Below are 57,159 nucleotides of genomic sequence, written 5' to 3'. Positions count from 1 at the left end.
ACTTTATGAGCAGTATGGCAATTTCAATCTCAAGTTCAATATTGCTGCAGATTATGAGCTTATGCTGCGGTTTTTATATAAATATGCGCTAAAGAGCTTTTATATCGATAAATGCTTTGTAAAAATGCGCGTTGGCGGGGCTTCAAATGTGAGTTTAAAAAATATATTTAAAGCAAACTTGCAATGCGCCCAAGCGTGGAGGGAAAACCACCTAAGCACCCTGCCACTTTTTATCTTGCTTAAGCCACTCACTAAGCTTAAAGATAGACTAATTATGCTCTTTAGAAGCAACGGGGGGGGGGAGGGATAGAGTAGGATTTATTGCCCTTTGGTATTTTACTTTCTATCGTTCATTTTTATCGATTTTTTCTCCCTCTCTTTTTTCTCAACTCGCACATCCTTACTTTGCCCTATTATCGCTTTTCTCTTATCCACTAGGTGTTTTCACACCCGTTGCCAAAAGCCCTTTAAGGCTGCAATATGCCTAGATTTTATCTTTTGGGGGCTTGCGATTGCCCTAATCCTAGTGCGATAAGCAAGGCTCAAATCACACTTTGGGACAAGCAAGGCATTATCACCTATCTAGGGGAAGCCCACGATGTCAGGGAATTTATAGAATCTAGCTCTTGTATTGTGCTGCCAAGCTATAAAGAAGGTGTTCCGCGTGTATTGTTAGAGGCTATGAGTATGGGGAAACCCATCATTAGCACTAATGTCCCGGGCTGTAAAGAATGTATCGCTCCACCGCTTAAAGTCTATAAAAACCTCCTTATAGGGCAAAATGGCATACTTATCCCGCCTAAAAATACTCAAGCCCTCATAACAGCTATGAATCTCCTCACCCCCACACGTATAAAAGAAATGGGTAAAAGGGGGAGAGACTTTGTCAAAAAACGTTTTGATATACATAGAATTATCTCACATTATCTTTGCACCACAGCCCATATTATGAATGATAAGCCGCCCAAAGCCAACTCACAAGATTCTAAACCTATCCTTGCCTTTGTGAGTAATACCTCCTATGCGATGTATAACTTCCGCTTACAAGTCCTAAAATCCCTGAAAGATAGAGGCTTTGACATACACATCATCGCCCCTTTTGATACAAGCACCCCCAAGCTACAAAATGAGGGCTTTACTACACATCATTTCTCTATAGATTCTCGCTCACTTAATCCTCTCAAAGATATACGCACCCTCTATCACCTCACCCATACTTTACGTGCACTTAAGCCTCAAATAGTCTTTAACTACACGATTAAACCCGCTATTTATAGCTCTATGCTTTGCAATACTCTAAAGATTCCCAATATTGCTATTATCACAGGGCTAGGCTATGCCTTTATCGAGGGTGGCATAGGCAAGAAAATACTGCATTCCATCGTGTGTAAAATGTATCGCTCTGCCCTCAAAAAGACATATCAAGTATGGTTTTTAAATACTGATGATATGCAGGAGTTTTTAAACCATTCTCTTATCAAGCAATCTCAAGCCTTTTTGCTTGATAGCGAGGGGGTGGATTGCCAATACTTTACTTCCTCACAATGCACCAAAAATAAGCAAGATTCTAAAGAAATGGTGTTTTTACTCATAGCGCGAATGCTGTGGTATAAAGGTGTAGGTGAATTTGCAGAAGCAGCAAAGATAATGCAGGATAAATAATAGACTAGAGATTCTAACCTTAGAATCTCACTTGATAACCAAACGAAGTGCGGTTATCAAGTGTATCCTTTTGTCCTCAAGGGCTATTGCCCTTTGCGAGATTAAATCCCTTCGGGATTGAATGGTGCGAAGCAGATTTTATATCTGCAAAGCAAGACCCTTTGCAAGTGTGGATTAGCACTTCGTGCGAATACAGCGATTACATCGCAACAGCAAGGGCATAGGATAGACTAGAGAATCTCTACCTTTTAAAACTCACTTTGCAAGTGTGGAGTGAGAAGATAATCCAGCGAACACTTCGTGCGTATGATAACCAAATCAAATAAGGCAAGTTGAATAGGTTTAGATTCTATAATCCCACCAATATTACAATTAAGAGAAATATTTCCAAACATCATTTTCAAGGAGCAGCAATGCAAGATATAATCATACAAAACAATCAAACTTTCATCTCAAATAAAGACAATCTTAGAATATTTTATGATGTGTATATGCCCTCTCACAGCTTAGAATCGCCTATCGTGGTGCAAATTGCGCACGGTATGGTGGAGCATAAAGGGCGATATGAATGGGTAGGCACACATTTAGCAAAGGCAGGTTATGTAGTGGTGATCAATGACCACAGGGCGCACGGGAAAAGCATAGATTCTACTTGTGCGTGGGGCGATATAGGCAAAAGCACTCAAAGCAAAAGCACTCAAGAGACACAAGGAAAGCAAAGCGGTATGCACTATGCAATAGATGATATGCATCAGCTTACATTGATTACAAAAGAGCGATTTAAACCTAGCAAATATGTGCTGCTGGGGCATTCTATGGGTTCTTTGCTTTCACGTGGATATATCAAGGCTTATTTATACGAGCTAGATGCCTTGATACTTTCAGGTTCTCCTGCATATAATCCGCTTGTGGGCTTAGGCAAGGCTTTAGCACAGATTCTATACAAATGCAAACTCCACACTTGGGGCAAACATTTCATCAATTCCCTCTCTTTTGGCAGATTCAATAAGCCATTTTTGCATAATAAAGATGAGGATTGCGCTAAGGGCGGATTTGCGTGGCTGTGCCGTGATAAAGATGTTATAGCAGCGTATAGAGCGGATAACGCGTGTAGCTTTGTTTTCAGCCTGCAAAGCTTTATCGCGCTTTTTGAGCTTATGCAGGAAGTGCATATCACGCACAATCTTAAAGGGGAGCATTTCCCTATATTGATTATAAGCGGGAATTGCGATAGTTGCGGGGATTTTGGCAGAGGAGTGGAAAAAATTGCCAAACAGTATCAAAAAAGCGGTTTTGATGTGGAGCTAAAGCTTTATGGCGGTGCAAGGCACGAGATTTTAAATGAAATTAATAAAAAACAAGTGCTTACTGACATTATAGGCTTTATACAAAAGACTTTGAGCTAAGTCAAGGCAATATATGAGCTTAAGCAATGTCTATCTTTCCACTTACATCATTTTAAGGATAAGCTTTTTTTACCAAAAAAAAGGGGGCGGTATTTTTGCTTGTTATCCTCGATTGGTATTTTGTTCCTGCAAACATACATCCCTGCAAGATTACTTCACCCATCTTAGAGATAAGCAAAATCTTGCTTACACTCGCAAAGCTAAGAGGTAATGAAACAAGGGGATATAGCAATATAGAATCTTAAGCAAGAAGATTCTATGATTAGGGCTTTATTTTACTTCAAGGTATAGATATGCTTATTGTGCAAAAATATGGCGGCACAAGTATGGGGGATTGTGATAGAATCCGCAATGTCGCCCAACGTGTCATTCAAAGCAAAGTACAGGGAAATACTCTTGTGATTGTTGTATCTGCGATGAGCGGAGAGACTGATAGACTTATTGGCTTTGCACAGCACTTTACGCCCCTCCCAAACACAAAAGAAATGGATATGCTTTTAAGCTCTGGAGAGCGCATTACAGCTGCACTTCTTGCTATTGCCCTAGAATCTATGGGGGTGAAAGCTATTTCCTTAAGCGGCAAAGGGGCGGGGATTATAACCGATAATTTTCACACAAAAGCACGTATTGAATATATCGACACAACAAAAATCTTTCACTTTCTTAATGAATGCTATGTCGTGGTTGTAGCAGGATTCCAAGGTATCTCTACCAATGGTGAGGTAACCACACTAGGACGTGGCGGGAGTGATCTCTCTGCTGTGGCATTAGCCGGTGCGCTCAATGCTGATAAGTGTGAGATTTATAGCGATGTTGATGGTGTTTATACCACAGACCCACGCATTGTCAAAGAGGCAAGAAAGTTAGAAAAAATTAGCTATGATGAAATGCTAGAGCTTGCCTCTATGGGCGCAAAAGTCTTGCTTAATCGCTCTGTGGAATTAGCAAAAAAGCTTAATGTTAAGCTACTTTGTGCGAGTTCATTTACCCAAAGCGAAGGCACACTTATCACTAAAGAGGAGGATATAATGGAAAAACCTATTGTAAGTGGCGTAGCACTCGATAAGAATCAAGCACGAGTAAGTCTTGCTGATGTGCTAGACCGCCCGGGTATTGCCGCAGATATTTTTGGGCTTTTGGCAGATAATAATATTAATGTTGATATGATTGTCCAAACTATTGGACGTGATGGTAAGACAGATATTGACTTCACTATCCCCAAAACAGAAATAAGTCTAGTGCAGCAAGTTTTAGAGAAATTCAAAGATGATTTTGGCAATATCGAATATGATAACAATATTGCGAAAGTCTCTATTGTGGGTGTAGGTATGAAGTCCCATTCAGGAGTGGCAAGCACGGCTTTTAAAGCATTGGCAGAGGATAATATCAATATTATGATGATAAGCACGAGCGAAATTAAGATTTCTATGATTATTAGTATCGAATTTGCCCAAGAAGCCGTAAGAAAACTCCATAGTGTATATAAACTTGAGCAGTGATTGATACCCAAAAGGGCAAATATGCAAAACATTAACGATTGGCTTTTAGATACCATACGTGAAGATGAAAAAAAAGGTGTGATGTGTGGCTGGATAGAGGAAAAGCGATTTTTATTTTTGCGTGATATGGCACGTGTCATTTCACATATTATGAACGGTGGTAGCCTCATTGTCCTCACAGATGAAGCCCGCAAGTGGTTTGGTGAATACATTATCCAACATATCAATCAACCACACAAAGGACGACCATTTTTCCCTATTATTCAAATTAAACATTTGCACGATATGATAGATTCTAATGCACAAGGTGATGTGAGAGGATTTAAACTCATTAGTAATATGCTTGATATGATGTATGCAAATTATAGATTCTGGTATATTGGCAAAAAAAATATGCGCGCAAGCTTTGCCAAAAGCTATGGTGATGGGTGGTATTGGATATTTGATGAAAATGATATGTTTAGCCCTACTGATGAGCATTTAGATTATAAGCTTATTAGTCTTTTTAAACTCTTTGACAGAGCGATTCTAGCGGCTATGCTGAATAAAATTTCACTTGATATATAAGGGGCTTCAATGATAGGACTTATCCATATCACACCCCTTATGGACGAGCTCATAGAGGATCTTATAAACAATCGCGACCCGCAATATTACAAGATTTTTAGGGAAGAAGATTTAAAAATTGATATTGCCAAAGAAATAATCGCACAAAGCTATCTCACTTATGAGCAGGAAATGCTTATTGTCATTGCTGCAAATAAATACAATATCGCCGCACAAAACGCGCTTTTAAAAATTATTGAAGAGCCGCCAGAGAAAGTGCAATTTATCATCATCGCTAAAAATAAAAATGCCCTTATCCCCACTATCCGCTCTCGTATGCGTCTTATAGTACATAAACACAAGGCATTTATCCCACCCTTTGAGCTCGATGTCAAAAAGCTAAGCTTAGAATCTATCTATACATTTTGTAAGCAAAACGATAGCGCTAATCACAGCAAGGAGGATATTAAACTGCGGATTCAATCTTTGCTTTTTGCCCTTTTTGAGGCAAAGATTACACTCACACAAAAAGAGCTTTCTTTATTTGATAAAGCCATAGCGCTTAATCAAAATGACGCCACAGAGAAGCAAAACTACATCTTTTTGCCCCTCCTGCTTAGAATCTACCAAAAACAAAAGGGTAAAAAATGATAGTCAAAAGGCTAAATATTGCCTCCATTCCACAAGCGATACAATCCATAGGAACAGACACTATGGGACAAAAGATTATGAGTAAAAAGGCGCAGATTCTTGCCTTTGAGATACGCAATTTAAGCTTTGAAGCGGCAAATATCCTTAAGCAAGAAGCCTTAAGTGTAGGTGGGGAATGCGCCACACCAAGAGGCACTATCACACATAAAGGAGAGCATATCGCCCTGCTTTTTGGCACACAAGCCCAATTTGCAAAATTACTCCCTAAACTCGCCCTGCAGCCCTTTGGGCTAAAATCACTCAAAAAGACATTAGAATCCCATTTACGTCCATTCCATCATACGCCTGAAATAATGGCGATTGTGAATGTTACGCCTGATAGCTTTTATGCTGCCTCAAGGCAAAGTCCGCAAAGCGCAATACACAGAATCTGCTCACTTTTAGAAAAGGATATAACTTATATTGATGTTGGTGCGGCAAGCTCCCGCCCGGGGAGTGAATTGCTAGATTCACAAGAGGAGATAGCCCGTCTTAAGCCTGTGGTAGAATATATTGTCTCCCATCATCTCTATGATAAAAAATGCTTTAGCATAGATACTTATAATCCCAAAACCGCTGATTACGCCCTTTGCAATGGATTTAGCATCATTAATGATGTGAGTGGATTTAGCCATAATGATATGGCAAAAATTTGCGCTAAGCATAAAGCTAGGGCGATTTTAATGCACACTAAAGGCACACCTAAAATAATGCAGAATCTTACTCATACCTACACGCATTTATTTGATGAGATAGATAGATTTTTTATCGATAAAATCGCTACTTTTAAAGACGCGGGTGTGGAGGATATAGTCCTTGATATTGGATTTGGATTTGCTAAAAATAAGGAGCAAAATCTCGCTCTTATCAAACATTTATCACATTTTTTACATTTTGGACTACCCTTGCTTGTAGGGGCTAGTCGTAAAAATACCATAGGAGAAATCACAGGCAAAGAAGCAGAAGAGAGACTTTCAGGCACGCTTGCTCTACATTTATACGCCCTACAAAATGGTGCAAGTATCTTGCGTGCGCACGATGAAGACGCGCATATTGATATGTTAAAAATACATAAGGCAATGCAATGAATACACGAGGTGATATAACGCTCATCAAGGCATTTTTACTGCGACACGGACATACCGAGCAGGAATTAGAGAATCTTGAACGTGATGAGATGATAAACCTCTATGAGAAGGACACCCGCACACAGACATTAAACTTCTTACACTTTATAGACGAAGATTCTTATGCTGTAAAAAGCACACTTGATGAGGCGGATATTGGGGATCTTAAAACTCAAGTGCGTGAAAATGCGGATAATACTTTTATGCTGATTGAACTCATAAGAGAAGGTTTTAATCACTTTAGCTATAGCGATATTGCTGATATTTTAACTATGAATGTAAAAAATATATCTGTGCATAAATTACAGAGAATCTTGCGTATTGCTTATCGTGAATTTCAAGAAACACTTTTAGATCGAATCGCTAAACACCTCAAAGGAATGCCTATTGAAGAATATAAAACTATATTAAATTTTTATGAAAAAAACCGCGATGACATCGCACGATTAAAAAAAACTATTGCTGAACTCACCGATGAAACAAAACGACGGCAAATTGTGGATATGGCGCGTTTAAAACTGCTTGTTATAAAAGATTTTATGCCAAAAAATATTTTTAATGAAACCTACAAAGAGTATTTAAACAATATCCCCGAGAAACTTAATCTTGTAGCTGAAATCCGCCAACTCACGGGTATGTACTCTAAAAATCACCTCAAAAATATCCCTTATGAAGAACTTGAAATCTTAAAAGAGAGAATCCTTGAAGATAAAAGACGAGATGAACGTGATCAAAAAGTCTATGCCCAATATATTCAAATGCTTGAAGAATCTATGTATGGGAGCGATGAGCAGGAATTTAGCAGTGCCTGTATTAAGATTATCACAACCTCTAACCAAGCCCAACTGGCTATGGTTATGGATTACCTCAGTGCAAAAAATCCTGTGTTTCTTAACCGGTTTCATAGTCTTCTACGGGATTTTAAAAAGAATCTTAAGCATTAAAACAAAAAGACAAGGATATTATTATGCAATTAAAAGCATATTCTTACAATACGCTTTGGCAACCAAAACAAGGATAACAAATAATGAAATATATCTATATCCTTATGCTCTCTTTTAGTGTAGCATTGGGGGATTCTGAATTTGTAGATTTCAATAGACTTGAAGAGGAATTTCATATCCATAAGCCCACAATTAAGCAGGATATGAGTATTGATGAATTTATTGAACGCATAGAGCAAAACTCTACTTATCTTGCTAAATCCCGTGCGATGGCGCAAAGTCTCCTTTATGAAGGGAAGGCAAATCGTGCGTGGAATAGCCCCTATATTGACGCGGAAGTTACTCGTGTAAAATCCCCAGCTGGTGGCACACAGCCTGAAAGTCTTATTTTATTTATGCTTGCTCCACGATTGCCGTGGGTGAGCTACACTCTCTCTCAAAGCTATCAAAACAAAATTCTAAGGCAAGAAAAATCCTATGAGCTAACCAAGCGTCTCGCCCTCATTAATGCAAAACGTCTCTACCTAGACTACCTAGTCCTGAATGAGCAGCATCAAATCTACACCACACGTTATGAAAATGCCAAAAACCAGCTTAAAATCTCGCAAGTGCAATATGAAGCAGGACGTATCAGCAAAGCCCAATATCTCTTTTTCAAAAGCGATTTCCTCTCTACCAAAGTCGCACTCAAAACCTCTTACACAGAAATGCTTAACACCCTTAATGCTCTTAAAGTCATACTTGGCATCACAACTCAAGATAGCGACTTACACATTAATGGCTTAGACTTTGCATTCTTACATTCAATCGATACTCCCTATCTTGAAAAAAATTTAAAAGAAAATCTCTATTTGGATATTATTGCCCTTGATATTAAAGACTATCAATATAGTGCCAAAATCGCCTCGCAAAGCCGATTTGATAGCTTTGAAATCGGGGGTGGGATTAACACAAGTGAAACAAGCAATGGTGTGGTGTTTAAAATCAAAGTTCCCCTACCACTTACGACTAAATACGGCAATCAAAAAGCTATGTATCTTGCCTTGCAAAGCGGCGCTATACGTGAGAGCGAAATCTTAAAGGATTCACTATTAATGAATGCAAAATCCTATCTCGAACAGCTTGATGTGAAACAAGAAATCATCGCTTTAGCCAAAGATAATGAAAATAATCGTGCAGAACTCAGTGAAACCTCACGTATTGGCTATGAAGCGGGGAAAATCAGCGCATTTGAATATCTAAGTGTTAAAAATGAGCATTTAGACGCGATGATAGCTACCACACAGGCAAAACGTGATTACATATCTACACTTGCCAAACTAGAAGAGACATTAAGCTCCGTGCTGAATCTCCCTCTAACCTCATCTACAAAGGAAAAATCGTGAAAAAAACTCTATGGTTTGCTCCCTTCATCTTTATGCAATTTGCCCTCTGCTTTGAAGAGATTGTCATTTCACTTGAGGAAATTAGCAAAAATGGTATTAAAATGATTCCCCTTAATCAAGCCTTTAATACCAAGGGTGTGCCATTTAACGCTCTCATTGACTTTGATGATAAAAGCTCTACCACACAAAGCTCAAGTTTTGAAACCATTGTTGTAAATATCTACAAACGTGAGGGCGAACTCGTCCAAAAAGGAGATTTAATCTGTGATATTAGCTCAAATGAGCTAAGTGCACTCTTTTTTGAGCTTACCAATACGCAGGAGCGATTAAAAATTGCCGCTGAAAATGAAGCTAAAGACAAATCGCTTTATAAAGCAGGAGTGATCTCCAAGCGCGAATATCAATTAAGCTATCTTACAATGAATGAATTGCGCTTAAAACTTAATGAGATTAAATCAAAGCTTGATTTACTTGGCATCGACCCTAACTTTATCAAAAATGGCTCTCAAGGCAAATACGGCTTCCCTGTGGTGGCAAAGGCTTCAGGGATTCTATCCGTGGCTCCAAAGCAAAGCGGTGAGAAAATCGAAGCCTTTACCCCTTATGTGAGAATCTCAAAAAATACCGATAATATGAGCAATAATCTCCTAGGACGTATTAAAATCCCCCTCCACCTCTCGCATAATATCCAAAAAGGTGCTCCTGTCTTTGATGATAATGGCAACAGAATCGGTGAGATTGAAACCTTATCCGTGGTGATAGATAAAATCTCAAATACCATTCTTGCTACGGCAAATATCCACAATACCAATCTCAAAGTGGGTGAAATGCTAGAGGTATATATCGATGGATTACTGCCTAAGGGGACGATTCTTATCCCTTCATCGGCTGTTATCAAAAATGGTAATGACTACCTTGTGTTTGTCCAAAGTGCTAAGGGCTTTAAACCTACCAAAATAGAAGTCGTTGAAGAGCGCGATAGTAGCTTTGTGATTAACCCTAAAGGATTAACTAATCAAAACAAGATTGCCACAGGCAATATCATTAGTCTTAAAGGCATAATGGACGGACTTGGGAGAGAGTAATGCTATCTAAAATTATTGAATCTGCCCTCCGCCAACGTATGATTGTTATCTTAAGTGCAATTATGCTTTTTATATTTGGTGTGTATTCATTTTTTACCATTCCCATTGATGCTTTCCCTGATGTCTCCTCCACACAGGTAAAAATCGTCCTCAAAGCCCCGGGTATGGCGCCAGAAGAGGTAGAAAATCGCGTTGTGCGTCCTTTAGAGCTAGAATTACTTGGTTTGCCTAATCAAAAGAGTTTGCGCAGCCTCTCAAAATACGGCATTGCCGATATTACTATTGATTTTAATGATGGCACAGATATTTATCTCGCGCGTAATATGGTCAATGAAAAGCTCTCTACCACTATGGGCGATTTGCCCTCAGGCGTAAGCGGCAGCTTAGTCCCTATTGTAACGCCACTAAGCGATATGTTTATGTTCACTCTTGAAAGCGATGGCTCTATAAGCGAGGTGCAAAAGCGCCAACTCCTTGATTTCACTATTCGCCCGGCATTGCGCAATATCAAAGGCGTGGCGGATATTAACCGCTTAGGCGGGTATGCTAAGGCGATTGTAGTCGTGCCAGATTTTGATGATATGGCACGACTTGGGATCACTATTAGCAATTTAGAAGAAATACTTGATGCGAATCTCAAAAATGATGGCGCTGGGCGGGTATCACGCGATGAGGAGAGCTTTATTGTGAAGATTCAAACAGGCGCGATGGATATCCAGCAAATCAAAAGTATCCCTATTATTACAAAATATGGCTATACGCAGATAGGTAACTTTTGCGATGTGGTAGAGCATCATATGACACGGCTTGGGCTCACTACCATTGATGGCAAGGGTGAGACCACACAGGGCTTAGTGCTATCGCTTAAAGGGGCAAATTCACGTGATGCGATTAAAGATATAAAAGTCAAAATGGAGGAACTAAAAGCAGAATTACCAGAAAATCTAGAAATGCGTGTATTCTATGACCGCTCAGAGCTGACACAAAAAGCTGTGAATAATGTGATTAAAACACTTGCAGAGGCTATTATTTTGATTGTGGTTTTGCTCTTTTTGTTTCTAGGAGATGTCCGCGCAGCTGTGGCTGTGAGCGTTATCCTGCCTCTTGCTATTGCTGTGGCTTTTGTGATGATGCGCTATTATGGCATTTCGGCAAATCTTATGAGTCTTGGGGGGTTAGCTATTGCAGTGGGAATCTTAGTAGATTCTGCTGTGGTTACCGTTGAAAATGCCTTTGAAAAACTAAGTTTAGCTAAAAACTCACATAAGCTCCACACGATTTATCGCGCCTGTAAGGAAATCTCCGTATCTGTTTTTAGCGGAATCCTTATTATCATCGTCTTTTTTGTCCCTATTCTCACTCTTGAGGGGTTAGAGGGCAAGTTCTTTGTCCCACTTGCTCAAACGATTGTATTTGCCCTGCTTGGCTCACTCATACTCTCTATGACCGTTATTCCTGTAATTAGCTCATTTGTGTTAAAAGCCACATCACATCACGAAACCAAAGTTACACAATTCTTTCATAGAATCTACGCTCCTATGCTGCATTTTGCCCTCACAAAGACAAAAATTTTGCTTTGTGGAGCGGCAGGCTTCCTTATTTTAAGCTTCTCTCTCTTCCCATTTATAGGAAGTGCCTTTATGCCTACCCTGCAAGAAGGCAATTTAGTACTCAATATTGAATCTAGCCCCTCTATCTCGCTAGAGCAAAGCCGCGATATGATGTTACTTATACAAAAAGAATTGCTAGAGAGGGTGCCAGAGATTAAAAGTGTTGTAACACGCACAGGTGCTGATGAAGTGGGGCTAGACCCTGCAGGATTCAACCAAAGCGATGCATTTATATCCTTTAAACCTAAAGAGCAATGGCAAGCAAAAAATATGGAGGAGATAGAGGATAAAATCCGCGATGTAGTGAGTGATTTTAAGGGTATGAATATTGCCCTTGTGCAGCCTATTGATATGAGGATTTCCGAAATGCTTACCGGTGTTCGGGGTGATTTAGCCATCAAAATCTTTGGCTTAGAGATTGAAAAGCTCAACGAGCTAAGCACACAAATTGTAAATGTTCTCAAAAACATTCAAGGCTCGGCTGAAGTCTTCACCACACTTAATAAAGGGGTAAATTATCTTTATGTAACGCCCCAGCACTCCGTAATGGCAAGCACAGGTATTTCAAGCGATGAGCTTACCAAATTTATGCGCTCTAGCCTTGAGGGCATTATTGTTACATATATCCCACAGGGCTTTGCAAGAATCCCCGTTATCATTCGTCAAGATGCCGATATTGCCTCGGATATTACCAAGCTTAAAAGCCTGCAAATGAGTTCATTAGATGGGAATCCTGTGCCTATTAGCTCGGTAGCAAACATTAAAGAAGTCGATGGACCCGTGCAGATTCAAAGGGAGCAGTCTAAGCGCTATAGTGTCGTGCGAAGCAATGTGATAGGGCGCGATTTGGGCGGGTTTGTCGAGGAAGCAAAGCAAAAAATTGCCGCACAAGTAGAGCTGCCAGAGGGTTACTCTATTGTCTATGGAGGGCAGTTTGAGAATCAACAGCGCGCTAATAAACGATTCTCTACCGTTATTCCACTTAGTATTTTAGCTATATTTTTCATTCTCTTTTTTACCCTTAAATCCGTCTCTCTCTCTTTGCTGATTTTGCTCAATATTCCCTTTGCCGTTACTGGTGGGCTTATCTCACTCTTTTTATCGGGGGAATATATTTCTGTCCCTGCTTCTGTGGGCTTTATCGCACTTTTTGGTATTGCCGTTCTCAATGGCGTAGTGATGGTGGGCTATTTCTTGCAACTACTTAAAGAGGGATATAGCCTTGATGATACGATTGTAATTGGGGCAAAGCGGCGATTACGTCCGGTGCTAATGACGGCATTTATCGCAGGATTTGGGCTTGTGCCTATGCTGCTCTCTTCTGGTGTGGGAAGCGAAGTGCAAAAACCCCTAGCTATTGTCGTTCTAGGTGGGCTTGTAACTTCCTCAATACTCACATTGCTTATCCTCCCACCACTCTTTAGAATAGTCGTGCGCAAAATTGGCATATAGCCTCCTTATGCTTTGTAGGGATTCTATATAATAATGCAAATAAAATTGTGTTTGTTTGAATTGAAATATTGATGGTTTTTGTTTGATTTTTTACAAACACTACTTTGTTGAGATTCTTTTTCTATTAAGGGGGAGGGGCTTAAATTTGCAAGTGTGGATTAGTGTTTCACACAAATGCGAAGTCGCTCCCTCCCCCTTAAAAATCCCCCACCCCGACAACGCTTTAAGAGGAGGCACTATCGTGCAATTAATTTTATACAAGTGAGGATATACCTCACTTGTGAATAAGCAATTTTGAAATCTTGTTTGTGCCAAAAACGATGGGTTGTTTTTTTGATATTTAAAGATCTCAAAAAATATTTTTACTTTAATGCTTTTAATATCTTTTATCGCAAAAAGATGTAGTCCGCATATCTCACTAAAAAATAGAGGAAGCTATCCCTCTCCTTGATTATATTTCTTATTTTATAAAAATTTTAGTATATTAATACATATTAAAGAACAGCATTACTTTAAAAACCAAGGATAAAGTATGGCACTTAGCATATTAGAACGTCTGCTTATCATTTATGAGCGCTCCAACTTTAGCGTTTCACGTTTTGCGCAAATTATTGGTAAAGACAGACGCACACTCACTTCATGGATTGACAAAAGCGTGAACAAAGAGCCTTCAAAAGATGTGCTAGATAGTATTACGCATTTTTTCCGCTATCCCCAACGTATTTGGGATAAAGATTGCGATAATGAGGAGTTTTTCGCATTGCTAACACAGATTCCAAAAAGTGAGATTAGAATCATCGACAAAGGCTATGAAGGAAGTCTAGAGTATATTTTAGACAAAGAATCTAAGCGCCGCTTTGTGATACACCCGCGTTTCCCCTCCCCTGCTTATCGCGATAAAGTCGTTACCTTTCCTTATAAATTCGGGCATTCCGCACACGCCGCACATTTACGACAAATGCGCTACGAGCTAATGCTAGAACATAGCTTTGTAAGCACAGAGTGGTATAGTATAGAATCCTTGCTTCGCTTTGCATTCTCCCCCATTGGTAATATTTACAGCATTAAGGAGCGATTGGCTATTTTGGAGCTTATGCTGGAAAGCTTTGAGGATAACTACAATAAAAGTTTGTATTTGTTTGATTCGTATAGCACAAAAATCTTTGGCGTAGATACGATTTATCTCTCTTTGCACCCTAACGAATCCTTGATGTTTTTTAAAATGCCTATAGATTCTATGATTGTAGAGATTAGCAATAAACCCCTCGTGCATAGAATCCACAAGCATTTTACGTCCCCTTCACACGCCCCAAAGCACATTCCTAAAGACTATGCGCCGCAGATTCTTAAAATATGTATAGAATGCCTAGCTAATAAGCAAGATATGATAGCATTTTGCAAACTCATCGCGCACAATTCGCCCTATACGCCACTTTTTTTAAGCAGTATTGCTAAAGATATGCACCATCTCTTTGAGGCATAAGCCTAAGCAAGACAAATCACATTATTGTTAAAAGCAGCAATCAACCCATAGCTTAAAGATTATCTCTATGGATTATGCTTGTAGAATGATAGAATCTCACCCAAAGGAGCAAGATTCTATAAGAATTAGAATTGATAGTCAAAGGCAAAATATAAAATAGCCGGTATCTTGATGCTGTGCGTAACATCAAGGTTAGCATAAGTACCCCAGGGTTCTGTGGGGCGTGTGGCATTTGTAGAAGTAGAGGCAACCCACTTAACATAATCTATTGGCGAGAGTTTCACCCCTAGCTCCAAAGAAGCTTTTTGTGAGAGCTGTTTAATCACACCAAAATTCACAAAATAAGGCTGTGTAGTATGCTTGTCAAATTTTTTAATCAATGAAGCAAAATCGCCAAAGCTAAAGCCATAACCCCCACCGACAAACACTCCCCACGCATTAGGTTTATTGCTAAAAAGAGCATATAATCAATATTAGCAACCACTTGAGTATTTTACGCCTTATAGTCAATGGCTGTGTAGCTTCCAGAATGCAAGATGGCGTAGAATCTTAACCCTTGTCTTTGGCTAAACATAGCATTATAGCCCACACGTAAGCCATAGAGGAAGTCATAACTCGTTGTATTATCAATATCTTTACCTTCGTCTTCAGGGACTTGAAAATCAATGCCATAAAACCCGCCATAATAATGATTTTCTATCGTGTATCCATTAAGGCAGCTCCCAAGCATACCGCCAATAAATAAGCTACTCTCCTTCGCACCCAATGTGCCAACACACAACAAACTTAATAACATAAATATTTTTCATTCTCTCTCCTTATGTGAAATCTTATGCAAGAATCTTGCTAAGCCTTGCTGGTATGAGAGTACATCAAATTTGTTTTTTTTTTTTTGATTAAGAGGAGGCTAATATATGTCATCTTAGCCTATATTGTTACTACTTTACACATAAATAAGCTGCATTAGGGAATACGATGAGTTTTAGCAAAATATAGTATAAAGATTCTGTATCTGTTTGCTTACACTTTAGTATAAAAAATTGCACAAAGTGGAGATTTGACTTCACACGAAGCTACAATAGCAAAGGCGTAATAGAATAAGCCTAAAGGGTAGAGAGGTAATCTCTATTTTAGAATATTTTTCATTTTACTTAAATGAATTGGCTTACTCTTTTGTTCTCTAGATTGTTTTGAGTTTTGCAAACTCTCGCTAATGCAAAAAGAATGTATTAATCTTTATAATGATAAGCAGAAATAATCACCCCACAAGCCCACAAACAAAGAAAAAAGCAATAATCAATCAAAACAAATCGCTTTATAAATTATGAGAGAAAAAATATTTTACAAAACTTTAAGTTGCAAAACGTAATGATTAAACCATTTATTTCGTCATTTTTGGAATAGCAATAACTTTTTCTATGGAGGTCAATTATGAAAAAGATAGCTTTAGGTTTTTTAGTTCTAGGACTTACTTCATTAAGCGCAATAGAATCTGCGCAAAAAAGTGAGCAAAATATCAACTTAACACAAGAGGATATGAAAGCACTCTTCATATCCCATAATGTCAATGCTATTGTGCTAACCCAAGAGGAAATGCACAATACCCAAGGACAGGGCTTTCTTGCTTCTCTTGGTGTGGGATTTCTTGTTGATGGGCTACAATGGGGCTACAACTGCATTTTTAAGGGAAATTGTAACGATTGGTATGTAAGCGTTAGGCTTTAAGCTATGGGTAAAACCCTTTTTGTCTTCTTGCTTCTTGTAGGCAATGCTCTTGCCTACACCTGCAATACAAGTTATTATGATGATGACCGCCTAGGTATAGGTGCACATTATAGCAGCCTTAAAACTCCATTGTCTCAAGCGCACAACACAGGTGCTTATCTTTCTATATATTCTGGATATCATTGGCAAAGATTGTATTTGGCTGTTGATACTCTAGTGGGTTTTACACGTCCTATCTTTACATCTTATGCCGACTCTAGCACTCACAAAGAGAGTAAAGCCTATTTCTTTAGCTCTGTGGCAGCACATATTGGGTTAAAACTTGGCGAGAGAGATAGGCTCTTTTTTATTTATCTTGCACCACGAATTGAGGGCTATCGTTTTAACCAGTATGAAAAGGGAGGATTTACAGCGGGCTATGTATCTGTATGTCCTTCTCTATTTAATCGCACCACTCTTACAGAGCGTTTAGCATTTGAGGCAAATTTAGGCATAGCTCCATTTGTTGCTAGACGTTATATGGGTGAAGACTTTGAATCTATGGCACCTAGCCTTGATGGAAGCTATAGAATCGACGCTTCTATTGGGCTACTCTTCAAACGTAGTAGCCCTTATAGTAAGAGGACAGATTTTTATGTGCGTCTTAATGGCACATTACTCAATAATAAGTCCTATATACATTCCTCTTCTCTTACACAACCCGCAAGTAAGGATTATGCACTTATGCTAGAGTGCGGTATGGTGCTTGAAAATCTCTTCCGCTAATATCCTCCAAGGATAAGAGTTTAATTCACTTTCTCTTACCCATCCTGCCTTAAATTTTACAAGATTCCAAAGATTATAATCCACACTAGATTCTTAACACATATTCATCTTGCTGTGGGCTTAAGTGGAGGCGCACATTATATAGGGTACTTAGAGCAGATTCGCTTAAAATTGCTTTTGCGTCTCCAAAGGTCGCATTTGTAGAGCTATGAAAGCTATCATCGATTTTGTGGAGTAAAATTGCCTTATGTGAGAGAAATCGCGCGTGAGAGGGAAAATGTGTGTTTAAAATCACGCTTACGCCATTTTGGGAGCATTGCTTGAGAGTATCGCATATTGTCTTTTGATTGAAAAAATCAAGGTTAGATTCAGGCTCATCTAAAATCAATACGCGAGGCTTTTTGACTAACGCACGGGCGAAAAGCACCATTTGCAGCTCTCCGCCACTTAAGGCTAGGCACCACTTTTGCGCTAAATGAGATAGCTTCAGCTCATCTAACATCGCTAGAGAATCTTCAAAGTGCTTTGCCTTAGGCTTAATACCCACAAAAGGATTACACCCAAGAGCCACCATATCAAGCACTTTCATGTCAAAGCTATAAGTCTTTGCCTGTGGCACATAGGAGATAATCTTCCACATCTCCTTGTGTGTATAATGCCCTAAAGCCTTACCCATAAGCAGACTTTCCCCCGCGCTCCATTTGAGCAGCCCTACCATACATTTGAGCAATGTCGTCTTTCCCGCACCATTGCGCCCTAGAATGCTTAACACCTCTCCCTCCTGCAGAGTGCAGTTAATGTTTCTTAGAATCTCCTGCTTTTTGCCCTTGTAGATTCTATAAAATGAGGCATTATCAATCCTAAGCATATTATTAGCTCCTTTTACTTTTACGCAAGATGTAGATAAAAAATGGCGCACCAAAAAGCGAAGTAAGGATAGAGATGGGAATCTGTGAAGCAGACATCGTGCGCGAGAATGTATCCACCACGACTAAAAATAACGCCCCTATAAACAAACTCAAAGGCACAATCTTGCTTGTATCATTGCCTACTATAAGCCTTGCGATATGTGGCACAAGCAGCCCTACCCAGCCTATCACACCACATACACTAATCGCACAGGCAACAATCATCGTGCTTGCAAATATGCTTAAAACGCGCAAGAGAGGTAGATTCACACCTAGAGAAATCGCCTCATCATCTTGCAGCATTAAGAGATTAAGCTTCCAGCGCAAGATAAAAATTACGCCTATCCCCAGCATAATACCCACTAAACTCCATATCACATACGTATCTAGCGAAGTATCTAATGAGCCTAAAAGCCAATAAGTAATGCTAGGCAAAGTATCCTGCGGGTCAGCTACATATTTGCAAATGCCAATCAAGCTTTGAAACAACGCGCCGATGATAATCCCGCTTAGAATCATACTTGTAGTTTCATAGGGCATATTTTTGTTATAGCCTATCAGCACGACTAAGGCTAAAGAAGCTAAGCCAAAGATAAAGCCTACAAAGCTAATATAGCCTATACTTAACCCTAGCAGCAGCCCAAGCACCGCGCCAAAGCTCACTCCGCTTGTAACGCCCAAAATATCAGGCGTGGCTAGAGGATTCCTAAACAGACTTTGAAATGCCACTCCCGCCGCACTAAGCCCCGCTCCTATGACAATGGCTAAAATAATGCGAGGCAGACGAAAGGAGAAGATAATATTACTCTGTGTCTCATCGCCTTGTCCTACAAGGCAATATAGCACATCAATAAGGGAGATATTATATCGCCCCACACTTAAGCAAAAACTCCCCACAAGCGCAATAATAAGAATCCAGCCACTATATAACACCAAAGGCTTAACAAGATTCATTAGTAATTCCAAATATATTTCACAAATACATTTCTACCGGGCTCAACAAGCGGATTGGTAAGCGCGATATTATGATTTATGCTTTGCACCACCACAGGATTGCGGCCTATACTATCAAAGAGATTACTCACCCCTACTAAAAGCTCCATATCTTGCGCCCTCGCGCTAAAGCCCCCTAGCTTTAATCCCACATAGATATCACTCATCGTATAAGCCGTAGTCTTGCGCTCTTCACCCACATCTATGCGCGTTTTTGTTCCATAGGCTCTTTGCGTCCAGTGTAAATGCCATTTGCGGAAGTTTAAATCAAAAGAAACCTGCCCATAAAGTGGTGCAAGATAGGCAATAGGCTTTTTATCAGTGATATTTTGCCCATAGTTATACGCTCCTGCATAACGTATCACAAACACATCATCAAAAAAGCTATGTCTGCCCTCTAGCTCCGCTCCGGTGATATATGCTCGTCCCACATTCTCATAGCGATACAAATTTGTAACATTTGTAATGTTAGCATTTTGATAGGTGCTAAGGGTCAGCATATCTTGATAGTAAGTAAAGAATCCTATTAATGAGACAAAGTGATTATCACTTTGGATTCTAAAGCCAAATTCCGCGCTTTGTGAATACTCTGGTTTAATGAGCGGATTTGCTAATGTAAGCGAAGAGTTGCCTCCGGGAGTGGTTTGCATACGAGTGCCTGCGGCTGGGGCTTTGAAATTATGCGAGATATTGATCACATTGCTCACATAATCATTAAAAAATAGCACAGAGCCAAGCGCACCTGTGATTGCGCCATTGTGGATAATGCTATTTTCATCTAAGAGTTTTGCGGATTCTATATAACTAGCTTGATTGTTCCCTCCTGCAATCTGTGTATTTTCCGTGCTTGAGCGGGTTTTGGAAATAGTGCTTAGCACATAATCCCCGCGCAAAGAGGCAGAGAGTATCCAATTATTTGTCGCGCTATAATCATCTTTTGCAAAGATGGCAAAGTCTGTGCTGGTGCTGGGACGATTGGTCGTATTGGCAGCACCGCTCCCAAGATTAATCTGTCGCACTTGTGTGGGTGAGATAGCACTTTCAAACTCCACGCCATAAGCGAGACTATGCTTCCCTATCACACTATTATAGATAAGCCTTCCGCCAAAATAATTATTATCATAAACTTTTTGGTGGATATTTGCGCCATTATTAAATGCACTGCGATTATTCCAAATATCCGTATCCCAATGGCGATAGTACAAATAACTCTCCATAGAATCTGCAAAGCTTAGATTATAAGACTTCGCGCCAATGCGGAGATAATATTCACTTATAGGATTTTCGCTCATATAGATTCCATAAGAGCTTCCCGGAGCTGCGCCATAACCTCCTGCGCGATGAGATTCTATCCTTGTGATACGCCCTTGTGTGTAATAACGTGTGGCATTCTTTGTATAGCCGATGTTAAAATCTATGCCATAGTAGTTAAAAGATGAGTTTTTCGCCTTGTTGCTGCCATTTTCGGTGATGGGTGTGCTGTAATCACTCGCAGTCTTTGCTCCAAAGCCAATAAGCATATCCCAGCCTCCACCTCCGCCTAATATCTCTGCCCTCCCGCCAAAGAGATTATTCACACTACCATACTCTAAAGCGCGGATTCTCGCTGTGGCTTTGAAAGACTCGCCCCCGATATTGTAATTTGACGTGCGAGAGCGGAAGTTAATCACGCCATTTTGCGCATCACTCCCCCAAAGTGAGCTAGCCGCACCGCGCAAAACTTCTATACTCTCAAAAGCATAAGGATCTAGGGTATTAAACTCTAAAGTAGAGCGTCCAGAGAAGCGCACTCCATCAATCATTATGATGGAGCGTTGATTATTACTATTTTGCCCACGGAATGTAATCTGCCCATTAATCCCACCAGAGCGGGAATACAAAATGCTCGGGACATTTTCTAGCACACTTTGGATATTACCCGTGCTCGATTCTAGCAATGTATTGCTATCAACAATACTGATTTGCTTACTTTGAAACTCTAGTGGCAACTCACTTGAAGAGACTTGCGCCTTGATAACAGACTTTTCAAGTTTCACATTTTGTATATTTTCATTCTCATTACTGACTTTTGAATCTTGCATATTATTCTCTTGTGTAAAACCAAATGTGCAAAAAAGTAAAGTAGCATAGATATATGTAAAATTGGGAATTGTGGCTTTCATTATGCGTCCTTTTAAGTAAAAATTAAAATTAAGAGCGGTTATTGTATTGAAAAAGAAAAAAAAACGCAATAGAATTTCCAAGATTCTTAAAACAACACAAAAGGAGAAAAAATGGGTACGATGATAGATTCCTGTAATGCAGAGGAAAACCACAAATTAGAGGCTTTTTATCAACATAAAGAACTCAATGCTTTTGGCAAAATTGCCTATATTGACACAGGGAGCTTGAAAAGCCAAAGTTTGAGTAAGCATTTCTTGTATCGGCATATTTTAGAATATGTGAATCTCTATGAAGATTTTAAAGATATAAATTTGCTTGAGTTTTGCTCTATTGTGCTGCCTATGGGGATTGATGAATATTTTTTGAGCCTCTTTAGAGATAAGATTTTACATTATTTGCAGTCTGGTGGCGTGGTGCTGTCATTTATGAGCGATTTTGAGCGCATTTTACCCCATAGCAGTGGCTATATACAAAGTGCTATGCCTATCGTTAAGCGAGTGGTGAAGTTTGAGAAAAGCCAAAGTGCAAATATCATTTTTGAAGGTGTGAGGAAGTATGATATAAACTACCGCATGGGCGTTAAGGGCTTTTTCAATCGTGGGTATTTTGATGTGAGTGAGCTGCCTGATAGTATCGAGTGGATATTAAGCGATAATGAGGGGCGATGTGTGGGCTATATCGATGCAGATTCTACCAATGGCGTGATGCTCCTAACCGCAAATGCGGATTTGCTAAGCTTTGGGCTATTTGATAACACCACAGCAAGAAAAATGGGGCTCAATCTCCTCAAATGGCTTTTGCAAACCTTGCAAAAAAAGGACTACAAAGCCCTAAGGCAAAAGGCAACACAATATCCAAATAACGATGATGTATCACGCATTCCTGTAGAATCTTATCTTAACTTTAAAGCAGATAAAAGTAAGCAAAGCCTCTCACGCCCAGAGCTTAAAAATGCCATTATCACAGGCGGAGGCTCGTTCCATCGGTATTTTTTCAGTAATAAAAATGCAAAATACGCGCATTTCTTTAGCAAACGTTGTCATTTTTTGCATTTAGATTCACTCAATTTCAATGATTTTGATTACATCGTCCTTGCTTCAAGATTGAATGTAAAATACCTTAACCCGCATAAACAAAAATTTTTAGACTATCTGCAAAATGGAGGGCATATCATCTCTTTTGGGGAGATTATGGGGGATTATCTGCCTAATGTAATATGGAAAGATTATGAAGTGAATTTCTGGTGGTGGCTCATTAATGGGGCGAATATGCCCTTATATGCGCTTGATGTCAATGGAGAAAAAACAGAGGAGAAAACCACTCAAGGATTATTTAGCAAAATCCCTGTGAGTGTGGCGAAATGGCATTGCCACGGGGCATTCTACCCACCTCAAAATGCCCAAAAGATTCTCATAAATGAACTTGATGAGAGCATTATCTATAAAGATACTTCATTTAGGGGAAACTTATATATCACTTCACTTGATCCTGAATTTCACTTAGGGCAGGGCTTTATGCCTACAACAGAGCCGTTTTTTGACGCCTTTATGCAATGGGTGGAGGAAGATATTTTACGCACAAAAGGGAATCTATGAAGTTTATTGCATATCTTGCTGCTTTAATGCTTTGCGCGAGTGCGTGGGCGGCATATCCCTATACACATATAGATGACAAAGGCTATAAGACTACTATCGCTAAAAAGCCCTCACGTATTGTCATCGCTGGAGGTATGTGGCCCCTGCCCTCTGTGATTATGCTCTTAGAACATAGTGCTAAAAGCATTGTGTATATGCCAAAGGCAAGTAAAAACGCGCTAAAAGCGTCCTTTATGCTAGAGCTTTTCCCCCAAATCGCGCATATCAAAGATGGAGAGAATGAAAATATAGAGGAGCTATTGCTCTTAAAGCCTGATTTGTTTATCTGCCATAATGCAAACACAAAGCTATGTCAAGCGATGAAAAAAAGTGGGATTCCCACCATAGAGGTAAGTGTGAGCGCGTGGGGATATGACTCATATCAAAGCATTAAAGGTTGGCTCACGCTTCTTGCGCCTATTTTAGACAAGGAGGAGGTGGCGGGACGATTTTTAGACTATACGCAGGGGATTCAAAAGCGGCTTGATGAGGCATTACAAGGAGAAAAAAACAAGCCTAGAGCCTTAATCATTCATCATTTTGATAATTATCAATCGTTTTCAGCGGGTGGAATCTTCGCTAACTCTTTGTTGCAAAATAGCGGAGCGGAAAATGTTTTGCAGGATAAGGGCATTGTGAAAATGACGCTTGAAGAGGCATATAGGCTTAATCCTGATATTATCTATCTTAATAATTTTAATACACTTTTGCCAAGTGATTTGCTTAATAATCCCCTCTGGCAGCCACTTCTTGCAGTGCAGAATAAAAGGGTGTATAAATTCCCTCTTGGCTCTTATCGTCCCTTTGCTCCTAGCTTAGATTTGCCTATTGTTTTATTATGGCTCTATCAGCATAATTACCCGCAATATGCAGATAACAAGGCACTTTTAGCCCAAACGCAGCAATTTTATAAAGATATTTTTGCCATCTCGCTTACACAAAGGCAAGCAGAAGCCATATTCACGCCTAAAAAGGCTGCTGGGGAGATAAAATAGTCTCCTCATAAGTATAGAAATTATGGAGATTGAAGCAAATTACTCGTATCAATCTCAAAATCAAAAAACTCGGATTCAAAATTACTATTGGCTATCTTATCATAATGCTGCACAGCAGCCTTCATATTTTTACCCTCTTGATAGAGTAAGCCCAAAGCATAACGTGCCTCAAAATTCGTAGCAGATTCTATCTTAGCAAGTTGCAACAATGCTACAGCATTCTCGTGGCGATTTGCCCCCATTGCAGCGATAGCAGCTAAAAAGCGCGTTTGAGAATCTACTTCGTGTAAATCGTCAAGCAATGAGTTATAAATCGCAAAGGCTTTTTCAAAATCATTACTATAAATATAAGATAAGCCCAAAGCCTGCAAAATACCATTACTCGTTTGTGTCTCTGCTATAACCTTTGCTTCTAATTCTTCTTGGACAGAGTGTAAAGAGCCTGTTACAAATCCGACATAAATATAAAGCTCCCTTGCAAGCGAGGGTCCATAATAAATAGAGCGCATATCTAATTTTTTTTCCTTATATATTGCATTCATTTGCAATGCGACATCTTTAAGATTTACACGAAATCGCTTACCTAGCTCATACATTGTATTCGCCACAACATCATTTGTATAGATTCTTTTCAAATATTCAAACGCACCCACCACCTGCTTTTCATTCATAGCATAAATACCATAAACTGCCTGAAGTGCGTAATAGATAGGTTTGCGCTCATAGGGGGCTTGCTTTTGCAAATCACTAAGCCAATCAAGCGAATCAAGGGGTGAATCGCTTGTATAGCGAAAGAGGGAGAGCAAAAATTGATATTCAACTTTATTAGTAACGTTCATATCTGCCATATCTGCTAAATCGCTAGAGATTGAATGACTTAAGCGCGTGGTATCTCTATAAGTAAGCTCTGCACACATAAGTGCAAAAATCCCCGCGATAAGATTATTTGAATCCAAATGATAAGCACGAATAAAATGCAAATATGCATTGTCAAAATCACTCATTTGTGCATAGAGCAGCCCCACATTATAATGCAAAACAGAGTGATTAGGATAGGTTTTGAGCGAAGATTCCATAGATTTGAGGCTTTGACGTATATCTTGCCGTAGCGCTAACGTGCGTAAATCTTGAGCAATTGAGCGATTAATCTGTGAGACTTTCTGCCCCTCTTGCAATGTGCTTTTAGCATTTTGAATATTATTTGCGTGAGCATTAAGATTTCCATCATCTATAATATCAAGTGCCTTTTGCGCATCAAAAACCAAAAAGGGCGCATAATAAAACAAAATCTTATAACCTAGGATTTTATTATGCTCAAAGCGACGATTCCAAAAATTCTCTTGAGCGAGATTAATATCAAACAAATCATCGCGTAACTTTACCTTAATAGGATAGACATCAAACACCTTTGCGTCTTCCTCTTTTGCATTTAATCTATCCAAAATGAGTGCGCTCTCTTTGTAATTATTGTTTTTGAGTTCAATAAGCTGCAATGCCATTAACGCCTGTGGATCGCCTGCGTGTGAGGCAAGATACTCATAGAGATATTGCCGCGCTTGAGTGTATTCCCCAAGTCGCGCGTGTAAAAGTGCAATAGCAAAATTATCATCTTTATTCGCTACTTGCTTGAGTTGAGCAAGGGCATTATACTCATCACCAAAAATCAAAAATACCTCTGCAGCCATCTTTTTACTCTCATTTACATAACTTTTGCTGCTTGGGTTCAAAAAGGGTGAGAGGGATTCAAAATAGAATCCTTTGTAATATTCCAATAAGCCATACAAATAGGAGTAAAGGGGTTGATTAGCCACATAGAACAAATAGCTTGAGCTAATGCCTAAATAATATTCATACAAATTCATATTACCAAGCATATATGCGCTATATGCCGCATTAAAGGCGCTCACGCTAATGTCTTCTCCCACGTGAATAGCCCCATCAAATGAACGAATAGCCTGCTGATAATCCCCCTCTTTAAGCTTAATCACACCTAGGTTATAATATGCAATAGATTGTGAATACACAGCAATATTTTCAAACAAATGCAATGCCTCTAGCTTATCACCCTGCTCATAGAGAATATTTGCCTTTTTAATCATATTGCCTAGTTCCGCTCCATCGACTTCGGGACGCTTTTGCTCACTAAGGATAGGTGCTGGCTGAATAATCTTGCGTGAGATATTCTCTACATCTTGGGCTTTCTTAGGTGAACTTACGAGTATCAAAACGATGAGTAAAATAAGAAGAATAACTACCAACGCCCCAATAGCAATAAGCCCAAACAGCATTATTTTATTATTTTTTATCTCATCAATAAATGGCTGAAATTTCGTGTTTAAGTTTGTAAGTAAGCCTGTAGCTTTTGCTTGGGCTGGGTCATTGGCATTAGAATCTGGGGCATTATTGTTTTCTGTCCCATCATCAAGATTGATTACTTCATCTGCCATAACATACCCCTAGAGATACTTTTGCAACACTTCAGGGATAGCAATACTCCCATCAGCTTGTTGATAATTTTCCATAATCGCAATGAGAGTGCGCCCAACGGCTAAAGATGAGCCATTAAGCGTATGTGCGAGGGCATTTTTACCATTTTCTTTATAGCGAATCTTTGCCCTCCTTGCTTGAAAATCCCGCGTATTTGAAATAGAGCTAATCTCACGATAGCAATTTTGCCCGGGTAGCCACACTTCAATATCAATCGTATTACTCGCGCTAAAACCCAAATCCCCGCCACAAAGCTGTACTAAGCGATAAGGGAGATGAAGCGCACTTAAAATCCCACCTGCTGTTTGCACCATTTTTTCCTGCATTGCTTCACTTTGGCTAGGGTGCGTGATAGCTACAAGCTCTACCTTATCAAATTGATGCTGCCTTATCATACCCCTTGTGTCACGTCCCGCGCTTCCCGCCTCTTTGCGAAAGCAGGGCGTATGCGCAGTAAGCATAATAGGGAGATTCTCACTTGGGATAATGCTATCTTGGTAGAGATTGGCAAGCGTGATTTCCGCTGTGGAGATGAGATACAAATCATTTTCACTCTCCTCATCGTCAAATTGAGAATCCACCTTAAACATATCGTTTTCAAACTTAGGCAACTGCCCTGTGCCAAAGAGTGCTCGGGCATTGACAATCACAGGCGTTACCACAGATTCAAATCCGGCTTTTTCATTATAGTCTAGCATAAAATTAATCAACGCTCGATTGAGCCTAGCTCCCATACCTCGCAGCACGGAAAAGCGGCTTTTAGCAAGTTTCACACCAGATTCAAAATCTATCCAACCATTCGCCGCGCCTAGCTCCCAATGCTCTTTAGGAGTAAAGTCAAAGCTCTTAGGAGTAAGAATGCGTCTTAACTCTACATTATCATTTTCATCTTCTCCCATAGGAGTGGCACTATCAGGCAAATTAGGGATAGTGTAGAGAAAATCTTGCAGTTTTGCCTCTATGGCGTTAAGCGTGGATTCTCTTTCGCTGATGGCAATTTTATTACTATCAAGGGCTGCTTTTAGCTCACTTACATCTTTTTGCTCTCTTTTATATGTGCCAAAGAGTTTGGAGGTTTTATTTTGAAAGGCTTGGAGATTCTCAAGCTCTTGTTTGCAGGTTTTATACTCAATAGTAATATTTTTTAGCTCATTGAGCAATTCTTTGCTTACTTTTTTAATACTAAGCTTTTGACTAATTACTTCAAAATCATTCACCAACGCCTTTGTATCAATCATAGCTTTCCTTTGCTTACAAATTCATCACTTTTAATCTATCACATATGGTAGTCAAAAAGCATTTTTTATTCCCAAAGGGATATATAAAGCACCTTATATAATAAAGTAAGTATTATCGAGAGTTTATAGCTAAGCTTAAGAAAAAGAAGAGAGGAAGCGCTATACTGGGAGAATTCTCCCAGTATATTTAATCTCTATTGGTAAGACCAATGAGTGAAAGTAAAGATACAAAAATATTATAGAAATCAAGATACAAGCTGATAGCCGCATCAACAGGGCTTGTGTATAAACCACGGATAATATTTTGTGTATCATAAGCAACATATACGCTAAAGAGTATCGCTGCCGCGCTTGAGATAAGCACTTGAAACATAGAGCTGCCAAAGAAAATATTAACGATTGAGCAAACGGCAACAACGATTAATGCAATAAAAAGCATTTTACCCATATTAGCCAAATCTTTGCGTGTTTTGATACCAAAAATGCTCATCACACCAAATATGATAGTACTCATCGCAAATGCCATAGCCACCGCACCTGCGCCTGCCTTGAGTGCTACCATAGCTACAAGAGGCGTAATAGCCAAACCTGTAAGTGTTGTAAAGATAAAGAGCATAGCGATGTTTAAGCCCGGTTTAGAGCGAGAAAACATCAAGCCAAAGAGAGCTGCGATTTCAGCGATGAAAATAACCATACGATTTTCAAACACCATTTGAAGATTCATAAAACCTACCATCGCCCCAATAAACGCAAAAAACAAACTTGCAGCAAAAAAGATGTAAGTTGTTTTCACAAACCTTACCAATGCACTATCCTGAGCGGCAACACTCTCTGCTGAAGCGTGTGTATTGCTCATATAATTTCTGTCATAAAGTCCCATCATTTCTCCTTTTGTTAAAAATGAATGGCGCATTATGCCACATTTTTGCTAATAGCCTAAAAGATAAATGACAAACTTCTAAATTGCCTTGTTTTATACCTCAACCTCGCACAAACGCCTTAAACAAACTCGGTTTAGCACTCATAAAGTGGAATTTATTATGTAGAGTTTTTAGTGCATTAAAGAGATTTAAAGAAATGTCTAAGCCTACCTTTTTCTCCTCCTCTACACCCACATTATGCGCCTTTTCAAGCTTTTGCACCCATTCATTAGGAATATACACCCCGGGCAATTTATCACGCAAAAAAATTGCCCCCTTGTAGCTCATCACCGGAAAAAATCCAAGTATGAGCGCACAAGCAGTGCCTTGCTGTGCGTTATACCTTTCTAAATGTGTGAGCAGAAACTCCGCTGCCTCTAGTGAATATACCGGTTGGGTAAAAAGCGCATAAACTTGAGAAGCGTTTAGCTTTTTGTGAATCTTATTAATAAGACTTTGAGGATTATTTGCATAGGCGTTGATGACTTGAAAATTATAGATTCTATCTACGCTCTCTTTGAGCATTTTGCCATTTATCGCTTTACCTGCATTTAGCCCATCGATGATAGAGCCAAGCTTCAAGGCATTATCCTCAAATACCCCCTTTGCCTCCGCACAATCCCCAAGCTTAATATTATCGCCCGTGAGTGTTAGAAAGGTGCGCAAACCAAATTCATTAGCGGCTAAAAGATCGCCGCAAAGGGCAATAGAGTTCCTATCACGCATAGAAAGCGTGCAGATGACTACCTTATTAAATTTTTGCTGTAATTTGATAGAGCTTAGAATCGATGACGGCTTCAATCGCGCTAGAGGCGAATCTGTGCAAACAAAGGCATCAACACCTTGCGTGTCTTGCAGCTGCTCTATAAGCTGCGTGCCAAGCCTAGCACTTAGACTTGGCGAGATTTCTAAGCTTAAAAAAGACTGCCTAGATTGAATCTTTTCTATCACAGATTCTACATTCATCTCTGCCCCTTGCTGTGTTTCAAAAGCGGATTCTACAAGCTAGAGCGCACTTTTTTCACGGCTTCAACGATATTAGCTAAGCTAGGCTTAACTTCCTCCCATTTTCTTGTCTTAAGCCCGCAATCGGGATTTACCCATAATTGCTCTTTAGGTAGCACTTCAAGCAAGGCTTTGATTTGCGCCTCTAGCTCTACGACACTTGGGATTCTAGGGCTGTGTATATCATATACGCCCGGTCCTACTTCGTGTGTATAGCCCACCTCTTTAAAGATTCTAAGGAGTTTATTGCCACTTCGCGCTGTCTCAATACTTATCACATCAGCATCAAGGGCTTCAATGGTTTTAATAATATCATTAAAATCGCTATAACACATATGCGTGTGAATCTGCGTTTCTGCCGCTGCTATGGCAGTAGAGGTTTTAAAACACTCTAGCGCCCAATCCTCGTATGCTTTGATATTTTCCCCTCTCAAAGGATAGCCTTCTTTAAACGCCGCCTCATCAACTTGTATGATTTTAATCCCTGCTTTTTGCAAATCATCAATCTCATCAGCGATACAAAGCGCGATTTGCTCACATACTTCACTTCGTGGCAGATCATCGCGCACAAAACTCCAGTTAAGAATCGTAACAGGACCTGTGAGCATACCCTTCATTACCTTGCTTGTGAGGCTTTGAGCAAAGCTTATCCAATCAATTGTCATAGGTTTAGGACGATGAATATCCCCAAAAATGATAGGTGGCTTCACGCAGCGGCTTCCATAGCTTTGCACCCACGCATTAGCACTAAATGTAAAGCCATCTAGCTGCTCACCAAAGTATTCCACCATATCATTGCGCTCTGGCTCTCCGTGCACAAGTACATCAATGCCTATCTCCTCTTGGAATTTCACACAATCCTTGATATAAGTTTTTATGCCCTCCTCATATTGTGCCTTAGTGATTTCACCTTTTTTATATCCTTGACGCAATGTGCGAATCTCACTTGTTTGAGGGAATGAGCCAATAGTCGTAGTAGGCAAAATAGGGAAGTTAAAATGCGCTTTTTGAATCTTAATGCGCTCTGCAAAAGATTCTTTGCGTTGCTTTTGTGTGTAGTTTTTTACACGTTGACGGATAGCCGCGTTATTGGTTTTAGTAGAATTTTTACGCAAGAGGTTAATGCGCTTATTTTCTTGCAAAAATGCCTCCTCATTCCCGCCCTTAAAGGCATTCTCTAAAACGCAGATTTCTTGTATTTTCTCACACGCAAAGCTAAGCCAAGAGAGAATCTCTGCCTCTATCTTATCCTCGCCCTCTTTGCTAAAAGGCACATGTAAGAGTGAGCAAGACGCACTCACCACGATACGCTCCTTAGGGACAATGCGGCTTATAGAATCTAAAAGGGCAAGTTTAGATTCTAAATCTGCCACCCAAATATTGCGCCCATCAATCACCCCCGCATACAGCACCTTATCGCTTTTAGCAATAGATTCTAAACTCTCTATATTCTTTGCTCCTGCGATAAAGTCAAGCCCTATGCCATAGATATTGGTTTTTAGCAGAATCTCAGTTAGCTCGTTGCTATGCTCAAAAAATGTGCTTACAACCGCCTTAATGCCCTTTTGCGTGATGTTATTATACATACACTCAATCGCACTTCCCCCTTGAGAACACTCCAAGCCAAAGATACCCGCATTAAAGCCTTTAACAAAAATAGGCTCACTAAATTCCACCAAAACTTGTGAATCAAGCGTGGCAATTTGCTCAATTAAGTCAAAATACGCGCTTTTTAACTTTTTAAATACCGCTTGTGGCTCGCCCTTGATAATCTTACTCAAAGCAAAAAATGTGAAAACGCCAATGAGCTGAATCTTTGGATTATAGCCCAATGCCTTTGCTTCTTTGTATTGCGCGATAATGCTAGTCGCATCGGCTTTATACTCATCATCAATGCTAAGCTCTGGCACAACATAATGATAGTTTGTGTTAAACCATTTTGTCATTTCACAAGCCACGCCATCTTTATGTCCTCGCGCCATCGCAAAATACCCCTCTAAACCGCTTAAGTGCTTAAATCTCGCTGGTTTGCACCCAAGCGCATAGGCTAAATCCAATACATTATCATAAAAGCTAAAATCATTTACACACACATAATCAAGCCCTTTTTGCAGCTCCCAATGCTTAGCACGGAGTGTTTTTGCTACTGAATCTAATTCCTGCTGACTACACTTCCCGCCCCAAAAGCTCTCCAACGCCTTTTTTAACTCTCTATTTTTCCCAATACGTGGGAATCCTAAAATGCTACTCATATAACTCCTTTTTGAATTTTTTTGTATTTTTACCAAAAATTTATAAATACAATATGTAATTTAAATTTTTTGTTTATAGATTTACGGCTTTTATTGCTTGTAAATACATCTATATACCTAAAAATAGGGATTCTAAAGTAGGATACAAAAAGTAGCATTACAATATGTAATTTAAATTTTGCGTTTGAAAGCAAAAAATGACAAAACATTGCAAAGTCAATATGGAGATATCCAAAGTATAGAATTTATTTTCTACACTGTTGTAGCTAAGCTGCTATTTTCTTTATCAAGTAAAGTTTTATCGAACAAATCCTTAGCAACGGCAAGGGTAGTTGAAATAAATAGTGTGTAGGTCAAGCCTACTACGAGTATTAAAGCATAATGTAAAAAAGCGGGGGGGGGCTTACAATCATTTATATTGCCCACTCCCCACGAAGAGGAATACGCGCCGTGGCAATATAACAGCGCGATAATTAAAAACTAAGCTAGAATACATACGAATAACCCAATGTGCCTAAAACATTTGTGAAAGATGTGTTAGCACCTGCATCAGTTTGCACATTAGTATAATCTATAGGCAATATTTTGGCAAGGACTTCAAAGCGATGTTTACCTACACTTAAAAACACTCCCGCATTAATTAATGGACCAGTTTTTATACCATCTTGTCCAGAAAAATTGTCTTTATACATAAGCACAGCATATCCAAGCCCACCGATCAAACCAAGACTACTTGTTTTATCTTCTCCAATGCTCATACCTACCATAGCATCAATGTTTAAACCAACTAAGATGAAAGTTTGTGTGGCGAGTTCAGCATTAGCACCCTTACTTGAAGCAAATCCATTGCCTGAATTCACATTAAGATAAGCGCGAAATCCTGATTGCGGGCTAAGGAACTTTTGATAACCTCCCATAAGCCCTGCAGTTGCAGCAAACGAACTAATACTATCGCTACTTCCTGTTGTGCTATTGCTATAAGGTAATCCTCCTCCAAGACTTACACCCACAAGAAATCCTGTTTTTTCATCTGTACTCTTTTTATTGATGGATTCTTGGTGCTTTTTGATGATTTCTTTTGCCTTTTGATAATCTGTCCATTGAGATTTTTCATTCCCACTCTCGCTTTTTTCATCCTCCTCATTAGCTAATGCCGCTGTATGTAAGCAGCAAAGCAACAGCAAACCTATTTTTAACCAATCCTTCATTTTTTACTCCTTTTTTTTAGAATGGAAAGAACATTGTATCATTTTTTTTTAAATCAATTTTTTTACATTTTATTGTCATTTATATTATTTTATATACTATTTTATACATTTTTAGTGAGATTATTGAATATTATTTTGAATTATATTATATTTTAAAATAATATAAATTAATATAAGTGATACTTTTTACAAAACAATTTCCACCCTATAAGCCCTCAACAACAGAATTTTCACCTCCTTAAATTTATGAAGATTAGATTCTCTATTTCCCTCTCTTAGCTAAGAAAAAAAAAGGGGGGGGGGGTAGAAAAGCCTAAGCCGCAAAATCTACGGCTCTCTTTTATATGAGGGAGACTGGAAGGGAAAATTAAGAAGATAAAACTTCCATAATAAAGAAAAAAAAGGGACTTTTCTGTGGAAAGGGAAAGTTTTTGGATAAGATATGAATATGCAAGGAGAAACCACAAAATATCCATAATTGAGAGCAACAAAAAATTCTTTTTGTAGAGGAAAATAAGTATTCACCTAAAATGCTTGTGCGCTTGTACTTACCTTAATCTTATAGAAAAATAAAAATAAGCAAAGATGGAAACTTAGTAAGTGATAATTTAAGGTTTGAAAGTTAAATCTATGGCAGAGAGGAAGGGATTCAATATTTTTCTTAACAAACCACGATATACACGCTTTAAACTTTATTATGTCCCCAATCTGTCCCCGCATATTCTAAAATTTCTATAAGCATTATGTCTTATCAATCTGCATAGCTATAACTATAATCTGTAATTGCCTTTGCCACATCATTTGCATTAGCACTTGTGGTGATATAAATGGTTTTGTTATCATTAATCTGTCTGCTTTGTGTGGAGTTATAGAAGCTTTGGGCATTTTGTGTTTGCGTGGCAAGTGTGCTATCGACTAAGCCCTGTGTATTTATGCTTGACATAGAATCTTCTGAATCTGTAATCCCCAAAAAATCAGTAACTGCCCTTGCGCCGCTTAGAATCTTATCAATACCTTTGGCAATAAAGCCAAATACTTCTTCAAACCATTGCACGACTGGGGATATTGCCTCTTTTATCCATTCCCATACAGCTACGAGCTTAGGTGCGATACTTTCCCAATTCTCTAAAACATAGCTTATCGCTAAGCCTATACCTACTATCAAAGCCCCTATTCCTGTTGAGATGAGTGCTCCTTTCACACTCCACATACTCACCTTAAAGACTTTAGCAAACAATGCAGTGCTTATACCCCACGCTTTTGTGGTGAGATTTGCCCCAAAGGTAGCTAGAGTATAAGCTTTTGTAGCTATGGTGGAATATATAAGAGCAATGCGATGTCGTGCAAGGGATAAGGTATTACCTATGGTAGTAAATCTTAAAGCGATAAGAGATTTTGTTAAAGGATAAGTGAATAGTGTCCATAAAGCACTTGCAGACTTTACAGCAATAAAAGCTATTTTTAAGGCAAAAAGAGAGCCAACTATTGCTCCTATTGCCATTGTTATTGCAGGAAATCGTTCAAGCCAAATCGCTATTTCGCTTGATACAGAGGCGATACTTTTCATAGCACTTGCAAGTGGGGGTAAAAATACACTTCCCACTGCATTAGCTATTCGAGTGAGGCTATTTTGCATTAGCTGTATTGCATTAGCTGTGGTATTACTCACCTCATCAAATTCTTTTTGCATAGAGCCTAAATAATTCTCTTTATTTGCCACAAGGGCTAAAATCTTATCAAACTCTCCCATATTTTCTGTAATTTGTGCTATTTTTGGTCCCGCTTCCTCTCCAAACATATTTTTAAGAATGCCTATTTTTTCACTTTGCTCTACATTTCCTATTGATTTTAGCACTTGAGTTAAGCCTTGCAATGGATTATCATTCATTATTTCTTTTAGCTCCTCCCCGCTTAAGCCTATTTTTTCTAATGCACTCTGAAATCGTGCTGTGCCACCATCGGCATTGCCTAATACGCTTAACATTTTATTGATAGCAGTCCCTGCTTGGTCGGCTGGAATCTTCATATTAGCAAATGCTCCTGCAAGTCCTGCTGTTTGTTCGCTACTTAAACCGATAGTCTTTGCCATACCACCTATACGCCCTAAGATTGCTACTACTTCTCTAGGGCTTCCCGCACTCTTTGCCCCGATATAGTTAATAGCATCGCCTAATTCTTTGACCTCATCAATGCCTATACCCATTTTTTTCATTAATCCCGCTATGGTATCTCCTGCCTCACTGGTATTCATATCAAAGGCAGTGCTCATTTTTGCCACGACATCAGTAAAAGGGATAAGTATATTTTTTTCTAATCCTAATTGCCCTCCACTTGCCACGATTGCGGTTAAATCTTTAGCTGCGAGTGGGATTGTTTTTGTGAGTTCCCAAATCTCTTTTTCAAAACCCTTTAATTCCTCTTTACTTGCAAAATCTACTACCTTTTTCACATCTGCCATTGAGCTTTCAAACTCCATAGCCACTGAAATAGGCTTACTTACCATACCCTTAAAAGTAGCGTATGTGCCAAGTATTTGATAACGCATAGAATCTATTTTTGCATTCGCTGCACTTAAATCCAAGTCTAGTTTTACTCTCATTGCTTCTTTTAATTTCGTTTGCATCTCCTTAATGCTTTGAGTAGGCAATTTAGGTCCTTGTAATGTCTTGCCTATGTTGGATTCTATTTTAAACTTATCCTTGAGTTTGTCTAAGGGGGCATTTATGGCTTTGCTTAAGCCCTCGCTTGTATCTTTGGTGATTTTATCAATAGCTTTACTTAATTGGCTCAATTCAGGGATAAGCTTTAAAGAAATTTGCGTTTGCATAAAAGTCCTTTTGTGGTATAATCTAGCATTATAAGATTTTTAAAACGCAAGTAGATGATAAAATACACTACCAAAGGAATTCTATGGGTATCTCTGCAATGGGTGAAAAGATTACAAATCTTATTACCTTTACATTCTGTGTAGCTTGGGCGATAGGAACAATGATATTTATCTACGCACTTCTTAGTGGGAATGAGGCAATGGAAGAGATGGGATTCTTTATAGTTGCTGGTGCTATTTTGCTTACTTTGTGTGTGTGCGTTATGGTGGTTACAATCCCTGAAGTTGTGCTTTTGGCAGCCTATATCGTGTATTGGACATTTTGTATATTAAGATATATCACTAGGAGAATGTATCGCATTTTTAAAAGACTAATGCGTGGTAATCTCGCAGTGGGTGAGGTAGGAGCGCATAAGAAGCACATAAAAGTAGAGAGAGTGGCAATGTATAAAAAGCTATGTCTCTATGAAAAAGCTATGCAAGAGATAGACCCAAAACCCCTTTTTATTCCTTTTTGGGTGAGTTTTTGGGGGTTTGTAATGGGGATTGTAGGGTTTATATTTTTGAGCACTCCTGTGGGGATTTATGGACTTATATGTGCATTAGCAGGAGTGATAAGAATACATTTTATCTTGCGTTCATATATAAAGGCTCATATACAGATTTGAGGGGGCTTAAAAACGCTATCATTGCAATAAAAAGGCAAGGCAATGATAAATATTATACATCTAAGTAGAGCTAGGCAAAATAGGGCACAATTTGAATACCTCAACGACTTAGAAAAACAAGCTCTTCAAACACCGCTTAAAAGTATCTCTCCTAAAGAGAATGAGAAAATCATTAAGATTGATAAGTTTATTTTTACACCCTTTAGTAATATAGAATCCCTTGATTATGAGCTAAGTCTTGGTATCTCTAAGGTAGAAACACTTTCACAAAACTACTATCTTAGACTTGGTGGGAATGAGGAGAGGATAAGCTTTGAAGCAAAGGTTTTTGTTGAGTACTTGGAGCATTTTAATGGGTTTGTGGATAAAATTAAAAAGCGTGTGCCTTTAAACTTCTCTACATTAGAATCTAATACTTTGCGTAAAATTATCATTGATAAATTTAGCTCTAAGACTAAGGATTGGCTTATGGATTCACGAAGGAATGTCGTATATCATACAAAGGAATTTAGCATTAGCGGGGTGCTGGTGTAGCACTCCCAATCTTTGATGCCAATCCTTGCCTATCAATAGAGCAACAACTCACACCATTAAGCTTTGCATATCCTTTATATCGCCACTCTCTATGTATTTTTGAAAGCTATACATAACAAACTTTTGCGCTTCTAAGAGCGAGACTATACCCTCAAGATGAGGGATATAGCTAAAGCTATCTTCAGGCATACTCTCTTCATATTCAGTGATTATCAAAGAGAGTAAGAAATGAATCTCCTCATTTCGTTGTTTAAAATTTTCTAACTCATCAATAAGAAACCTAGAATCTATGCCAAGCTCTTCTAAGGGCTTTAACTTATGTGTAGTGCTCATTTACGCCTCCTTTTCTGTTTTAGATTCTAGCTTCTCTATGCGCTTTTGCAGTCTATCTACCCAAAGCACAAGCCCTACGATGATAAGCACCTCTGTGATGTCTAAAATATAACCTACTATTTCCATTTTTACTCCTTTATGGTAGAATCTCAATAGGACAATTTGAATCCCCTCTTTAAGAGGGGAGAAGCTACAAGGCTTCTAAGATTTTGATTATCAAATAGATAATCTTTAAAATTAGCACTGCAGTTACTAATCCTTTCATTTTGTCCTATCTCCTTTCGTTGGATTTAAATTAACTAATTTAGTTAATTTATGCTATAATTATATATTATTTTAATCATTTTGTCAAGACTTTTCAAAACTTTTATAATTATTTTAGTTATATTTTGTTATATTTATAACTATAATAATTAAAAGAGGTATTACTTGATGCAAAATACAGAGTTTGAGCAAAAATTAGAGCAGTTAGGACTCTCTAAAAAAGAATTTACCGCTATTGTGGGAATGCCCTATCAAACGCTAATGAATTGGAAACAAAAGGAGCAAACTCCTATTTGGGTAGATTCGTGGCTAGAGAATTACGCTAAAGCTAAAACTTTAGATGATGTCGCTAAATCAATAAGACCCTATTTAAAAGATAAAGATGAGGCATAAAAACATATAGCTACCGCTCACTTTCAAATTCTAAACTCATATTCCAAGCTTTAGAATCTAAAGTGTGCGTTACTTGTGTAATGATGTGTGTGCTTGTGGTATTATCTTTTGTAAGTGCTAAATATCCTCCTGCAAAAAGCACTCTGCCTATGGCACTAAGACTACCCTTTAGCTTTTTAGCATTAAGCATTTGTAATCTTGTCGTAGCCATTTGTAAGGCGTGATTATCATCTTTTGCTTCTCTACTCATTTTGTAAATTGGCACACCTTTGCCGACTTTAACATTGCGCGTGTTACCACTCTCATCTTGATAGGTAAGCTCTACGCTTTTATAGTGCATTTGTGCGAAATGCTCTATCTCTAAGCTTAGAGTATCTGCTGCATTGATGTTATAAACGCGCCTATCAAATCTTTTATCCCTATCAATGAATATAAGCGTATCGTTTTTTACGCTAAAGCTACAATCAAGCTCATCGGCTAATCTTTTGCATAGAGCTGAATCGCTCTCATCGATTTGTTCAATATAGGTAATTGAATCTTTATACTTAAAATCAAGCTTGGTTTTGAGGTTATTTTCTCTTGCAACTGATTGGAGGATTTGTGCATAGGAGAGGTTTTCAAAACTGCGACTTTTGAGGATTTTAAACTCTTTGGTGTAATCAATACTCGTAGCTTCTATGGTGTAGTGGTGTAAGTAAGATTCCTTAATACTACTTACATAAAATGCCCCCATAAAATTAAGGCTATTCCTTCCTAAGAGGAGTTCGATTCTATCACCAAAGCTAGGGAGTTTAGAATTTGGGGCAAGGGTAAGGCTAAGCATATCTACATTATCTTTTTCATAATCCATATAGCTTAAGGATAGGATTTTCATTTGATGTTTTGTGCTACCTTTGTGTGTGAGCGCAAAGTGCGGGGCAATGTATTGTTCTATTCCCATATTCCTAGCACCACTTCGGGATTTTGTTCTATTGTAAGATGAGGAAGATAAATGACTTCACCTCCCTTACATACTCCATTAAAATCTTTATCAGTAAGTAAGTGTTTATTTGCCAATATAAAGGCATTATACCCACTCTTATAGCTATTACACAATTTTATATCTTTATAGTGTTGTGCATAAATGGAATCTAGTCTATCGCCAGATATAGCGAGGTAGGTTTGAGAAACTTGCATTGATTTCCTTAAAGAATAAATTGAAACATATTAGAGAGTATTGTAGCGCATTTGAGATTCTTTAATAAAAATGTGTTAAAATACCTGCAAAGAGAGGTGTAGCTATGAGATATTTATCATATTTACTAGAGGGTAGTGGCAAGGTATTTGATTTTAATGCTCTATACAATCCAAATGCACAGGATAATATCAAGCAATCTTGGAATTGTGTGGGGGAGAGTATAACAAAGGCAATGTATGCAAAAAAAGATAGAGAAAATAGACAATCAACAAGAGCCCAAAGAAAAAAGTCATAAAGTACTTCAAGCGAGAGCTTCATTTGAAGGTCCTATTCCCCCGCCTCAAATATTGAGCGGTTACAAAGATATAGACTCTTCATTCCCCGATAGGATTCTAAAGATGGCAGAGGAGGATTTACACACGAGACATAATATGAATTATTTGGGTTGGTTTGGGACTTATTCATTATCTCTTATTCTTGTTGGTGGGGGAATCTACCTTGTAGCTAATGACAAACAAATATATGGACTTATCATACTTGCTGCAAGTGCTATATTTCCTATATTGCAATTATTTTTTAAAAAGCAAAGTAAAAAGGATTGATTACTCCTTTGCTAATTCTCTTTTAAAAATCTCTAAGGCTTGTTTTTGTAATGCCTTTGTCTTGCTTTTAGCTATAAGGCTAAATTCTTTTGTCTTAAGATAATAAAGCGAGGTAGCTCTTGGGGTTTTGGTATTTTTATATGAATAAATCGTGGCTTTGTGAGTTTCAAATCCATTGTTTTGGTTAGGATTCTTGATTGCCATAAAGCCACTATTGCGTTTTTGCTCTGCCTTACTTGTGCCTTTCCTTGCCCCTAAGAATGCTCCTTTGAAAAATACTTCCTTGCCTTTAGCTACTTTTACCCTAACCCCTGTTTTATTTTGGAATCGTTTAAAATTATTGATAGAGAGCTTAGTTTTAGAAGTAAGAATACTTGCTTCTAGCTTGTTTTTATTGGCTTTGGATATTTTAGTAAGATTGCGTATTTTTTTATGAGGCAAGTCGTAGTCTTGTTTAATTAATTCTCTTTGCGCTTTAGCACATCGAGTAATAGTGCGATTAAGTGCATTTCTTGTGAATGTATGAATATCTTTTTGCCATTGCTTCATTGAAAAACCCTAAATCTTTGGCATCTCTGCAAATTTCTTAGCGATTTGGCAGTATTGCATAAATTCACTGACATTCATTGATTTAATATCACTTAAGCTAAAGTGCAAGGCATAGCCTATTAAAGCTATGCCCTCTCTTAGTCCCTTTCATCAATACCTATAAAGCCACTTACTTCATTGCTTAAGCGATTAAATTCCTTTACAGGAAGAGAATCTAAAAATTCATTGTTAATCTCCCCATCGCTCATATCAATGAGTAGGGCTTTAGCTAGGGCAATTTCATCATCTTTTGCTTTACTTCTTGCACTTTGAATCTGCAGAAGTGTAGGCTCTTTTAAAAGGACTTCTTGCCCATCTCTAAAAGTGAAAGTTCTTATCTCTTTATCAAAAGATTTTAACATTTTTGCTCCTTATGTGATATTTTTGCGGATAGAGGCAAATTGGTCAATGCCATTTATCATATATATAGAATTTTCCACATCATAGACAATGAGAGGGACCTTATTTACTTGATAGCTAAAGGTATAAACAGCCATTTCAAAGCTAAACTCTACTTCTTTAATCATCTCATATTGTGGCAATTCACCGACTTTAACGACACCACCCATTGTGGCTATGATTTGTGTGTCTTTTTGGGTAATGCCCACAGAAGTCATATTCTTTTTGACATACACGACTTTAGGGATAAGCGTAGAAAGAGGGGCTAAAAGCACTGCATTCACATCAGTGAGTGTGATTTTGGCAGTGAGAGGCTTAAGGCTTGGCAATACTTTCTCATATTTACCTATACTTGCAGTCGCTTCTATCGTATCATAATCAAGTTTAGGTGGCTCAAAAGATTTTAAGATTCCTAAAGCTCCGATACCATCAATGAAAACATTGCCTCCTGTGAAGGCTTGGGGTGTGAATTGCATTTTATAACTCCTTAATTAGCTCTTGGCTGTATTTGGTTACGCGATAGATTTTATTAACTACTCGTGAGATTAAAGGCATTTCTTGGACTTCTTGTTTGATATAAATTTCACCATTAGCGATTGCCTCATTGGTGTTTAATTCCTCTGGCAAAGAAATTTCATAACCTACAATGACATTATTGGCAATAAGCTTTCTATAAAAGCTATTGAGGTCATCTTGGAGTTGCTTTACCATATCTGCTACTTGTTTATCAATCGCTTCTTTTTGTGAGGCAAAGAGTGTTTCAATGATTGTGTCAAAAATCATAATAGAATGCAGGGATTCTATCCCTAATGCAGAATCTCGTGTATGTCTCCCCCACGCCCTAATGCCATTATCTACAAATATAGCTGTAATGCCCATATCTCTTAGTCTATCTGCCTCGCAATCCTCTCCTTGAATATACTCTATGGTATCTACTACACTGATAATGCCTTCAATTACACGATTAGAATATGTCTTGGCAAATCCAAAGTCTTCACTTGAGATAATTTTTGCGTATAATGCAATAATAAATGCAGAAGCTGGGCGGACGACTTTATCAATGCGTTGGACTTTTTGAAAGGTAATAATGGCTCTATGGGTTTGGATAGATTCTAAAGATTGTTTGATTGCTACCTCATCGGTGGCATTGAGCTCAATAGCATAATAAGCGCGTAATGACGAAGCGATGCTTTTGAGCTTTTCATAAATGCCTAAATCATTATATTCAACGCAAAGAATGAATTTTGGCTTAATACTTAGCTCTTGCTCGGCGTTTTTAAGCGCAGTGATAGCATTGAGGGCTTTGTTGATATTTTCTTGCGTAATGTCTTCACTCTCTCCTAGAGTTTTGCTAAAGACTGAAAGTATGATTTGCCCCTCTGCATTTGAGGCTTGTAAATCTTGCAGGGTATTTTTGATGCTTCCTCCCCCTACTGCTTGTAGTGCTTCCTCTACGCCTCCATAATAATATAATCCACTTTGCAAGGTGCTATCATCACCCACGATAGCAATAGGATAAGAGCTTTGAATACTATAACTTGCAGGTGAAGCGTTGTGTAGCTCAACATTGATTCCATATTTACTAGGCATAAATTACTCCTTGCTAAAAATTTATAAAGATTGTAGTGTGTATAAGACGCAAACACATAAAAGCTTCACTCACCTATACAAAAGCTTAAATCTCTTTGTATCATTTCATCATAGATAAGAATGTTTTTAAGGTCTTTTTGCACATCGCCTGTGTAAGTTGGTTTTGGTGGTGGTGTGATAGCGCATTTTGTAGGAATGAATACTTCTTGTGTGGTAAGCGTAGTAGCACAAGAAGAGAATAAAAAAGGCAGGGCACAAATGCCTAGTGATATTTTATAATTCATTTTTCTATTCCATACCAAATTCTTATATCCTTTTTAATAGCTTCGAGTTGGCTTTGAGCAGAGCTATCTTGAAGGGGTTGGCTTTGATATTTGGTGTGTATTTGTTCTCTGGTGGAATCTCGTTGTTTAAGATAACTTTGTGTCTCTAGTTTAAGGGCATTAATTGCTTCATTTTGCCTTTGCAAAGATTGAAGTAGGATTAGATTTTCATATTCTTTTTTGGCTAATTGGGCTTTGGTATGGGTGTAACCATAGAGCATAAAAAGAAATAATCCTGCACAAGAAGCAATCGCAGTGTATTTGAGGGTAGATAAAAAGGGCATCAGTTTTGAATCTCTTTCACATCTAAGCAATCAATATTTTCAATGCCAATTTTCTTAACCAAGTCAAAAAATTCTTTACACGCTACAATAGATGAGCTAATTGTGCCTGTGCTATCATTTTTACTTTTGCCAAGCAAGATACAGCCCTCTGTATCTTGTGGGTAATTACCTACATGGATTAAGATTCTACGATTTCTAAAAGTAGGCAATACATTATCACAAGTTACCCAAATAGCAGTATTGCGTCCATCTTTCATTTTATATTCAGGGTGGTTTTTTGCAAGTGAAGCATTCTTACCACTACCTGTCCATTCTAGCTTATATTCTCTAGCTACAATACGCTTATCTTGCTTTGGTGTGTCAGTAGATTCACCGATATTCTCACAAGTAAAGCAACTCCATATCTCTTTTAAAGTGCCATTCTCTTGCACTTCATTCACACTAAACTTACCCAGTGTGGAATCCTCAATTTTTGCTACATTAGGTTTCTTAACATCTTTGTGTTCGCTTAGTCGTTGAAGTATTATTTTGTATTTCATTTGGTAATCCTATTTTATTTGGCATTAAATTTATTCTCTAGCCATTTGATAGCAAGGCGACTTATGGTATCACTCCCCAAGAATCCAGCTCCACCTCCTAGCATTACGCTTAAAGAGTTAGGCAGTCCAAAATAAAGGGCGATTTCATAAAAAAGAAATGTTAAAAACATTGAGCCAATCGTAGCAATAATAAGGCGTCTAAAAAACTTTGCTTTGTCATTTTTATCCTCTGCATCATAGAGTTTCAAGGCAGTTAAAAATCCCATAATCAACGACATTATCACTACCCATATATACTCAAAGTCAAATTTCATAACTCACCCCTTTTGCTTAAAAAGCATTAAAAATATAAGAGAGGCTACAATGCCATTAATTGAAACAATGCAGGTAATAAAAGTTGAAATCTTTACATTTAAAAAGCTTTGGTGGGTGAGTGCATTGAGGAGACATTCAAAGCTTTGTTCTACCATACAAGGAGAAGCTTCTTCCCAAAAAACTAATGTCTCAAAGTATAAAAATAGACATAGCAATATACTTACGACAAATGCAAGGGCAATGCACCCAATGAGTATAAAATAAGTGGTTTTCTCTGTAAATCTTGATTCAATATTCATTGATTATTCCTTTGATTGTATATTTTCATAGTAATCCCAGCTCACTTCTTGTATCGCCTCTACATTCTGCAAATTCTCTACATAGTTTTTAAGCACACCACATCTAAGAATGATGTCATTTTTGTGCTCAAGCCAGTCAGTATAAACTTGCTTTAATTGGGCTTTAGTATGAGGCAAGGGAGCTTTTAGCCCCCCTTCTTTTGCGCAGCGAAAGGGCATATCTTTATTCATAGCTACTGCACCCATTAGGTTCATTTGGTCTTCTAAACTTCCATCATAGATATGCTCCTCTCCTAATGCAGAGCTTTTGAGTGTTTTAAGTTTTGAGGCACAAAGTGCATTAAGCTCTTTGATTTTTTGCTCTTTGGCTAGGTTTAATTGTGATTGTGCGATTTCTTGCAACCTATGAGGTAAAATATCCTCTACAAAAGGGGATTGTAGGTTTTCTCCCTCTACATAGGCTTTGCCATTGTCTTCACCTAAATAATCAAAGTTTCCTTGCACTTGGGTAATATGACTGACTAAGATGCTATAAATCTTTTTCATTAAAACTCCTTTTAGCATTGTTTTTGTAAAGTTTGTGTGGCAAAGTTAATGTTTCCATCTAGGTATGCCCCACAGCTATATATGCAATCATTGCATAAAGCTACGAGATTGGCTTCGCTACCAAAAAAATACAGATGATAATCTTTAAGGTTTGCAGGGGTATAGCAAGGCACAAATTCTCTTGTGTTAGCAGCAGTGCCTATACCTAGACTCCCATCAGTATTAAATCCAAAAGCTAAGATTGTTTTTGAATTTTTAAGCACTACATAAGCCCTTGTATTTGCATTGTCGCTAAAACAGAGACTTTCTACATTTTCTAGCGCAATACTTGCCATTTGGTTTGTTCCACTTCTACTATCTCCAAAGCCAAAGCCTCCATAACCCCAGCTCCAAAGAGTGCAATCTTCATCGAGTGCAAAGCAAGTGCCATTGATACTTGAAGCAAATACTGCCTTAATATTCCCTAAGTCATCACCATTTTGTTTTAAGATTCGTAAAAAAACACTTGAATTACTTGTATTGCTTTGTGAGAGTTGGCATTGCGCGTTATATCCAGCCCCACGAATGCTTTTGTCTTCTAAGGTAATGAGAGAAGTAGCGGCATTAGTGCCAACGCTTGTGGAGAGAGATGTTACTTTAGCATTAAATGTTGTTTTTGCAGGAATTGATACATTATTTGTGTGGTTTAGCCCTAAATTACCACTGCCATTATAACCCCAGCTCCATAGATTACCATCTCTATCAATAGCTAGAGCATAACCAATAGTGCCATTACTTGCAAAGGAAATATCAATAATATCTCTTAAGTATGGACTCTGTGTGAAAGTAGAGGTGTTAATGGTATTGCCTATGGCTAGTTCTCCACAAGCGTTACTTCCAGCTCCATAGATTTTACCATCTTCGCTTAAAATAAGTGTGGTTTGCTTACCTGTGGTTTGGCTAAAGCCACTTAGGATTTTAACAGGTCTAAATCCTAGCTCTATTTTGATGGGTATTGGGATATTATTTGTATTACCACTCCCTGCACAGCCACTTGTATTTACACCCCAAGCGTAAATGAAATTACCCTCTTTAGGCAAGGCATAAAATACATTAAATCCGCCAAAGACTTCGATAAACTCTATATCTTGAGGTAAGCAAACGCGTGTGAAAGTTGTGCTATGAGAGCGGGAAGCTCCGCTTGTGATATTGCTCAAAGAATGCCCACGCATTAAAATATCACCATAATGCACAATATCCCCTGTATTATCCAATAAGACTTCTTGCACCATAAGAGAGCGATAAAGATGCACTTGCTTTAAGAGTCGGTAGGATTTTTTGTAAATATCTTGATTTTGAGTAATGCTAAGTAACTCATTTTTAATATTTTTGCCTAGCTCTGCTAAAGCATTGGCTTGTATGTTTAATGTGTCTTCGTTATTATTATTTAATTCCCTTACGTCTAAATGGAGTTGATTTAATTTATCATAAAGTAAAGTGATAGAATCTTGAGATTGTGTATTTGGCATAAACACTCCTTTAGTTAAAAAACTTTAAGGGGATTATATGTTTTATAAGACGCAAGGATTAATTTTTATATTTACCCCCCCCCCCCCCCCGCAATAAATACCCTCTAAGAGGAGATTATGATTAACCTCCACAGAATTTGTGCGCCCATAGATAGCAGAGCAGCGAGAAGCATTAAAATTAAATGCTGCTGCGTTGCTCCAATCAACTGTTTGTGGCGTGCCACCCGAGTTATGACCACCTTCTTTAGCAAATGCCCCACTTGTCCAGCCATAATCGTGAAAAGTCTCGGCAATGCGATATACTCCTCCTGTGATATTTGGTAAGCCCTCTCTCTCAAATGCTCCTACAAGGGAGGGATTGTTTGTTCCTTTTGTATAAAATCCTCCTTTAGGTAATTTGAAATATCCACTTGGGCAATTATCTTGGACATTTGCATTTGTGCCTACAAGATAATGATAAACGATGGGATATTTCCAAATAGGAAGGATAGCTCCTAATGGTTTATAGCCTTTGGGCAAGGCATTTCTAACAAACAAGCGATACTCTCCAATCTTGTCTATTTCCCTTAAAGATTCCTTTTGTGCAACAAGGAGATATTGCACTCTAGCTTGTATAGAATCCACTATTGTATGTGCGTAGCTTAAAAAATCTTTTTTCTCTTGGATAAGCGGCGTGATTTGCTCTACTAAAGCGGGAATATCTACTTTAGGAGGCTTGAGTGAAGCTTTGAGGACATTAAATTCATCACGACTCACATAATCGCTACTGACAAATACGACTTCATTTATCTCGCCTTTGATAGGGAGTTTAATTGTCATTAGACCACCTACACCTTCTACTAAAATCACTTGTGGTGTGGGGAGTGAGGCAATGACTTGATTATTCATATCAAGCAAGAGTATGCCATACATATATTTATCAGTATTGATAGAAATGAGATTGATTTCATAAGTAAGAATGGAATGCTCATCAAAATATCCTATATCAATACTTGCGGTATGAAAAATAAACTCCCTTACCTCATCAAAGTTCAAATCCTCTCTTAAAAGCATCTCTTCTAATGAGTTATCTTTGGGCATCTCTTTACCTACTAAAGCATAGGTCTGCACCTGCTCTCTTAATTGTGAATTCAATATATGAATGCCTGTGTTTGTTGGTATCCCTCTAATCATATCTACTCCTTTAAAAAGATATTTTAAATCTTATTCTTTTTAAGCTATGCTTTTTTATTGCTAAAGCGTTAATTTCCATAAAGCAATGGGTTCTATAAAAGTTATTGCTTGAGTATTTCGATAAAGGCGCGTAGTTTTGTTGAAACTTACACCAAAATTTGCAAGTGTGGCTATGTGTGTAGGGATTTGCGCTTGTGGAAAATTAATAGTAATAGATGTAAAGCTATCACGCAATGGTTTATATTTCTCAATAAGTCTTTGAGCTTTTTTTAAATCAATGATATTGGTCGTTGTGGGTTCAATTTGTATTTCAAAACTAAAGGGTTCTAAGTTTTCTTTAGTAGCGTGTGTTTGGATATTAATCTCACCAAAAATGCCAAATACCGCTTCTTTAATGCCATTATAAGTGCCAAGTTTGCTTTTTTTTAAAATAGGCTTTTGGCAAAGCTCAATTTTTATAGAATCTTCGCTCTCATCTTTAATATCTATATCAAAAGTATTTGCAATGTGTTGCAAGTTGCTTGTGTTTTGTTCAGGGTTATAAAAATAGTGTGAAGGGAGTTTAAAATGATTATCTATTACATCAATAAAGAGAGATTCTAAGATAGGAAGTTCTTTTGTATAGGCAGTCATTATGTTTTCTCTATATGAATAGTGCGTAATTGGTAAATAGAATCCTCTTTGATAGATTCAAAGGATTCTACTTGTGCGTTGAGGACATTTGGAGACACAAAACAAAGCGATATGACTTTATTGAGTGCTACTTCTTGCCCAATCTCAATAGAGTTAAAGAATGTTTGTATCTTATCTATAATGCTTTGAGTAATCAAAGAATAGTCAGCTTCTTTACTCAAGGTAAGTCTTATATTTAAGTCAATAATCGTAGGTTCTAATTTTTCTATAACCACTTTATCAGTTAAGGGGATATTACCTTGAAGATTATCTCTTATAAGAGATTCTGAAGCTTCATTGTCCCCATAATATACGATTTTCACTACCCCTTTACTTGGGCTAAAGGCTTTTACTTTACCTACACCTTCCACTAAGGCATAATGCGTGTAGCTTTCCTTGCTTCCTGCTGTGCTAAAAGAGGCGAGTGCATTTAAAAATCGCTTTTTTAAAGCTTCATCATCTTCGCCCTTTTCATACATAATAAATTCACTCATCATACTTATATCAGTTATGAGTGGATTATTGATTTCTAAGATAGTAGTTTCCCACTCTCCTTGTGTATCGCTTTGTGCAAGTATTTCATTTTCACTCTCTGCGCTTAATTCATAATCTGCAATGGCATAAGCAATCACACCCTCTTTGCTTACAAACTTAGAGCCTTTACTTATAAAAGTGTCTTGTTTGCAAATAATCTTTATTTTTGCTATGGGATTGCTGCCATTAAATCGCTTTAATCCTAAGAGCTTAACAAGCTCATCTAAAAAATCTCCACTTGCGTATTCAAGATAGTTGTTAGCGATAATAAAGTTTATTTCATCAATCTTTAATCCTAATCTGTAGAGAATACAAGAGATAAGAATATTGTAATCATCACTGATTAAAGGCTCATAATCAATGTCTTTTTGAACTTTAAGCTTAGAGCTAAAGTCTTGTATTATAGCTTCTCTCTCTTTTTCAAAATCAAGAGGTTTAAGGAATGTAGGCATTTTCATAGCATAACCTTTAGCTTAGTTCAATACTAAGATTCTCTTCTTGTGTGTGAATATGAAGAGTAAGGATAGAATCTTTAAATGTGAGAGTCATATCATTTGGCTTAACTCTTGGCTCATAGAGGTTTAATTGCTCTAATATCTCATCTTTAAGTTCTAGCATTAACTCTTGGCTTAAGGGTTTATCAATATAACAATCACTTAAACCAAAATATGGGCAAAGAGGCAGAGTGTATTTGCGGGTGGTTAAGATTCTATTGAGATTTTGTTCGATACTGATTTGATACATTTTTTAGGCTTTATAACTTGGTGTAAAATACATTATTTCAAGCTCTATACTTACACTTAAAGCTTCACTTGTGGCATTTTGGATTTTTTCTACATTAATGCCTGTAATGTTTTTAACCCCCTTAAATGTTTCTAAAACGCTAAGGCTTAACTCTAAGAGTGTATCACCCTGTGCTTTGCTTTGAGTAATAATATTAACTTCTAAGCCTAAGTTATGTTTCCAATTCCCACTTGTAGGGCTAGAGATTTCTGTATTGTTTTGTTTAATCACAATAAAAGGAGCGTTATTTATGTCATAAATAATGATGTCATCAAGGAGGATTTGTGCTTGTGGTATCCTCTCTTGCAAACACATTTTAAGATTCTCACAAATCTCATTTCTAACAAGCATAAGTATTCTCCTCTTTTAGAAATAATCTTTTCATTACTCGACTTTCTATTTCGATTTGATAGATTCTGTATGATTTATTGCGATACTCTATGATAGTGCCTACTTGTAAGTCTGTGTTTTCACTAAGAAGAGTAAGTAGGCTTAACTCTGTGGCACAGGTAACATCATAAATTATCTTTGTGCTTGCATTGCTTAGAGCCTTCCTTTCTCTTTGCAGGGCATAAAAACGCTCGGGCAAGATTTGGGCTATATCTTGTGCAAACTTTTCAAACGCACCACCTTGATTCAAGGCTTATTCCTTTGAATCTAAAGATTGCATTGCTTTACTTATTTTTTCTCTCAATGTCTCATCTTTGGTATTATCTTTGAATGGTATGCCTAGCTCTTTTGCCTTTGCTTCTAGCTCAATTCTCTCTTGTGATTTTTCTTTAGAATCTCCTTGTATATCCACAGGAGCTATGACTTTGCTTGTTACTAAGCGTTTGATATAGCCCTCATCTGTGCCATTTGGAAACTCTATGATAGCCCCTCTTTGATGATGGGATTTATTAATCAATGTATCATATAAAACTTTGTATTTCATTACTCACTCCTTATGATTTTGCAATAACAAAAGCATTTGCTCTCTTAAGTTCCATTCCCACATCATAGAATCCTGTAAAAATCAAATCTCCCTCATCATCTTTTAGTGCTTGAACTTGTAATCCACCCCAAGTGCCTACAAGCACATTGCTATAATCACCAAAAATAGCGTGATTATCTTTGATGAGATTATTCATAAAGTATTGATACCCTGCCACATAGGTTGCTCTTTCATTGAGGAGATATTTTTCACTGCTTTCATCGTAGTGTGTGGATTGGAGGTGAATCATTCCTTTAGAGTTAGTAGCAAAGTGTGTATTGGCAATAGAGAGATTAATGCCTGTAAGTTTGCCTCCAAATTCAAGGGTTTTCTTATAATTTGTATCGCTAAAGTATCCTGCAATGCTTTGCACTCCTGTGGTATTAAAAATCCCATTAATAGGGCAATCATCACTTTTTTCTCCATAGAGTAAATCTTCTTCTAAGCGCAATTTAATAGCTCTTTTAATTTCTCTAATGATATAGGCTTCCAAAGCAAAAGGTGTCATTCCTAACATTTGTCTTGTGATAAGCACTTTTGCCTTAAGGGTATGAGGTGAAAGAGTGATAAAATCAGCTCCAAGCTTTGAGGTGGTTGTTTTCTCCCCTTCATTAACCCAATACGCTTTGATATTGCTGTTATCTCTAGGGATTCTTTGTGTGCCAACTAACCCTGTGAGCTTATCACAAAGGCTAAGAATATTAGATTCTGCAAAGACTTGCTCAATGAATTTATCACTTCTGTAATACTCGGGAATGAATCCAGCCGAAGTGCTATCAATGCTTTTATTTTGCTCACTCTCAAAGCGGGAGTAGTAATCGTTTGGAATCTCTAGCCCATTTGTGCCTTGCTTAAACTCAATTTCTCCTACGCGCTCACCTTTTGCTACGCTTAGTGCATAATTAGCTAAAGAGAAATGGACATTATCCCTAGGGGATTGAGTGATTTTGTTTTCACTAAAGGTATTGTTTGCAATGAGGCTTTGGCTAAATTCCTTATAGCTCATTTGTGTTTCAATGGCTTTTAATGCTTTATCACTCGCATTTGCAATTTTGCCTAACTCAATGATTTGTTTTACCTCATCTTGACGCGCACTTAGTTGTTCTACTTGTGTTTTAAGCTCTTCATTCATTTTTACTCCTTGTGTTAGATAAGATTGAGATTCTTTAGAATCTGTATTTGATAAAGCTCTTTCATTGTATTGTGGCATTGTTGCCTCCTTTGTTTGATTTTGTTTGCTTAGGCAAAACTCGGATATAACTGCATTAGGGTCAGCTCCTTGCCATACTGCGCTAAGTTCTATTATTTCTCCACTTTGAATATGATAGTGTGGAAGATTGTCTATCTTCTCTTTCTCTACTATTTCACATTCCCCAAAACCTACACTTACACTATTGCTTAAGCCTTTTTGATACTTTAAGAATGCGTTATGAGATTCTTCTATATCTGGGTAAAATTGCACTTTAACCTTGAGATTACCCTCTGTATCTCTTTTAAATTCTATAATCTTGCCTATTGCATTTTCAAAGCTCACGCTATGGTCAAGATAGAATGTTTTTGCATTAAAATCTATGCTATCTGTATTGATACTGATATAGAAATCACCAAAAAATCCACTGCGTTTAATGAGTGCATTATGACTAAGTGCAGTGAAGCTAATCGTCCAGTCGTTCTCTTTAATAATGCTATCTTCAAATTGTAAGCTTAAAGGTTTTATATCTTTAAACATCGCATTCCTTTTTGTTTTTAAGTATTGTAGATTTTTTAAGACGCAAGGATTATTTGCCTTTTTTGCGTTTGGCTAAGATTTCATAGACTTCATTTTCTTTAATAAGCTCTTGAATATGAGAATCTAATTCTTTGCCCTTTTCTCTTAGGATTTCACTTAGTGTTTTTTGTCCGCTTTCTATGGCAATTTTATTTGCATTGGTTTCTTTGTATGGGTCGATATACTCCCAACCTTGAGGCTTAAAAGTGTAGCCATTGATGATTGTATGATAATCTTTGAGTTCAATATTGCCTCTTTTAATTTCATTTTTTACCCACGCTTCGAAGACTTTATTATGCAAATTGCGAATGATGAAGTTTTGCAATCCTCTAAATTGCCTCCTTTGCTCACTGCTCCCGTGTCGAATAGAGCTATAATTCACTTCATTTAAATCTCCTGTTAAAGTGCTATAGCTAATCCCCAAAGCCTTTGCGATTTCTTTATCGGTTTGCTTAATGAAAAACTCAATATTGGTTGCATTGTGTGATTCTGTAAAGTAGGGTTTGATGTCATCATTAATATAAGTCATTTTGCCTACCTCTGCTATTTGGGTAATTTCTTGATTATTTTGCTCTTCTTCCTCTCCATTATCAAAACTTGGAATAACTTCTTTTTCATTGGGGATAAAAAATCCTGTAATTTCACTTTGCAATCTTGCTCTTTTAAGCTCGGCACTCTTAAATTTATCTTTTTGAAAATTAGGATAAATCACGCAGGAGAGAGAGCTTACTCCTCTAGTTTGTGAGGTTGATAGACGCTTAAAAAAATGCAATATGTGAGAGCTAGGGATTCTTTGCACCTTTGCATCACTATCAGTGATAAAATATGCTATTGGCAGTCCTTGCTTATCAAAAGCAATGCCCTTATGAATATTTTGCGTAGGGTTGTCTATGCTCTCATCAATATTGTCGGGGTCAATCACCTTGAGGCTTAAGCCCTCTTTTGTTTCATTGATATAAATAAAACATTCCCCATCTCTTTTGAAATAGAGCAAACTCAAAGATTCTATATCCCAAAAATCAAGGCTAGAGTAGGGTATGTTTTCCCTCCATTCCCACCACTTATTTTCTATATCTGCATTAAGTTTGCAATCGTGCGTGTGTAAATCCAAGATAATGCCATTATCCCCAAAAATCTCTTTATCAAGCGTATCAAAATATCCATTGATGAGCGGGGAGCTTGTGGCGATATTTCTTGCTTGGTAGCGAATAGCTCTAATATTGCTATCAGGTGGGGCATTATGGATAAGAGATAGAATCTCACTTTTTTCTAGCTCACTAGGATAGAGGCTAGGCGAGGCATAGAATTTCTTTGGTATTTTACCCTTTTGTTTTTTAAAGAAAAAATCAAATATGCCCATTTTTATCCCCCAAAAACATATTTTATGCCACTTGGTGATTTTTTGAGCATAGATTGTTTAATCTTGCTTAGCTCATCAATGAGTTCTAGGGGTGATTTCTTTTTGATTTTTATACCATCTATTTCATATTCACTGATTTCAAAGCCATTTTTGAGATTACTTAAAACCTCATTGATAGCTTCATCGATAATTTGTATTTTTGCTTCTTTAGTCAATATAATCCTTTAAATAGCTTAAAGTGATTATAGATTTTTTAAGACGCAAACAAAGGGAAGTGAGTAAGGTGTGTGAGGGTGTCAAGTGATATTAAAGTAAGTGTAGCTTTTTTGCGTTGCCTTACAACAAGGCTAGGTAAGAGGTAGAGTAAGATTGCCCCGCTACCCTAGCGATAACGAGGCTCTTATCTTAGCTACACTTGACTATTATGAGACATAATAGTATAATGAGAGCTAAGATTTTCTGTGAAATCTTACTCATCTGTAACCTCCTTTACAAAAAGTAGGTTACTACTAGGAGGCTGCAACCTCCTAGTGCAACCTCAGCTATATTCTATCTAAAATCTCTTTAATTCTTTCTATATTGCTCGAATAATCTACTATAATTTTAATTCCTCACAAAATCTAAGCTATCTAGTTTCATTATCTTAGCTCCTGCGAGACATAGCACAAATAAATCTAATCCCTCATTGCGTTCTCTTATTTTCTCCCAACGATAAGTGCTATATCCGCTAGGCGTTTTTGTTTTTACAAGTTTTTCAGCAGTGAGCTGTTGGAAATATTCTAAAGAGTAGCTTTGGGCAAAATGACAATACCCCGCTCCCACCTCATCAACCCTAAGAAGCTTAAATACTTCACTCTTGCCTGCATAAGTGCCAATGCTAAAAAGCCTTACGCCACTTGCTACTTTTTTGCTAGGTGTGATAAAGTCCTTTTTTTGCCCACTCTCACTTGCTCCTTTAGAAGCAAAAAATCGTGCATCAAGTTTGACAAAGCTATATACCCTCTCTTTGTTGAATCCACTATCAATAAGTGCAATAGAGCTTCTTAGTTTTCTGCCACTTTTGGTATAAAATACCTCTTTTAATTCCTTATACGCCCTTCCCCAAACCTCGCTTTGTTTTGTGTCTCCATAAATAACGCTATGTTTTATCCCCCAATTTTCATAGCCTAGCCCAAAGCCTTTAAACTCAATTTCTATTCTATCGCCTTGTATATCCACACCACTCGTGATAAAGATAATATCATCACTTAGCGTTGTAGGTGTGTAATCTTCTCTCCTAGCATAAAGCTCATTTTCTTGGAATTTCACACTAGGAGGCTCAAACGATTCAGTTTTTATTGTATTGACAAAGACTTGAAACTTTGCAATATTATCTTTAGAATCCAAAAAATCCTTGACTATATCTTTGAGTGTAAAAAAGGGAGAGTATAGGGCATTAAGATAGAATCCTACTTTAAGATTTTCTCCTTTTATCTCTTTTGTAGCCCTCCACTCTCCCGCACTTACAGCTTTGTTTTTCTCTACTTCACTCCATAAGCTCCCACATTCTATGCAGGAGTAAGCTACAGATTCTAAGTTATGTTCTCCTTTCTCGCTTTGCTCCCATTTGATATTTTCAAAACTTAATACTTGAAAATATCCACATTCTGGGCAAGGCACAAAATATTTACGCTTATCACTTAGCTCATATTCAGATTCTATAAGACTATGTCCTTTAATTGTTGGGGTTGATACTTTTATAATCTTTCTATCATAATAGGTATTTGTTCGTTTTTGTGCTAAATCAATGCTGTGCCCTTCTTTGGTGTTTTCACATCTATCCACCTCATCAACGATAAGCACTTTAATAGGCTTACTCGAGAGCTTAGAGGGAGAGTTGCTCCCTACTAGAGCAAGATTCCCACCTTTGAAATTTTTAATCAAAATTGTATTATTTGCTTCTCTATCAAAAATAAGCTCCTTTAATTCTTTGGTATCTCTAAACATAGGAGCTAAACGCCTTTTGCTATAATCTTCTGCCATATCTTCTGTGGGGAGTAAAAACAATATCGTGCTTGGGTCTTGGTGGATATAATAACCTATGGCATTATTAAGAATCTCGCTTTTACCTAGTTGTGCTCCCCACATTAAAACCACCTCTCTTATATTCGGCTCACTGATACACTTCATAGGTTCAATTTGATAGCTTAGCGCGTTAAATTTACCAAAGATTGCACTAGATTCTTGGCTCAATACTCTGTATTTCTCACTCCATTCATAGAGATTGAGTTTAGGCTTAAGAAAGATTGATTGTGCAAATACTTCTTTTAATGTCATTTGTTTGCTTCTTGCAAGGTTTGTAATTCTTTATCTGTTGTGATTTTTGCTTCAACTTCAAGAGATTTTTGCATATAAATATTGGGGTCTTTTAACTCTAAAAGAATAAGCTCAATTTGAGATTGTAGTTCATCAATGACTTTTTGGCTAAGTTTATGTTTGCGTTTAATGATATGAGGTAGGGCATAGAGTTTGTTACTCACAATAATTGCAATATCTTCCAACTCTTTTGCCACACTCTCTAAAGGAATAAGCTGTCCCATTTTTTCTTTATAGCTTAGTTCTTTGAGTTTTGCCTCTGCAAGCTCTCTTCGGATTCTAACCTTACCTATATCGCTATTTTGTGCCTCTAAGTCAATCTTGTAAATTGTATAGCTTTGGATATTTTTACTTGCGTCCCATTGGTTTTTATCGACTTTGCTAAGAATCCCTGCTTTTTCAAGATTATAAATGTGCCTCTCGCTTAGGCTCAAAAGTTCGCCAAGTTGCAGAGTTGATACAATCATTTAGCTACTTTTACCTTTTGACTAAAATCTGCGTGAGGAGAGCCTGTAAATGGACATACACACTCTCCTGTAACTACTCCGCTTAAATCACTCACACTTTCTCCAAGCGATATAGAATCTGCTTGTATTGTAGCATTTTTACATTTGATAATAAGCTCTTTTAAACTGCTCACTTCTAAAATTCCATTTTCATAGGTTATGCTTGTGCCATCTGCATAGGTAATCCTCTCTTGATTGTTCTCGTTTGGGATTTTATAAGGAGGTAAGATAGAGCCAATCACAAATCCACTGCGTTCAAATTTAAAAAATATCACAACTTCGTTTATTTGTGGAGGAGTAAAATGTGTTTTAAAAGCATTGCTTGTTTGTAAATAAGGCACAAAATCACTCTTTGTATGACTATATTGCACTTTGACTTTAGCTTTATCCACCGCGATAACCTTAGCAAGATATATTTTTGCCTCTCCATACATTCATAAATCCTTTTTTGGTATAAGTTACTCTGTTTTGTATTATTACAAGCTCCTCACTTGACATTACCTCATCAAGATATAAAACTTTGTATCAATGACTTTATTTTATACTTCCTATTTGGGCAACTGCACTGCCTTTTGTTTCTACCACTGCATTTTGTATGAAATGTTCTATAAAAGCCTCACTCAATGCGTTGATAAAATCCTCATTTTCTTTACTTTTTTGAAAA

62 protein-coding genes and 1 pseudogene (2 of these 63 cut by a window edge) are annotated in these 57,159 nt (G+C 37.8%); 22 read left to right on the top strand and 41 right to left on the bottom strand.

The genetic code is table 11. From position 1 onward, the window contains the following. The 13 genes and pseudogenes from V3I05_RS08120 to V3I05_RS08065 form a co-directional block, all read left to right on the top strand. On the top strand, window positions 1-310 hold the final stretch of the coding sequence (locus V3I05_RS08120) for a glycosyltransferase family 2 protein (protein WP_343353288.1). 491 nt of this gene lie to the left of the window's left edge; only the last 310 of its 801 coding nucleotides appear in the window; its start codon lies beyond the left edge, outside the window; it ends in the stop codon at window positions 308-310. 170 nt (window positions 311-480) lie between these two features. Next, a pseudogene (locus tag V3I05_RS10675) lies at window positions 481-780 on the top strand (glycosyltransferase); the annotation flags it as partial. 48 nt (window positions 781-828) lie between these two features. After that, entirely contained in the window at window positions 829-1,662 is an 834-nt protein-coding gene (locus V3I05_RS08115; protein ID WP_425531751.1) for a glycosyltransferase, read from the top strand. A gap of 413 nt (window positions 1,663-2,075) precedes the next feature. Further along, entirely contained in the window at window positions 2,076-3,068 is a 993-nt protein-coding gene (locus tag V3I05_RS08110; protein WP_295698544.1) for an alpha/beta fold hydrolase, read from the top strand. 293 nt (window positions 3,069-3,361) lie between these two features. Then, a complete protein-coding gene (locus tag V3I05_RS08105; RefSeq protein ID WP_343353284.1) occupies window positions 3,362-4,567 on the top strand; it encodes an aspartate kinase in 1,206 nt (401 codons plus the stop codon). 21 nt (window positions 4,568-4,588) lie between these two features. Continuing rightward, a complete protein-coding gene (locus V3I05_RS08100; RefSeq protein WP_295698549.1) occupies window positions 4,589-5,134 on the top strand; it encodes a HobA family DNA replication regulator in 546 nt (181 codons plus the stop codon). 9 nt (window positions 5,135-5,143) lie between these two features. After that, entirely contained in the window at window positions 5,144-5,764 is a 621-nt protein-coding gene (locus V3I05_RS08095; protein WP_300446207.1) for a DNA polymerase III subunit delta', read from the top strand. Beyond that, entirely contained in the window at window positions 5,761-6,891 is a 1,131-nt protein-coding gene (gene folP, locus V3I05_RS08090; protein ID WP_343353282.1) for a dihydropteroate synthase, read from the top strand. Before V3I05_RS08095 ends, folP begins: the two co-directional genes overlap by 4 nt. Continuing rightward, entirely contained in the window at window positions 6,888-7,874 is a 987-nt protein-coding gene (locus V3I05_RS08085; RefSeq protein ID WP_343353281.1) for a hypothetical protein, read from the top strand. The genes folP and V3I05_RS08085 overlap by 4 nt, the downstream gene beginning before the upstream one ends. A gap of 83 nt (window positions 7,875-7,957) precedes the next feature. After that, window positions 7,958-9,259 carry a TolC family protein gene (locus tag V3I05_RS08080; RefSeq protein WP_343353279.1) on the top strand — a complete coding sequence of 434 codons (1,302 nt, stop codon included), beginning with the start codon at window positions 7,958-7,960 and terminating at the stop codon, window positions 9,257-9,259. Further along, window positions 9,256-10,344, top strand: a complete 1,089-nt coding sequence (locus tag V3I05_RS08075) for an efflux RND transporter periplasmic adaptor subunit (protein WP_370527820.1) — start codon at window positions 9,256-9,258, stop codon at window positions 10,342-10,344. Before V3I05_RS08080 ends, V3I05_RS08075 begins: the two co-directional genes overlap by 4 nt. Beyond that, on the top strand, window positions 10,344-13,406 hold the full coding sequence (locus tag V3I05_RS08070) for an efflux RND transporter permease subunit (RefSeq protein WP_300446199.1): 3,063 nt from the start codon (window positions 10,344-10,346) through the stop codon (window positions 13,404-13,406). The genes V3I05_RS08075 and V3I05_RS08070 overlap by 1 nt, the downstream gene beginning before the upstream one ends. Window positions 13,407-13,938: 532 nt before the next feature. Next, the gene (locus V3I05_RS08065) at window positions 13,939-14,889 is read left to right on the top strand and encodes a hypothetical protein (protein ID WP_300446197.1); all 951 of its coding nucleotides are present in this window, start codon (window positions 13,939-13,941) and stop codon (window positions 14,887-14,889) included. A gap of 125 nt (window positions 14,890-15,014) precedes the next feature. Here the strand turns inward: V3I05_RS08065 and V3I05_RS08060 are convergent, their stop codons facing one another. Both V3I05_RS08060 and V3I05_RS08055 read right to left on the bottom strand, forming a co-directional pair. Continuing rightward, window positions 15,015-15,317 (bottom strand): hypothetical protein, encoded by a 303-nt coding sequence (locus V3I05_RS08060; protein WP_343353278.1) that lies wholly within the window; start codon window positions 15,315-15,317, stop codon window positions 15,015-15,017. A 65-nt stretch (window positions 15,318-15,382) separates the two neighbouring features. After that, window positions 15,383-15,685 carry a hypothetical protein gene (locus V3I05_RS08055; protein WP_300449490.1) on the bottom strand — a complete coding sequence of 101 codons (303 nt, stop codon included), beginning with the start codon at window positions 15,683-15,685 and terminating at the stop codon, window positions 15,383-15,385. Window positions 15,686-16,320: 635 nt separating this feature from the next. On the opposite strand from V3I05_RS08055, the gene V3I05_RS08050 reads away from it, so the two are divergent. Next, on the top strand, window positions 16,321-16,614 hold the full coding sequence (locus tag V3I05_RS08050; RefSeq protein WP_343353277.1) for a hypothetical protein: 294 nt from the start codon (window positions 16,321-16,323) through the stop codon (window positions 16,612-16,614). Window positions 16,615-16,617: 3 nt separating this feature from the next. Continuing rightward, window positions 16,618-17,379 carry a hypothetical protein gene (locus V3I05_RS08045; protein ID WP_343353276.1) on the top strand — a complete coding sequence of 254 codons (762 nt, stop codon included), beginning with the start codon at window positions 16,618-16,620 and terminating at the stop codon, window positions 17,377-17,379. 85 nt (window positions 17,380-17,464) lie between these two features. Here V3I05_RS08045 and V3I05_RS08040 read toward each other — a convergent pair whose 3' ends face one another. From V3I05_RS08040 to V3I05_RS08030, 3 genes are read right to left on the bottom strand one after another with little or no spacing between them, the layout of a single operon-like run. After that, window positions 17,465-18,247 carry an ABC transporter ATP-binding protein gene (locus tag V3I05_RS08040; RefSeq protein ID WP_343353275.1) on the bottom strand — a complete coding sequence of 261 codons (783 nt, stop codon included), beginning with the start codon at window positions 18,245-18,247 and terminating at the stop codon, window positions 17,465-17,467. A 4-nt stretch (window positions 18,248-18,251) separates the two neighbouring features. Beyond that, window positions 18,252-19,241, bottom strand: coding sequence for an iron ABC transporter permease (locus tag V3I05_RS08035; protein WP_343353273.1), 990 nt, complete (start codon window positions 19,239-19,241; stop codon window positions 18,252-18,254). Next, window positions 19,241-21,442, bottom strand: coding sequence for a TonB-dependent receptor (locus V3I05_RS08030; RefSeq protein WP_343353272.1), 2,202 nt, complete (start codon window positions 21,440-21,442; stop codon window positions 19,241-19,243). Before V3I05_RS08030 ends, V3I05_RS08035 begins: the two co-directional genes overlap by 1 nt. 111 nt (window positions 21,443-21,553) lie before the next feature. Here V3I05_RS08030 and V3I05_RS08025 point away from each other — a divergent pair, with 111 nt between their 5' ends. Both V3I05_RS08025 and V3I05_RS08020 read left to right on the top strand, forming a co-directional pair. Further along, complete coding sequence (locus V3I05_RS08025; protein ID WP_343353270.1) at window positions 21,554-23,038, top strand: hypothetical protein; 1,485 nt, start codon at window positions 21,554-21,556, stop codon at window positions 23,036-23,038. Next, window positions 23,035-24,072 carry an ABC transporter substrate-binding protein gene (locus tag V3I05_RS08020; protein WP_300742420.1) on the top strand — a complete coding sequence of 346 codons (1,038 nt, stop codon included), beginning with the start codon at window positions 23,035-23,037 and terminating at the stop codon, window positions 24,070-24,072. Before V3I05_RS08025 ends, V3I05_RS08020 begins: the two co-directional genes overlap by 4 nt. Before the next feature lie 20 nt (window positions 24,073-24,092). Here V3I05_RS08020 and V3I05_RS08015 read toward each other — a convergent pair whose 3' ends face one another. The 7 genes from V3I05_RS08015 to V3I05_RS07985 all read right to left on the bottom strand — a co-directional run bounded on the left by V3I05_RS08015 (window position 24,093) and on the right by V3I05_RS07985 (window position 36,009). Continuing rightward, window positions 24,093-26,519 (bottom strand): tetratricopeptide repeat protein, encoded by a 2,427-nt coding sequence (locus V3I05_RS08015; protein ID WP_300446175.1) that lies wholly within the window; start codon window positions 26,517-26,519, stop codon window positions 24,093-24,095. Window positions 26,520-26,528: 9 nt separating this feature from the next. After that, a complete protein-coding gene (gene serS / locus V3I05_RS08010) occupies window positions 26,529-27,797 on the bottom strand; it encodes a serine--tRNA ligase (protein ID WP_343353269.1) in 1,269 nt (422 codons plus the stop codon). A 187-nt stretch (window positions 27,798-27,984) separates the two neighbouring features. After that, complete coding sequence (locus V3I05_RS08005; protein ID WP_343353268.1) at window positions 27,985-28,677, bottom strand: Bax inhibitor-1/YccA family protein; 693 nt, start codon at window positions 28,675-28,677, stop codon at window positions 27,985-27,987. 100 nt (window positions 28,678-28,777) lie between these two features. Then, on the bottom strand, window positions 28,778-29,683 hold the full coding sequence (locus V3I05_RS08000) for a methylenetetrahydrofolate reductase (RefSeq protein ID WP_300446171.1): 906 nt from the start codon (window positions 29,681-29,683) through the stop codon (window positions 28,778-28,780). Window positions 29,684-29,715: 32 nt separating this feature from the next. Then, on the bottom strand, window positions 29,716-31,974 hold the full coding sequence (gene metE / locus V3I05_RS07995; RefSeq protein WP_295698595.1) for a 5-methyltetrahydropteroyltriglutamate--homocysteine S-methyltransferase: 2,259 nt from the start codon (window positions 31,972-31,974) through the stop codon (window positions 29,716-29,718). 485 nt (window positions 31,975-32,459) lie between these two features. After that, window positions 32,460-33,182 carry a hypothetical protein gene (locus tag V3I05_RS07990; protein WP_300446169.1) on the bottom strand — a complete coding sequence of 241 codons (723 nt, stop codon included), beginning with the start codon at window positions 33,180-33,182 and terminating at the stop codon, window positions 32,460-32,462. A gap of 751 nt (window positions 33,183-33,933) precedes the next feature. Then, on the bottom strand, window positions 33,934-36,009 hold the full coding sequence (locus V3I05_RS07985) for a phage tail tape measure protein (protein WP_343353265.1): 2,076 nt from the start codon (window positions 36,007-36,009) through the stop codon (window positions 33,934-33,936). An 83-nt stretch (window positions 36,010-36,092) separates the two neighbouring features. Here V3I05_RS07985 and V3I05_RS07980 point away from each other — a divergent pair, with 83 nt between their 5' ends. Both V3I05_RS07980 and V3I05_RS07975 read left to right on the top strand, forming a co-directional pair. Beyond that, window positions 36,093-36,677, top strand: coding sequence for a hypothetical protein (locus V3I05_RS07980; protein WP_343353263.1), 585 nt, complete (start codon window positions 36,093-36,095; stop codon window positions 36,675-36,677). 42 nt (window positions 36,678-36,719) lie between these two features. Then, window positions 36,720-37,211, top strand: coding sequence for a hypothetical protein (locus V3I05_RS07975; protein WP_300446163.1), 492 nt, complete (start codon window positions 36,720-36,722; stop codon window positions 37,209-37,211). A 48-nt stretch (window positions 37,212-37,259) separates the two neighbouring features. On the opposite strand, the gene V3I05_RS07970 is transcribed toward V3I05_RS07975, so the two are convergent. Both V3I05_RS07970 and V3I05_RS07965 read right to left on the bottom strand, forming a co-directional pair. Continuing rightward, window positions 37,260-37,544, bottom strand: a complete 285-nt coding sequence (locus V3I05_RS07970; RefSeq protein WP_343353261.1) for a hypothetical protein — start codon at window positions 37,542-37,544, stop codon at window positions 37,260-37,262. Further along, window positions 37,545-37,670, bottom strand: coding sequence for a hypothetical protein (locus tag V3I05_RS07965; protein WP_300446159.1), 126 nt, complete (start codon window positions 37,668-37,670; stop codon window positions 37,545-37,547). A gap of 306 nt (window positions 37,671-37,976) precedes the next feature. On the opposite strand from V3I05_RS07965, the gene V3I05_RS07960 reads away from it, so the two are divergent. Then, entirely contained in the window at window positions 37,977-38,201 is a 225-nt protein-coding gene (locus V3I05_RS07960; protein ID WP_343353260.1) for a hypothetical protein, read from the top strand. A gap of 10 nt (window positions 38,202-38,211) precedes the next feature. Here the strand turns inward: V3I05_RS07960 and V3I05_RS07955 are convergent, their stop codons facing one another. Together V3I05_RS07955 and V3I05_RS07950 are read right to left on the bottom strand one after the other, a co-directional pair. Next, entirely contained in the window at window positions 38,212-39,141 is a 930-nt protein-coding gene (locus V3I05_RS07955; protein WP_334085951.1) for a phage late control D family protein, read from the bottom strand. Next, window positions 39,132-39,377 (bottom strand): hypothetical protein, encoded by a 246-nt coding sequence (locus tag V3I05_RS07950; protein WP_343353259.1) that lies wholly within the window; start codon window positions 39,375-39,377, stop codon window positions 39,132-39,134. The genes V3I05_RS07955 and V3I05_RS07950 overlap by 10 nt, the downstream gene beginning before the upstream one ends. A 104-nt stretch (window positions 39,378-39,481) precedes the next feature. On the opposite strand from V3I05_RS07950, the gene V3I05_RS07945 reads away from it, so the two are divergent. Together V3I05_RS07945 and V3I05_RS07940 are read left to right on the top strand one after the other, a co-directional pair. Then, window positions 39,482-39,673, top strand: a complete 192-nt coding sequence (locus V3I05_RS07945) for a hypothetical protein (protein WP_343353258.1) — start codon at window positions 39,482-39,484, stop codon at window positions 39,671-39,673. After that, window positions 39,615-39,980, top strand: coding sequence for a hypothetical protein (locus V3I05_RS07940; RefSeq protein ID WP_343353257.1), 366 nt, complete (start codon window positions 39,615-39,617; stop codon window positions 39,978-39,980). The genes V3I05_RS07945 and V3I05_RS07940 overlap by 59 nt, the downstream gene beginning before the upstream one ends. Here V3I05_RS07940 and V3I05_RS07935 read toward each other — a convergent pair whose 3' ends face one another. The 25 genes from V3I05_RS07935 to V3I05_RS07815 all read right to left on the bottom strand — a co-directional run. Further along, a complete protein-coding gene (locus V3I05_RS07935; protein ID WP_343353255.1) occupies window positions 39,981-40,529 on the bottom strand; it encodes a hypothetical protein in 549 nt (182 codons plus the stop codon). A 137-nt stretch (window positions 40,530-40,666) separates the two neighbouring features. Further along, window positions 40,667-40,930 (bottom strand): phage tail assembly protein, encoded by a 264-nt coding sequence (locus V3I05_RS07930; RefSeq protein WP_343353254.1) that lies wholly within the window; start codon window positions 40,928-40,930, stop codon window positions 40,667-40,669. 9 nt (window positions 40,931-40,939) lie between these two features. Next, window positions 40,940-41,443, bottom strand: a complete 504-nt coding sequence (locus tag V3I05_RS07925; RefSeq protein WP_334085944.1) for a phage major tail tube protein — start codon at window positions 41,441-41,443, stop codon at window positions 40,940-40,942. Window position 41,444: 1 nt separating this feature from the next. Continuing rightward, on the bottom strand, window positions 41,445-42,557 hold the full coding sequence (locus tag V3I05_RS07920; RefSeq protein WP_343353252.1) for a phage tail protein: 1,113 nt from the start codon (window positions 42,555-42,557) through the stop codon (window positions 41,445-41,447). A 65-nt stretch (window positions 42,558-42,622) separates the two neighbouring features. Further along, entirely contained in the window at window positions 42,623-42,841 is a 219-nt protein-coding gene (locus V3I05_RS07915) for a hypothetical protein (RefSeq protein ID WP_300446143.1), read from the bottom strand. Continuing rightward, window positions 42,838-43,164: a hypothetical protein gene (locus V3I05_RS07910; protein ID WP_300446141.1), complete on the bottom strand. Its 327-nt coding sequence runs from the start codon at window positions 43,162-43,164 to the stop codon at window positions 42,838-42,840. Before V3I05_RS07910 ends, V3I05_RS07915 begins: the two co-directional genes overlap by 4 nt. Continuing rightward, window positions 43,164-43,703, bottom strand: coding sequence for a DUF5675 family protein (locus V3I05_RS07905; RefSeq protein ID WP_343353251.1), 540 nt, complete (start codon window positions 43,701-43,703; stop codon window positions 43,164-43,166). The genes V3I05_RS07910 and V3I05_RS07905 overlap by 1 nt, the downstream gene beginning before the upstream one ends. 14 nt (window positions 43,704-43,717) lie before the next feature. Beyond that, on the bottom strand, window positions 43,718-44,017 hold the full coding sequence (locus tag V3I05_RS07900) for a phage holin family protein (protein WP_300446137.1): 300 nt from the start codon (window positions 44,015-44,017) through the stop codon (window positions 43,718-43,720). A 3-nt stretch (window positions 44,018-44,020) separates the two neighbouring features. Continuing rightward, entirely contained in the window at window positions 44,021-44,317 is a 297-nt protein-coding gene (locus V3I05_RS07895; protein ID WP_300449553.1) for a hypothetical protein, read from the bottom strand. Window positions 44,318-44,320: 3 nt separating this feature from the next. Continuing rightward, the gene (locus tag V3I05_RS07890) at window positions 44,321-44,863 is read right to left on the bottom strand and encodes a hypothetical protein (protein ID WP_343353247.1); all 543 of its coding nucleotides are present in this window, start codon (window positions 44,861-44,863) and stop codon (window positions 44,321-44,323) included. An 11-nt stretch (window positions 44,864-44,874) separates the two neighbouring features. Next, window positions 44,875-46,371 (bottom strand): hypothetical protein, encoded by a 1,497-nt coding sequence (locus tag V3I05_RS07885; protein WP_343353246.1) that lies wholly within the window; start codon window positions 46,369-46,371, stop codon window positions 44,875-44,877. Window positions 46,372-46,413: 42 nt separating this feature from the next. Then, window positions 46,414-47,544 (bottom strand): hypothetical protein, encoded by a 1,131-nt coding sequence (locus tag V3I05_RS07880; protein ID WP_343353245.1) that lies wholly within the window; start codon window positions 47,542-47,544, stop codon window positions 46,414-46,416. A 60-nt stretch (window positions 47,545-47,604) separates the two neighbouring features. After that, the gene (locus V3I05_RS07875) at window positions 47,605-48,177 is read right to left on the bottom strand and encodes a phage tail protein (protein WP_300859926.1); all 573 of its coding nucleotides are present in this window, start codon (window positions 48,175-48,177) and stop codon (window positions 47,605-47,607) included. Then, window positions 48,177-49,208 (bottom strand): baseplate J/gp47 family protein, encoded by a 1,032-nt coding sequence (locus tag V3I05_RS07870; RefSeq protein ID WP_343353244.1) that lies wholly within the window; start codon window positions 49,206-49,208, stop codon window positions 48,177-48,179. Before V3I05_RS07870 ends, V3I05_RS07875 begins: the two co-directional genes overlap by 1 nt. Window positions 49,209-49,218: 10 nt before the next feature. After that, a complete protein-coding gene (locus V3I05_RS07865) occupies window positions 49,219-49,494 on the bottom strand; it encodes a GPW/gp25 family protein (protein WP_300450432.1) in 276 nt (91 codons plus the stop codon). 3 nt (window positions 49,495-49,497) lie between these two features. Continuing rightward, window positions 49,498-49,884, bottom strand: coding sequence for a hypothetical protein (locus V3I05_RS07860; protein WP_343353242.1), 387 nt, complete (start codon window positions 49,882-49,884; stop codon window positions 49,498-49,500). Next, entirely contained in the window at window positions 49,874-50,173 is a 300-nt protein-coding gene (locus V3I05_RS07855) for a hypothetical protein (RefSeq protein WP_300450428.1), read from the bottom strand. The genes V3I05_RS07860 and V3I05_RS07855 overlap by 11 nt, the downstream gene beginning before the upstream one ends. A 3-nt stretch (window positions 50,174-50,176) precedes the next feature. Next, entirely contained in the window at window positions 50,177-50,467 is a 291-nt protein-coding gene (locus V3I05_RS07850) for a hypothetical protein (RefSeq protein WP_343353240.1), read from the bottom strand. A 10-nt stretch (window positions 50,468-50,477) separates the two neighbouring features. After that, complete coding sequence (locus tag V3I05_RS07845) at window positions 50,478-52,235, bottom strand: phage major capsid protein (protein ID WP_300450422.1); 1,758 nt, start codon at window positions 52,233-52,235, stop codon at window positions 50,478-50,480. Between the two features lie 49 nt (window positions 52,236-52,284). Further along, entirely contained in the window at window positions 52,285-53,634 is a 1,350-nt protein-coding gene (locus V3I05_RS07840) for a phage portal protein (RefSeq protein WP_300450419.1), read from the bottom strand. Window positions 53,635-53,636: 2 nt separating this feature from the next. Continuing rightward, entirely contained in the window at window positions 53,637-53,849 is a 213-nt protein-coding gene (locus V3I05_RS07835) for a hypothetical protein (RefSeq protein WP_300450416.1), read from the bottom strand. 388 nt (window positions 53,850-54,237) lie between these two features. Then, window positions 54,238-55,950: a phage terminase large subunit family protein gene (locus V3I05_RS07830; RefSeq protein WP_300450413.1), complete on the bottom strand. Its 1,713-nt coding sequence runs from the start codon at window positions 55,948-55,950 to the stop codon at window positions 54,238-54,240. After that, a complete protein-coding gene (locus tag V3I05_RS07825; RefSeq protein ID WP_300450410.1) occupies window positions 55,947-56,456 on the bottom strand; it encodes a hypothetical protein in 510 nt (169 codons plus the stop codon). The genes V3I05_RS07830 and V3I05_RS07825 overlap by 4 nt, the downstream gene beginning before the upstream one ends. Beyond that, window positions 56,453-56,929: a hypothetical protein gene (locus tag V3I05_RS07820; RefSeq protein ID WP_300450408.1), complete on the bottom strand. Its 477-nt coding sequence runs from the start codon at window positions 56,927-56,929 to the stop codon at window positions 56,453-56,455. Before V3I05_RS07820 ends, V3I05_RS07825 begins: the two co-directional genes overlap by 4 nt. A gap of 100 nt (window positions 56,930-57,029) precedes the next feature. Beyond that, window positions 57,030-57,159, bottom strand: the 3' portion of a protein-coding gene (locus tag V3I05_RS07815; RefSeq protein WP_300450405.1) for a hypothetical protein. Its footprint extends 56 nt past the window's final position; 130 of the gene's 186 nt are visible here — the last part of the coding sequence; its start codon lies off the right edge, out of view; its stop codon occupies window positions 57,030-57,032.

Source organism: Helicobacter mastomyrinus, from assembly GCF_039555295.1.
In the GTDB taxonomy this organism is placed as follows: Bacteria; Campylobacterota; Campylobacteria; order Campylobacterales; family Helicobacteraceae; genus Helicobacter_C; species Helicobacter_C mastomyrinus.
Note: the sequence above shows the minus strand (reverse complement) of the source record. Positions and strands in the feature narration are given on the sequence as shown.

Coding starts and splice junctions, on each gene's coding strand:
- V3I05_RS08115 (WP_425531751.1), top strand. CDS start 829: ATGAATCTCCTCACCCCCACACGTATAAAAGAAATGGGTAAAAGGGGG.
- V3I05_RS08110 (WP_295698544.1), top strand. CDS start 2,076: ATGCAAGATATAATCATACAAAACAATCAAACTTTCATCTCAAATAAA.
- V3I05_RS08105 (WP_343353284.1), top strand. CDS start 3,362: ATGCTTATTGTGCAAAAATATGGCGGCACAAGTATGGGGGATTGTGAT.
- V3I05_RS08100 (WP_295698549.1), top strand. CDS start 4,589: ATGCAAAACATTAACGATTGGCTTTTAGATACCATACGTGAAGATGAA.
- V3I05_RS08095 (WP_300446207.1), top strand. CDS start 5,144: ATGATAGGACTTATCCATATCACACCCCTTATGGACGAGCTCATAGAG.
- folP (WP_343353282.1), top strand. CDS start 5,761: ATGATAGTCAAAAGGCTAAATATTGCCTCCATTCCACAAGCGATACAA.
- V3I05_RS08085 (WP_343353281.1), top strand. CDS start 6,888: ATGAATACACGAGGTGATATAACGCTCATCAAGGCATTTTTACTGCGA.
- V3I05_RS08080 (WP_343353279.1), top strand. CDS start 7,958: ATGAAATATATCTATATCCTTATGCTCTCTTTTAGTGTAGCATTGGGG.
- V3I05_RS08070 (WP_300446199.1), top strand. CDS start 10,344: ATGCTATCTAAAATTATTGAATCTGCCCTCCGCCAACGTATGATTGTT.
- V3I05_RS08065 (WP_300446197.1), top strand. CDS start 13,939: ATGGCACTTAGCATATTAGAACGTCTGCTTATCATTTATGAGCGCTCC.
- V3I05_RS08055 (WP_300449490.1), bottom strand. CDS start 15,685: ATGTTATTAAGTTTGTTGTGTGTTGGCACATTGGGTGCGAAGGAGAGT.
- V3I05_RS08050 (WP_343353277.1), top strand. CDS start 16,321: ATGAAAAAGATAGCTTTAGGTTTTTTAGTTCTAGGACTTACTTCATTA.
- V3I05_RS08045 (WP_343353276.1), top strand. CDS start 16,618: ATGGGTAAAACCCTTTTTGTCTTCTTGCTTCTTGTAGGCAATGCTCTT.
- V3I05_RS08040 (WP_343353275.1), bottom strand. CDS start 18,247: ATGCTTAGGATTGATAATGCCTCATTTTATAGAATCTACAAGGGCAAA.
- V3I05_RS08035 (WP_343353273.1), bottom strand. CDS start 19,241: ATGAATCTTGTTAAGCCTTTGGTGTTATATAGTGGCTGGATTCTTATT.
- V3I05_RS08030 (WP_343353272.1), bottom strand. CDS start 21,442: ATGAAAGCCACAATTCCCAATTTTACATATATCTATGCTACTTTACTT.
- V3I05_RS08025 (WP_343353270.1), top strand. CDS start 21,554: ATGGGTACGATGATAGATTCCTGTAATGCAGAGGAAAACCACAAATTA.
- V3I05_RS08020 (WP_300742420.1), top strand. CDS start 23,035: ATGAAGTTTATTGCATATCTTGCTGCTTTAATGCTTTGCGCGAGTGCG.
- V3I05_RS08015 (WP_300446175.1), bottom strand. CDS start 26,519: ATGGCAGATGAAGTAATCAATCTTGATGATGGGACAGAAAACAATAAT.
- serS (WP_343353269.1), bottom strand. CDS start 27,797: ATGATTGATACAAAGGCGTTGGTGAATGATTTTGAAGTAATTAGTCAA.
- V3I05_RS08005 (WP_343353268.1), bottom strand. CDS start 28,677: ATGGGACTTTATGACAGAAATTATATGAGCAATACACACGCTTCAGCA.
- V3I05_RS08000 (WP_300446171.1), bottom strand. CDS start 29,683: ATGAATGTAGAATCTGTGATAGAAAAGATTCAATCTAGGCAGTCTTTT.
- metE (WP_295698595.1), bottom strand. CDS start 31,974: ATGAGTAGCATTTTAGGATTCCCACGTATTGGGAAAAATAGAGAGTTA.
- V3I05_RS07990 (WP_300446169.1), bottom strand. CDS start 33,182: ATGAAGGATTGGTTAAAAATAGGTTTGCTGTTGCTTTGCTGCTTACAT.
- V3I05_RS07985 (WP_343353265.1), bottom strand. CDS start 36,009: ATGCAAACGCAAATTTCTTTAAAGCTTATCCCTGAATTGAGCCAATTA.
- V3I05_RS07980 (WP_343353263.1), top strand. CDS start 36,093: ATGGGTATCTCTGCAATGGGTGAAAAGATTACAAATCTTATTACCTTT.
- V3I05_RS07975 (WP_300446163.1), top strand. CDS start 36,720: ATGATAAATATTATACATCTAAGTAGAGCTAGGCAAAATAGGGCACAA.
- V3I05_RS07970 (WP_343353261.1), bottom strand. CDS start 37,544: ATGAGCACTACACATAAGTTAAAGCCCTTAGAAGAGCTTGGCATAGAT.
- V3I05_RS07965 (WP_300446159.1), bottom strand. CDS start 37,670: ATGGAAATAGTAGGTTATATTTTAGACATCACAGAGGTGCTTATCATC.
- V3I05_RS07960 (WP_343353260.1), top strand. CDS start 37,977: ATGCAAAATACAGAGTTTGAGCAAAAATTAGAGCAGTTAGGACTCTCT.
- V3I05_RS07955 (WP_334085951.1), bottom strand. CDS start 39,141: ATGGGAATAGAACAATACATTGCCCCGCACTTTGCGCTCACACACAAA.
- V3I05_RS07950 (WP_343353259.1), bottom strand. CDS start 39,377: ATGCAAGTTTCTCAAACCTACCTCGCTATATCTGGCGATAGACTAGAT.
- V3I05_RS07945 (WP_343353258.1), top strand. CDS start 39,482: ATGAGATATTTATCATATTTACTAGAGGGTAGTGGCAAGGTATTTGAT.
- V3I05_RS07940 (WP_343353257.1), top strand. CDS start 39,615: ATGCAAAAAAAGATAGAGAAAATAGACAATCAACAAGAGCCCAAAGAA.
- V3I05_RS07935 (WP_343353255.1), bottom strand. CDS start 40,529: ATGAAGCAATGGCAAAAAGATATTCATACATTCACAAGAAATGCACTT.
- V3I05_RS07930 (WP_343353254.1), bottom strand. CDS start 40,930: ATGTTAAAATCTTTTGATAAAGAGATAAGAACTTTCACTTTTAGAGAT.
- V3I05_RS07925 (WP_334085944.1), bottom strand. CDS start 41,443: ATGCAATTCACACCCCAAGCCTTCACAGGAGGCAATGTTTTCATTGAT.
- V3I05_RS07920 (WP_343353252.1), bottom strand. CDS start 42,557: ATGCCTAGTAAATATGGAATCAATGTTGAGCTACACAACGCTTCACCT.
- V3I05_RS07915 (WP_300446143.1), bottom strand. CDS start 42,841: ATGAATTATAAAATATCACTAGGCATTTGTGCCCTGCCTTTTTTATTC.
- V3I05_RS07910 (WP_300446141.1), bottom strand. CDS start 43,164: ATGCCCTTTTTATCTACCCTCAAATACACTGCGATTGCTTCTTGTGCA.
- V3I05_RS07905 (WP_343353251.1), bottom strand. CDS start 43,703: ATGAAATACAAAATAATACTTCAACGACTAAGCGAACACAAAGATGTT.
- V3I05_RS07900 (WP_300446137.1), bottom strand. CDS start 44,017: ATGAAATTTGACTTTGAGTATATATGGGTAGTGATAATGTCGTTGATT.
- V3I05_RS07895 (WP_300449553.1), bottom strand. CDS start 44,317: ATGAATATTGAATCAAGATTTACAGAGAAAACCACTTATTTTATACTC.
- V3I05_RS07890 (WP_343353247.1), bottom strand. CDS start 44,863: ATGAAAAAGATTTATAGCATCTTAGTCAGTCATATTACCCAAGTGCAA.
- V3I05_RS07885 (WP_343353246.1), bottom strand. CDS start 46,371: ATGCCAAATACACAATCTCAAGATTCTATCACTTTACTTTATGATAAA.
- V3I05_RS07880 (WP_343353245.1), bottom strand. CDS start 47,544: ATGATTAGAGGGATACCAACAAACACAGGCATTCATATATTGAATTCA.
- V3I05_RS07875 (WP_300859926.1), bottom strand. CDS start 48,177: ATGACTGCCTATACAAAAGAACTTCCTATCTTAGAATCTCTCTTTATT.
- V3I05_RS07870 (WP_343353244.1), bottom strand. CDS start 49,208: ATGAAAATGCCTACATTCCTTAAACCTCTTGATTTTGAAAAAGAGAGA.
- V3I05_RS07865 (WP_300450432.1), bottom strand. CDS start 49,494: ATGTATCAAATCAGTATCGAACAAAATCTCAATAGAATCTTAACCACC.
- V3I05_RS07860 (WP_343353242.1), bottom strand. CDS start 49,884: ATGCTTGTTAGAAATGAGATTTGTGAGAATCTTAAAATGTGTTTGCAA.
- V3I05_RS07850 (WP_343353240.1), bottom strand. CDS start 50,467: ATGAAATACAAAGTTTTATATGATACATTGATTAATAAATCCCATCAT.
- V3I05_RS07845 (WP_300450422.1), bottom strand. CDS start 52,235: ATGTTTAAAGATATAAAACCTTTAAGCTTACAATTTGAAGATAGCATT.
- V3I05_RS07840 (WP_300450419.1), bottom strand. CDS start 53,634: ATGGGCATATTTGATTTTTTCTTTAAAAAACAAAAGGGTAAAATACCA.
- V3I05_RS07830 (WP_300450413.1), bottom strand. CDS start 55,950: ATGACATTAAAAGAAGTATTTGCACAATCAATCTTTCTTAAGCCTAAA.
- V3I05_RS07825 (WP_300450410.1), bottom strand. CDS start 56,456: ATGATTGTATCAACTCTGCAACTTGGCGAACTTTTGAGCCTAAGCGAG.
- V3I05_RS07820 (WP_300450408.1), bottom strand. CDS start 56,929: ATGTATGGAGAGGCAAAAATATATCTTGCTAAGGTTATCGCGGTGGAT.